The sequence below is a fragment of the Rhodanobacter sp. OR92 genome, assembly GCF_000427545.1.
Lineage (GTDB): Bacteria > Pseudomonadota > Gammaproteobacteria > Xanthomonadales > Rhodanobacteraceae > Rhodanobacter > Rhodanobacter denitrificans.
Genome location: NZ_ATYF01000006.1, coordinates 1 through 55688, shown reverse-complemented (window position 1 = coordinate 55688; position 55688 = coordinate 1). Strand labels below are relative to the sequence as shown.

The following is a 55688-nucleotide window of genomic DNA, read 5'->3' as shown; positions in this document are numbered from 1 at the left end:
CGTCCGGATGATGGGCGGCTTCGGGCGGGTTACAACAGGCCGTGCGCAGCCAGCTTCTTGCGCAAGGTGGCGCGGTTGATGCCGAGCGCGCCGGCGGCGCGGCTCTGGTTGCCGTCGTGGAACGCCAGCACCTCGCGCAGCAGCGGCACTTCGACTTCGTGCAGCACCAGCGCGTGCAGTCCTTCGGCGCATTCGGTGTCGCCGATGTCGGCAAGGTAGCGGCGCACCATGCGGGTGACGCATTCGCTCAGCGCACTCTGCCCCTGAAGGCTGGCGCCAGGCGAACCCGTGCCCTGCAACGAGGCCTGTTTCGCGGCCTCGGCAGCAGGCAGTCTTACGGCATTCACGGACATTTTCCCTCACGTGCGAAGCGGCGACTGCATCGGTCGCTGCTCATGGTTATGGCTGGTCTTGCGCGTCGCGGCGTCTATCGCATGCCGTCGGACATGTCGGCGCGAGGGGTCGAGTCTACCCGCGCGAGCCGACAATTTTAAGTACCGCAGGCGCCATTATTCGAAACCGATCTCGAACGCCACCGCGTTGTCGCCCGGATCTTCCACCTCCAGCAGCAGCACGGCGCTGCCGCCGGGCGCCAGGCCTTGGCGCAGGACCGCGTCGTCGTCCAGGTACTCCGCCGGCTGCAACCGGCGCATCGCGATGCGCTGGCCCTGGGCATTCGACAAGGTGATCGCCAGCACCGGCCAGGGCTGGGCGAAGCCGGCGTCGTTGCGCACGCTGGCGCTGATCATCAGCGCGCCGGCGACGCTGGGATGGGCCTGCACGTTGCTGGCCAGCAGGCGCAACTGCTGCGGCGCGGCGACCAGCGGCAGTTCGCAGCCGAGCATGGCACAGCTGCCGCGCAGCCAATGGTTCACGAGCGGCTGGCGGATCAGTTCGTCGCGCTCGGCCCAGGCCAGCTGGACGGCCAGCAGCAGGGTGAGCAACAGGCATGCCATGATCCACGGCCAGTGTCGCTCGCCGGACGAGCGCGGCTGCCGCCGGTTGCGTCGGGCTGCCCGTTCGTGCTGGTGCGTGCGCAGCTCGCGGGCGAAACGCGGGGCGAAGACCAGTTGCGAAAAATCCCCGACGGGCGGCCGCGGTGCGGCGGCCACGACCATCTCGTCGGCGACGACTGCCGGCGGGCCAGGGCGCGGGCGATAGACCACCAGGTCGAGCCGTGGCGGCTGCAGCGCGGGCTGGTTGAGCGGCAGCTCGACAAAGGGCTCCGGCGGGAGCTGCTCGGCGAGTGTGGCGAGACTGTCGAAGCCGGCTTCGCAGTGCCCGCACACGACGTGGCCGTGCGCCTGCGCCAGCGTCTGCGCGTCGAGCGAAAACACGGACAGGCATTCGGGACACTGGGTATACATGCGGGCCGTTGCGGATCGATACGCGGCAAGCTTAGCAGGGTGGTCGCGGCGGCTTCAGGGCCTGCCTGAAGTCGCCGCGACCCCGGCGCGGGAGCCGGCGCGCGCGCTCAGCCGCGGCGCCGACCGCTGATGCGCACCCAGTCCCCGCGCGTGTCCACGTGCAGTTCGTCGAACCACTCGGCATAGCGCGCCAGCAGTTCGTCCTGCTGGCCGGCGAGGATGCCGGAGATGGCGAACGGTGCGCCGGGCTTCGCGGCGGCAGCGAAGCGGGGCGCCAATGTGCCGAGCGGGCCGGCGAGGATGTTGGCGATGAACACGTCCGCGGCCTCGACCACGTGATCCTCTGGCAGGAACAGCGCGAGGCGCTCGGCCACGCCGTTGCGCTCGGCGTTGTCGCGTGAGGCGATGAGCGCCTGCGGGTCGTTGTCGACGCCGACCGCACTGGCCGCGCCGAGCTTCAGCGCGGCGATCGCCAGTATGCCGGAGCCGCAGCCGTAGTCGGTGAGGGTCTTGCCGGCGAGGTCCAGGCCGTCCAGCCATTCCAGGCACAGCGCGGTGGTCGGGTGGGTGCCGCTGCCGAAAGCCAGGCCCGGGTCGAGCCGCACGACGACGCGCTCGTCATCGATGGGTGGCTCGATGTTCCACGGATAGATCCACAGCCGCCGGCCGAACGGCATCGGCTTGAACTGGTCCATCCACGCGCGCTCCCAGTCCTGGTCGGCGACCTCGGCGAAGTTCAGCTGGTCGGGTTCGAGCCACGGCAGCAGTTCGCCCAGCGCGGCGGCGAGGCCGCGCCGGTCGACGTGTTCGTCGAACAGCGCGTTCAGCGTGATCGTCGGCCACAGCGGCAGCTCGCCCACGCCGGGCTCGAAGATCGCTTGCTCGTCCGGCGTCTCCGCGTCGGCGTCGCGCAGCGTGATCGACAGCGCGCCGAGGTCGTCCAGCGCTTCTTCCGCGCGGGGCTGCTGTTCGGTGCGAACGACCAGGGAGAGTTCGAGGAATGGCATGAGGCGTATTCGATAGGCCGTGGGAGCGCACTCTGTGCGCGATCGAAGAGCATCGCGCAAAGGGTGCGCTCCCACAGAGAGGTCAGGTGCCGGCGGCGGCTTTCTCTTTCTGCTCGGCCATCCGCTTTTCGAGGTAGTGGATGTTCTGCCCGCCGTGCTGGAAGCCGACGTCGGCCATGATCCGCTGCTGCAGCGGGATGTTGCACTTGACGCCCTCGATCACCGTCTCGGCCAGTGCCAGGCGCATGCGCGCGATCGCGGTGTCGCGGTCGGGGCCGTGCACGATCAGCTTGCCGATCATCGAGTCGTAGTTCGGCGGGATGCGGTAGCCGTCGTAGAGATGCGTGTCCACCCGCACGCCGGGGCCGCCGGGCGCCTCGAAGCGCTTCACCGTGCCGGGGCTGGGCAGGAACGTGTCCGGATCCTCGGCGTTGATGCGGCACTCGATCGCGTGGCCGGTGATCTTGATGTCCTCCTGGCGGATCGACAGCTTCTCGCCGCCGGCGATCAAGAGCTGCTCGCGCACCAGATCCACGCCGGTGATGAACTCGGTCACCGGGTGCTCGACCTGGATGCGGGTGTTCATCTCGATGAAGTAGAAGCGGCCGTTCTCGAACAGGAACTCGAAGGTGCCGGCGCCGCGGTAGCCGATGCGCAGGCAGGCGTCGACGCAGACCTTGCCGATCGCCGCGCGCTGCTCGGGCGTGATGCCCGGCGCCGGCGCTTCTTCCACCACCTTCTGGTGACGGCGCTGCATCGAGCAGTCGCGCTCGCCCAGGTGGATCGCGTTGCCCTGGCCGTCGGCCAGTACCTGGACCTCCACGTGGCGCGGATTCTCCAGGAATTTCTCCATGTACACTTGGTCGTTGCCGAAGGCCGCCTTGGCCTCCTGCTTGGTCATCACGATGGAATTGCCCAGATGGGCCTCGGTGCGCACCACGCGCATGCCGCGGCCGCCGCCGCCGCCGGCGGCCTTGATGATCACCGGGTAGCCGATCTCGCGGGCGATCTTGATGTTGGCGTCGACGTCCTCGCCGAGCGGGCCGCCGGAGCCGGGTACGCACGGCACGCCGGCCGCCTTCATCGCGCGGATCGCCTCGACCTTGTCGCCCATCAGGCGAATCACCTCGGCGGTCGGGCCGATGAAGACGAAGCCGGACTGCTCGACCTGTTCGGCGAAGTCGGCGCGCTCGGATAGGAAGCCGTAGCCAGGGTGGATCGCCTGGGCGTCGGTGATCTCGGCCGCCGCGATGATCCGCGGAATGTTGAGGTAGCTGTCGACTGACGGCCCGGGGCCGATGCAGATCGACTCGTCGGCGAGGCCGACGTGCTTCAGGTTGCGGTCCACGGTGGAGTGCACCGCCACGGTCTTGATGCCCAGACTGTGGCAGGCGCGCAATACGCGCAGCGCGATTTCGCCGCGGTTGGCGATGACGACCTTCTCGAGCATCCGGGCGGCCTCAGGCAATCACGAACATGGGTTCGTCGAATTCCACCGGCTGGCCGTTCTCGACCAGGATCGCCTGCACGGTGCCGGCCACGTCGGCCTCGATCTGGTTGAACATCTTCATCGCTTCGATGATGCCCAGCGTCTCGCCGGCCTTGACCTGCTGGCCGACCTTGACGAAGGCCGGCGTGCCGGGGGTGGCCGAGGCGTAGAAGGTGCCGACCATCGGCGCCTTCACCACGTGGCCGGCGGGCAGCGCGTTCGCCGGCGGAGCCTCGGCTGCGGCCGCGGCAGCGGCGACCGGGGCGGCGGCCACCGCGATCGGCGCGACGGTCGGTGCGGCGGCGACCGGCGCGGCATTCTTCGGCACGCGCGACAGGCGCACGACCTCCTCACCCTCCTTGATTTCCAGTTCGGCGAGGTTGGATTCCTCGAGCAAGTCGATCAGCTTCTTGATTTTGCGCAAATCCATCGGATCAGCCTTTGGTCAGTCAGGCCACCGCTGCGGTGGCCGGGAGTGAATGGGGTGGGCCGTGCGGCCGGGTTCGGTCAGGGGGCGGGGCTTGCCTGCAGCCGCTGCAACGCCGCGTCCAGTGCCAGCCGGTAGCTGTCGCCGCCGAAGCCGCAAATCACACCGAGTGCGATGTCGGACAGGTAGGAGTGGTGGCGAAACGGCTCGCGGGCGAACACGTTCGACAGGTGCAGCTCGATGAACGGCATCGCCGCCGCGGCGAACGCGTCGCGCAAGGCGATGCTGGTGTGGGTGAACGCGCCGGCATTGCACAGGACGATCGCGGTGCCGTCGTCGCGGCCCTGATGGATGCGCCCGACCAGCTCGTGCTCGGCGTTGGACTGGAACCAGGCCAGCTCGTGCCCGGCCGCGCGCGCACGCTCGGCCAGCTGCTGGTTGATCTCGGCCAGTGTCTCGCGGCCGTAGATGTGCGGCTCGCGTGCACCCAGCAGGTTGAGGTTGGGTCCGTGCAGGACCAGGATTTTCGCCACGGCATCGTCCGGCCAGCGTCCGGAGCTCCCGGAACCCGGCGCAGTGTGCGCGCAGTCGGGAATCTTGTCCAGTTCGCTGCAGATCGACGATGTTTGGCGGAGAAGCGCCGGGTTTCCATCCGTGAGCGTATGTCAACGCCCGGTGGATGCCGGTGCCAGCCAATGCGCCAGCTGCGCCGCCGACAGCGGGCCGGCATGGGTGGCCAAGATGCGCCCATCGGTGTCGATCAATACGCTATATGGCAGCACCTGCTGCGTATTGCCGAGTTTCAGCGACGTGCTTGGCGGGCCCATGTCGCCGATCAAGATCGGGTAATCCACCGCATGTGCGGCCAAAAAGGCGCGAACGTGCGCCGGCTCATCCATCGCGATTCCAATCACGATCGCCTCCTGTTCGCCGAACTTGGCCTGGGCCTCGGCCAGCGCCGGCATCTCGCGCAGGCAGGGCGCGCACCAGCTGGCCCAGAAATTGAGCAGCAGGCGGTGCCCGCGGTAATCGTCCAGCCGATGCGGTTTGCCGTCGAGGTCGGGCAGCACCAGCGGCGGCAACGGCTGGCCGAGCAGAGTCGGCGGCGTCCCGGCAGGCCGCTGGCGGTGTTGCAGGTAGCCGCCCAGTGCGGCGAGCAGCACGGCCAGACCGAGGATCAGCCAGTTGCCGCGACCGAGCATCAGTGCGCCGCTTCGGTCAGCGCCCGCTCGACCAGCGAGCGGGTCAGCACGGTGGAGAGTCGCCTGCCGGGGCCGCCGTCTTTCGGGAACACCACGTACAGCGGCACGCCGGGCGAGTGGTATTGCTGCAGGAACGCGCTGATGGTCGGGTTGACGTCGGTCCAGTCGCCCTTCATGTAGACCGCGCCGGTGCGCTGGAGCAGGTCGCGGAACGCCTGCGTGCCCAGTACCGCGTGCTCGTTCGCCTTGCAGGTGACGCACCAGTCGGCGGTCATGTCGACGAATACCGGGGTGCCGGCTGCGCGCAATTCGGCGAGTTTCTGCGGGCTGTAGGCGACTACGCCGTCCTCCGCTGTGGCCGTGCTCGACGGCGGCGGCACGTGGGCGAGCAGGTACATCGGCACCAGGGTGGCGACTGCCAGCACCGCCACGGCGATCTTGCTGGCCGCCCCGCGCGAGCGGCTGCGCTCGAACCACCACAGCGTCATCGCCAGCAGCACCATCGCCACCAGCACCAGGCCGACCGCGTCGGCGCCGCGCTGGTTGGCCAGCACCCACACCAGCCAGGCGGCGGTGAGGTACATCGGGAAGGCCAGCACCTGCTTCAGCGTTTCCATCCAGCGGCCGGGCTTCGGCAGCAGGCGCGCCAATGCGGGCACGAAGCCGACCGCCAGGAACGGCAGCGCCAGCCCTACGCCCAGCATCAGGAACACCAGCAGCGCCGACAGCATCGGCGCGGCGAACGCATACGCCAGCGCGCTGCCCATGAACGGCGCGGTGCACGGGCTCGCCACCACCACCGCCAGCACGCCGGTGAAGAAGTCGCCGGCCGGGCCGGAGCGCGACGCCAGTGCCGCGCCGGTATTGCCCAGCGAGGCGCCGAACTGCACCACGCCGGACATCGACAGGCCCACCGCCAGCATCACGCAGGCCAACGCGCCGACCAGCAGCGGCTGCTGCAGCTGCGAGCCCCAGCCCAGCGCGTGGCCGGCCGCGCGCAGGGCGAGGATGCCCAGCCCCAGCGCGGCAAAGCTGCACAGCACGCCGGCGGTGTAGAACAGCGCGTGCCGGCGCGCGGTGGCACGGTTCCCGCCGCTCTCCAGTACGCTGACCGCCTTGATCGACAGCACCGGCAGCACGCACGGCATCAGGTTCAGCACCAGGCCGCCGCCGAGCGCCAGCAGCAGTGCGGCGAGCAGGCTGACCTGCAGCGGGCCGTCGGCAAGATCGCCTGGCGGGCGTTCCGGCGCTGCCACCGCGGTGGCCGGCGCACCGCCGTTCAGGTCGATCTGCACTGCGCGCGTCATCAGCGGATAGCACAGGCCGCCGTCCTGGCAGCCCTGGAAGCTCGCCTGCAGCGCGAGCTGCTTGCGGCCGGCCAAGTGGTCGCCTTCCAGCGTCACCGGCAGCTCGACCTGGTCGAAGTACACGGTGACGTCGCCGTAGTGTTCGTCATGATGCGCAGTGCCGGCCGGCCAGGCGGGCTTCAGCGCGAGGCCGGCGGCGTCGGCGAGCTTCAGCGTGGTCTGGTCGCGGTACAGGTAGTAGCCCTTCGGCATCGTCCAGCGCAGCAACAGCTGTTTGGGACCTTGCGCCAGCGCCGCGAAGCGGAACGCCTGCTCGGCCGGCAGCGGCGCGCCGGTCGTGGCTGCGCCCGCATGGCTGCCGAGCCGGTCGAGTGCTGCGCCCAATGCGCTGCCGGCAGCCGGCGTGGCCGCAGCGCCGGCAGCGGTGGGTAGCGGCAGGTCAAGGGGCTCGGTATGCGGCGGGTAGCAGATCTTCGGATCGACCTCGTGGCAGCCCTGGTACTGCACGCTCAGGGTGAGCCGCGTGGTGCCGGCGGCGACGGTGTACGGGATGCTGGCGTCGACGCCGTGGTGATAGGTCTCCACGTCGCCGAGGTATTCGTCGTGGTGCTTCTCGCCGTCCGGCAGCTGCGCCTCGCCGAGGGTGACGCCGTCGCCGCCCTTGAACTTCATGCGGCCGCGGTAGAGGTAGTAGTCCGGCGCGATGGTCCAGTGCAGCTTCAGCATGCCAGGCGTGGCGGCGTCGGCGCTCAGCTTGTACGCCTCGGTCACCGGCAGCAGGTTGTCCGTGTCCTGTGCCGGCGCGGGCGCGGCGCACAGCAGGCCCAGCAGCAAGGCCAGTGCGGGCAGGTGGGCGGTCAGACGACCGGTGATCAGACGCATCGCGATTCCAGGGGCGCAGCAGCGAGAAGGCCATTATGGACCATGCCGCCGCCCACCCCTCGTTGCGGCCTTATGTCTCCTCGGCGGCCAGTGATGGCGGCGTGCGGCGCGTGCGCACCAGCCCGGTGGTGAGTGCCGTGCCCAGCAGGATCACCGCGCAGCCGCCAAGCATGCGGGCGCTCACCGGCTCGTGGAGCAGCAGGGCGCCCCACAGCACGCCGAACGCCGGGATCAGGTAGGGGATCACCATGATCCGCGTCGCGCCGACCCGCGCCAGCACCCAGAAGAACAGCACGTAGGCCAGCGCGGTGCACAGCACGGCCAGCCCTGCGGCCGCCAGCCATGCCTGCAGCGGTGGGGCCTTCGCCGGCCACGCCAGCAGCGTCGTCGGCAGCAGCAGGAGCGCGGCGACCATGTGGCTGCCGACCGTCACCACCAGCGGCGTCACGCCGGCCAGGCGCAGGTGGGTGTAATGCACCGCATAGCCATACAGCACGGTGGCGGCGACGCAGGCGAGCAGCGCCATGCCCGCACCGGGCCCCAGCGCGAGGCTGCCCTCGGCCAGCCAGACCACGCCGGCGAAGCCGATCGCCAGTCCGGCGCCGCGCCAGGCGTCCAGTCGCTGGCCCAGCCAGAGCCAGCCGATCAGGGCGGCGAACATCGGCGTCATGCCGTCGATGATCGAGGCCAGCCCCGCCGGCAGGCTGCGCGTGGCGAAGGTGAACAGCACGAACGGCAGCGCTGAGTTGGTCAGCCCGACCACGGCGATGGGTTTCCAGTGCGCGCGCCATTCGGCGAGCCGCGCGCGCGAGGCCAGCAGCGGCAGGAAGCACAACGCCGCGCCGACCGCGCGCAAGCCGGCTAGCGGCAGGGCGCCGAAGGCGCCGGCGCCCATCCGCATGAACAGGAACGAGCCGCCCCACAGGGCGCCCAGCGAGAGCAGCACGGCATAGTCGATCTTCTTCATCTCGGGGGGAGCGGCAGGGGCGGGGATGTCCAGTCTGCCCAGGCGCCACTGACAAGGGCTGTCAGCAGTCTTGCGGCGCCTCGCCGGTCGCAGCGCGCACCCAGTCCAGATAGGCCGCGTGGCCGCGCTGCACCGGCACCGCGACCAGCTCGGGCAACTCGTACGGGTGCAGTTCGAGCAGCCGCGCCTTCAGCGCGTCGAAGCGCGCGGCGGTGGTCTTGATCAGCAGCAGCTCCTCGCCCTCGGTGGCCACGCGGCCCTGCCAGCGATAGGTCGAGACGACCCCGGGCAGGCGGTTCACGCAGGCGGCCAGCCGTTCGTCCACCAACGCTCCGGCGATCGCCTGCGCGCTGGCCGTGTCGGGGCAGGCGCAATAGCAGAGCAGGACGGCGCTGGGCGCTGCAGGCCGGGTCATCCGTCAAGCCTACCCCGGTTGCAGGTCGATTTCGCCGATCACTCTTGAAAGTCGCAGCCGCCCGCCCAATTAGCTTATCCATCCCGGGTCACGCAGCTCTTGCAGCGGCGTCGTAGACACGTAAAATTGGCACTCATTCACTCCGAGTGCTAACAAGATCGCAGGCCCGGATCTTGAAAGACTTGCCCATCAACCACTTGTAACAGCTGGAGTCATCCATGAGCACACTGCGTCCGTTGCACGACCGCGTCATCGTCAAGCGTCTCGAAGAAGAGCGCGTCTCCGCCGGCGGCATCGTCATCCCCGACAGCGCCACCGAGAAGCCGACCCGCGGCAAGGTCGTCGCTGCCGGCACCGGCCTGATCATGAGCGACGGCAAGGTGCGCCCGATGTCGCTGAAGGCCGGCGACGTGGTGCTGTTCGGCAAGTACGCTGGGCAGGAAATCAAGATCGACGGCGAAGAGCTGGTCTTCCTGAAGGAAGACGACATCGTGGCGGTGATCGAGGGCTGACGCCTTTGGCCGGGCCGGGTCGAGCGCGTTGAAGCGCGCACACCGTACGGTTCGGTGATCCGCTGCAAAACCCCTTTACTTATTTCAAAATTTTTCAAGGAAAAATTTTATGGCCGCTAAAGAAGTCCGCTTCGGCGAAGACGCCCGCTCGCGCATCCTCAAGGGCGTGAACACGCTCGCCAATGCCGTCAAGGTCACGCTCGGCCCGAAGGGCCGCAACGTCGTGCTCGAGAAGAGCTTCGGCGCCCCCACGATCACCAAGGACGGCGTGTCCGTCGCCAAGGAGATCGAGCTGGCCGACAAGTACGAGAACCTCGGCGCGCAGATCGTCAAGGAAGCCGCCTCCAAGACCTCCGACGTCGCCGGTGACGGCACCACCACCGCCACCGTGCTGGCGCAGGCGTTCATCCAGGAAGGCCTCAAGGCGGTCGCCGCCGGCATGAACCCGATGGATCTGAAGCGCGGCATCGACAAGGCGGTGATCGCCGCCGTCGGCGAGCTGAAGAAGCTGTCCAACCCCACCGCGAACGACAAGGAAATCGCCCAGGTCGGCACCATCTCGGCGAACTCCGACACCAACATCGGCGACATCATCGCCACCGCGATGAAGAAGGTCGGCAAGGAAGGCGTGATCACGGTCGAGGAAGGCTCGGGTCTGGAGAACGAGCTGGACGTGGTCGAGGGCATGCAGTTCGACCGCGGCTACCTGTCGCCGTACTTCATCAACAACCAGCAGAGCCAGCAGGTCGAGCTGGACGACCCGTACATCCTGATCCACGACAAGAAGGTCTCCAACGTCCGCGAGCTGCTGCCGGTGCTGGAAGCCGTCGCCAAGGCCGGCAAGCCGCTGCTGATCGTCGCCGAGGAAGTGGAAGGCGAGGCGCTGGCCACGCTGGTGGTCAACACCATCCGCGGCATCGTCAAAGTCGCCGCCGTCAAGGCGCCGGGCTTCGGTGACCGCCGCAAGGCCATTCTCGAAGACATCGCCATCCTCACCAACGGCCAGGTCGTGTCCGAGGAAGTCGGCCTGTCGCTGGAGAAGACCACCATCGGCGACCTGGGTCGCGCCAAGCGCATCGTGATCACCAAGGAAAACACCACCATCATCGACGGCGCCGGCGAGGCGGAGAAGATCCAGTCGCGCATCAAGCAGATCAAGGCGCAGATCGAGGAGACCTCCTCCGACTACGACCGCGAAAAGCTGCAGGAGCGCGTGGCCAAGCTGGCCGGCGGCGTGGCGGTGATCAAGGTCGGTGCCGCCACCGAAGTCGAGATGAAGGAAAAGAAGGCGCGCGTCGAAGACGCCCTGCACGCGACCCGTGCGGCAGTCGAGGAAGGTGTGGTCCCCGGCGGCGGCGTCGCGCTGATCCGCGCGCTGAGGGCGGTCGAAGGTCTGAAGGGCGACAACACCGACCAGAACCTCGGCATCGCGATCACCCGCCGCGCGCTGGAAGCGCCGCTGCGCGCGATCGTCGCCAACGCCGGCGAAGAGCCGTCCGTGGTGCTCAACAAGGTCAAGGAAGGCAAGGGCAACTTCGGCTATAACGCCGCCACCGGCGAGTTCGGCGACATGGTCGAGATGGGCATCCTGGATCCGACCAAGGTGACCCGCACGGCCCTGCAGCATGCCGCGTCGGTCGCCGGCCTGGCGATCACCACCGAGGCGATCGTCGCCGAGCTGCCGAAGAAGGAAGAGCACAACCACGGCGCCGGCGGCATGGGCGGCGGCATGGGTGGCATGGGCGGCATGGATTTCTGATCCGGCCGCAGCCGTTCGCCCTGAGCGTAGCCGCGCAGCGGCCAAGTCGAAGGGCACGCGACACGAAAAACCCCGCCGAGGCGGGGTTTTTCTTTTGCCTTGCCGGCATGGACGAGATGCCGTACCGATGGCAGTGGGCTCAGTGGCCGTGGGCGTTCGCGTTGCCGCTGGCGCCGACGTTGCCGCTGGCGTTGACGCCCTTCACTGCGTCGCCGACCGAGCCGGCGGCGCGGTCGGTGGACTGGATCGCCGTATGCGCGGCGTCGCGCACGTCGCCACCCACGCCCTGGCCCATCTCGCCGGCCTTGCCGGCGGTGGCGGCGGTGTCGAGGCCGGCGCCGGCCTCGACGTTGGCGTTGGCATCGGCATGCGAGTCGTCGGCACCCGCTCCGATCGTGCCGTTGGCATTCGCGTCGGCGTCGGCGTGGTCGTCGGTGCTCGAGCGGCTCGTGTCGACGGCCTTGCGGGTGTGGCGCTTCAGGCGGGAGTCGGTGCGCTGTAGGCGCCGTTCGGTCTGCGCGGTGGTCTGGCCGACGGCGTGCAGGGCGCTCGGCGCCGCGGCGCCGACGTGGGCGCTGGCACCGACCTGAGCGGCGCCGCCGAGATGGGCCTGGGCGAAGGCGGATGCGGTGAATACGCTGGCACCGATGACGAGGACGGAAAGCATGGTCTTGCGCATGGGATGAGCCTCCACGATAGGGGAAAGGCCGCCGGGCACGCCCCTGCACGCTGCTCCGCGGGCACGTCGAACCTAGGCGTCGCTGGCAGACTGTCGTCTGAACACGGGGTCGCGGTCTTCAGCTGCCGGACAGTTCGCTGAACGGCAATCCCGACGCCAGCGCCGGGTTCCGCGCGTCACCGGACGGCAGCGGATGACGGCCCCGGCGCGGCGTCGCCATGGGCAAGGGCGCCGGTCGCCGCCGGCGCCGCCGGCCGCGGCAACAGGCTGTCCAGTTTGTCCTTCATGCGCAGCTGGTCGATGCTGGCCATGGCCTGGTCGAGTTGCTGCTGCGCGTCGCCCTCGGCCAGCGGCGGCGCACCGGGGGCCTCGGTGAGCGCGGCCAGCTGCGGGCCGACCAGTTCGGTCAGCGCGAAGTACGGATCGTCGTGGATGCCGACGTGCGCCAGCAGCTTGCCGGGCAGCAGCCATGACGCCGTGTCGGTGGTGCGGCGCTTGCCCGGGTGCTTCGGGTCGACCAGCAGCCACACGCCGGCCTGGCCCAGCATGTCGCCGCCGTCGACGAAGCCGGCGATCTGGTAGCTGTTGCTCAGCGCGGGCAGGTGGTCGCCATAGAACAGCACCACGCTGGGCCGCTGGCGCTGGGCCAGCAGCTTCACCAGCCGGCCGAGTTCGGCGTCGGCGTGCTTCAGGTGGTAGAGGTAGGTCTGCAGCTCCAGCTTGTCGCGGCCTTCGATGCCCTCGGGCACCGGGATCGCGTCGCGTTCGGCGATGCGGGCCGGCTCGACGTCGTACGGGCCGTGCGCCTCGATGCTGATGGCGAAGATGAACTGCGGTGGGCCGTCGTCCTTCAGCTGGGCCATGATCTCGTCGGTCATCGCGCTGTCGGCCATGTACTTGCCGTCGTTCGCCGCGGTGGGCGGGAACGACGACTGCGACACGAAGCGGTCGAAGCCGATCGCCTTGAACGCGGCGGTGCGGTTCCAGAACGCCGGGTCGTTGCCGTGCAGGGCCAGCGTCGAGTAGCCATGCCGGCTCAGCGTGCGCACCAGCCCCGGCAGCGCCTTGTGGCTCATCTGCAGGTAGGGGAACTGCAGGTTGTCGAAGTAGCGCAGCGACAACCCGGTGAGAAACTCGAACTCGGTGCGGATGGTGCCGCCGCCGAAGGTGGGCACGTGCAGCTTGCCGCTGCTGCCGTGTGCGGCGAGCCGGCGCAGGTTCGGCGCGAAGTTGCTGTGCTCGTAGCCGCGCATGATGCTCGGGTCGAAAAACGACTCGCTCTGCACCACCACGATGTCGGGCAGCTCGCCAGCGGCGCCCGGCGCCTGCATCGACTGCAGCAGGGCCGGCGTGGACTGCTCGATCAGCCGGGCCGCCTCGGCGCGGTCGGGCTTGTGCTCGCCCTTGCCGTATTCGAGATGGAACAGCATCAGCGCACTGACCAGGCCGGAATGGGTGGTGGTGGAGATCGTCGACCACGGTTCCAGCCACAGTGTCTTCGCGTTGTAGACCTTCGCCCAGGCGGGTAGGCCGACCAGCATGCTGGCCAGCGCCAGCGCCTGCACGCTGCCGCCGAGCAGGCGCGCGCCGCGCGTGCGGCGCGCGAACAGCGGTGGCTCCAGCCGCCACGCGGCGACGATCAGCGCCACCGCGGCGAGCAGGCCCAGGTACGGCCACGGGCTGTGCGGCAGGTAGCCGGACAGGATGTGCATGCCGCCCTTGTGCAACTGGCCGACGATGCGGAAATCGTCCGGCAGCAGCGGCGTGCCTAGGTTCGCCACCTTCAGCACGTTCACCGCGTACAGCAGTCCCTGCAGCAGGAACGCGAGCGCGAACGACAGCAGCGCGCGGCGGCTGATCGCCAGCAGCAGGCCGGCCAGCAGCAGGCCCGGCCAGGCGTTGGCCAGCGGATAGCGCGCCTGGTCGAACAGGCGCAGCGGGGTCACCCCGATGCCGCCGTCCAGCAGCCCGGTCAGCAGCACGAAGGCCAGCGCCAGCAACAACAGCAACCCGACGCGGGGAACGACGACGCGCCAGTGTGCGAGTGGGTGGGCGGAGTTCAAGGGCATGGCAGTGCCGCGTTTGCTGTCATGGTCTGGACGGGTCAATGTAATGGCATTCGCATGAACAGCGGGTAGGTGCCGGTGGTCCGTCGGCGTGGTCCCGGCAGGCGCCCGGCATGCGGCACAATGGCAGGATGAGCCATCCCGAATCCGCCGCGCTGCAGGCGCTGATCGACGACCGCTACGGCGACCTGGCTGCCCGCTGCCGCGCCGCCGGGGTGCCGCTGCATGACGATGCCGGCGTGGCCGAGCGGATCCGGCGCACCCTGCTGGCCAGCGATTTCGCGTTCGACGTGTGGTGCCGCCAGCCGCAGCTGCTGGCGCCGGCCGGGCTGGAGCGGCTGCGCTCGGGCAGCGATGCCAGCGCGCGCAGCGACGCCCTGAAGCTGCCGGCGGACGAGGCCGCCTGCATGACCGTGCTGCGCCGCTTCCGCCATGCCGAGGCGCTGCGGCTGGTGTTTCGCGACGTCAACGCCCTGGACGAATTGCCGGAAACGCTGTCGGCCACCAGCGTGCTGTACGAGGTGCTGCTGGCGCTGGCGCTGGGCTGGTCCGAACGCGCGCTGGCCGCGCGCTACGGCGCCAGTCGCGACCACGACGGCGCGCTGCAGCGGCTGCTGGTGATCGGCTTCGGCAAGCTCGGCGGCAGCGAGCTGAACTTCTCCTCCGACATCGACCTGGTGTTGGCCTACCCGCAGGGTGGCCACAGCGACGGCGCACGCGCGCTGGACAACAGCGAGTACTTCGTGCGGCTCGGGCGCCAGCTGGTGCGCCTGCTGAACGAGCCGACCATGGACGGCATCTGCGCACGGGTCGACCTGCGCCTGCGCCCGTTCGGCAACGCCGGGCGGCTGGCGCTGTCGTTTGCCGCGATGGAGCAGTACTACCAGAACGAGGGCCGCGACTGGGAACGCTACGCCTGGATCAAGGCGCGCCCGGTGGCCGGCGACCGCGTCGCCGGCAAGCAGCTGCAGGAGCTGCTGCGCCCGTTCGTCTACCGCAAATACCTCGACTACACCGCGTTCGCCGGACTGCGCGAGATGAAGGCGCTGATCGACGCCGAGGTGGCGCGCAAGGACCTGGCCGACAACCTCAAGCTCGGCGCCGGCGGCATCCGCGAGATCGAGTTCATCGTGCAGCTGACCCAGCTGATCCGCGGCGGCCGCGAGCCCAGCTTGCGCGTACGCGGCCTGCTCGGCGCGCTGACTGCGTGCGAGGCGCGCGGCCACATCGGCGCGGCGCGCGCGCGCATGCTGCGCGAGGCGTACGTGCTGTTGCGCCGGGTCGAGAACCGCGTGCAGATGCTGCGCGACGCGCAGACCCACGACATCCCCGCCGACGCGCTGAGCCGCGAACGCATCGCGTTGAGCCTGGACTATCCCGACTGGGACAGCCTGCATGCGGCGCTGGCGAAACAGCGCGCCAGCGTCAGCGAGGAATTCGCCGCCGTGCTGATGCCGCAGGGCGGCCGCGCCGCCCGCGTGCCGGCCGCCGACCTGGTGCTGTGGCAGCGCGCCTGCGACGAATCGCTGGAGGCCGCCACGCTGGAAGCCTCCGGCTTTGCGCCCGGCGCCGAGCTGGCCGATGCCCTGCTGAAATTGCCGCAGGCCGCGGCGGTGCGCGCGATGTCGCCGCGCTCGCGCGAGCGGCTCGACCACCTGATGCCGCAGCTGTTCGACGCCGCACGCGCCACCACCGCACCGGTGCCCAGCCTGCTGCGGTTGTGCCGGCTGATGCAGGCGGTGGCGCGGCGCTCGTCCTATCTCGCGCTGCTGGAAGAGCAGCCGCCGGCACGCCGCCGGCTGGTGCGGCTGTTCGCCGACAGCGCGTTCCTGGCCGAGCGCGTGATCGCGCAGCCGCTGCTGCTGGACGACGTGCTCGATCCGCGCATCGACCAATTGCCGCTCAAGCGCGCCGACATCACCGCCGAGATCGCGCGCGTGCTGGGCACGCTGGAGGAGCGCGAGGCCGAGGCGGAGCTGGAGCGGATCAACGAGTTCAAGGCGTCCACCGCGTTCCGCCTCGGGCTGGCCTTCAACGACGGCCGCGCCGACGCGGTGGCCACCGCGCGCCGGCTGGCCGCGCTGGCCGAGTCGGTGGTCGGCGCGGTGCTGGCGCTGGCCGAGCGCGAGCTGGTGGTGCAACACGGTCGCCTGCCCGGTGAAGGTTCGGGTTTTTCCGTGCTGGGCTACGGCAGCCTCGGCGGCGAGGAGCTGGGCTTCGCCTCCGACCTGGATCTGGTGTTCGTGTACGACGGTCGCCGCGCGCACGCGCTGAGCGACGGTGCGCGGCCGATCGAGGGCTCGCGCTGGTACCAGCGACTGGCCCAGCGGGTGATGAACTGGCTCACCGTGCTGACCCGCGGCGGGCGCCTGTACGAAGTCGACACCCGCTTGCGCCCGGACGGCTCCAAGGGCCTGCTGGTCAGCAGCCTCGACGCGTTCATGGCCTACCAGCAGAGCCGCGCGTGGACGTGGGAGCACCAGGCGCTGCTGCGTGCGCGGCCGGTGGCCGGCGACGGCGTAATCAACGTCGAGCTGGCCGGGGTGCGCCGCGCGATCCTGGCGGTGCCACGCGAGCGCGCCACCGTGCTGGCCGAGGTCGCCAGCATGCGGGCGCGCTGGCGCGCCGAGCGCGACCGTTCCGACGAGCGCCGGTTCGACCTCAAGCAGGGCCACGGCGGCCTGCTCGACATCGAGTTCGCGCTGCAGGGACTGGTGCTGGCGCACGCGGCCGCGCAGCCGGCCCTGCTCGGCGTCACCGCGAATGCCGGGCTGATCGAGGCCTGCCGCGTCGCCGGGCTGCTCGACAACGACCAGGCGGCGGTCCTCGGCGTGGCCCATGCCGACCTGCTGCGCCGCGCGCTGACCTGCACGCTCGACCTGCGCTCGCGCATCGCGCCGCGCGATGCCGAGCTGGCGCAGTTGTGCGCCAGCGTGCGCGAGGTCACCGATGCGCTGGGCTTTGCGTTCGGCTGAATCGCGGACGCTTCATGGACGCCGGTTTTTGCTCGTCATTCCCGCGAAAGCGGGCAGGACGGCCGTTGTCCGGACCGTTCTCAGTCCGTCAGTTGCGTCGCCTGTCGCCGTGCGATCCGCTCGCGCAGCGCGGCGGCGATGGTGGCCGTTTCGCGCAGCGGTGATGGCGGGGTGGCAGGAGTCGATTCATCCAGGTCATGCAGCCGCCCGGCCTCGCGCAGCGATTGGTGGAAGCGCGCGAGCTTCGCCGGCAGCGGTGCGGTGACCAGGGTCTCGACCGGGCAGCCGACGGCGCAGGCTTCGGAGAGCATGTTCACCGAGTCGGGCGTGACCACCAGCCGGTCGGCCCAGCCGAGTACGCCGGGGTAGGGATTGCGGCCGTCGTCGGGGCCGGCCCAGAGCAGGCCGGGCGCGCCGCGCAGGGCCTGGCGGAACACTTCGACCAGCGCCGGCGAGGTGCGCCGCGAACCCAGTACCAGCAGGCTGCCGCCCTCGCGGTGCTGGCGTTCGAGCAGGCGTGCGGCGAGCCGGTGGGCGTAGTCGGCGTCCAGTGCGATGCCCTGGCGCGGGCCGCCGAGCAGTACGCCCACGCGCGGCTGCGGCAGCTCGGCGAAGCTGGGGCAGGATTCGCGGCCGTCGGCCAGCCACTCGTCGTCCACCGAGTTCAGCGAGCCGAGCGGGCGCAGCACGTTCGGGCCGTCGAGTTGGTCGTGACGGGGAGCGATCACCGTGTCCCAGCGCGCGGGGTCGATGCGCGGGTTCAGGATCTGCACGGTGTAGCACTGCCCGTCGGACAGCCGGCGCAGCATGCGGGTGAACAGCGCGGCGGCGCGACCGCAGCCGATCGCCACCGCCGGCCACGGCGGCGTGAACAAGCGGCGCTGCTGGATGGGCAGGGCGAGCCGGCCACCCAGTTCCAGCCGTGGCGCCAGCCACGACCACGGCGCCCGCGGCTGCAGCACCAGGTGGCGCAGCGGCAGCTGCAGGTGTTCGGCCAGCGCCAGTGCCTGGCGCTGGTTGCCGGCGGCGTGGTCGGTGATCACCCAGCATTCGCCTTGCAGTTTCAGCATGGGCGCAGGCGTCGCGGCATTGTTTCGCGAATGAACACTGTACGTTCCTCTTATGGGTCAACTGTTCGCATGCGACCACCTATAAACTGGTTGAATGGCGTCATTGACGACGCGTCTTTCCACAGAGGATACCGATGAGCGAGTTGCTTTCCGAGGCCAGTCTGGACCAGTTGTTCCGCCATGCCCGCACCTTCAATGCGTGGCTGCCGAAAGAAGTGAGCGACGAGCAGCTGCAGCAGATCTACGAGCTGGCCAAGTTCGGGCCGACCAGCGCGAACTCCTCGCCGGCGCGGGTGGTATTCGTGAAGTCGCGGGCGGCGAAGGCGAAGCTGGAGCCGTTCCTGTCCGACGGCAACCGCGCCAAGACCATGGAGGCGCCGGTGACCGCGATCGTGGCCACCGACCACGCGTTCTACGAAAAGCTGCCGAAGCTGTTCCCGCACGCCGACGCGAGGAGCTGGTTCGTCGGCAACCAGCCGCTGATCGACACCACTGCGTTCCGCAATGCCACCTTGCAGGGCGCCTACCTGCTGCTGGCGGCGCGGGCGGTCGGGCTGGACTGCGGCCCGATGTCCGGCTTCGACAATGCCGGCGTGGATGCGGCGTTCTTTGCCGGCACCTCGATCAAGTCGAACTTCCTGATCAGCATCGGCTACGGCGACGCCAGCCGCAACCTGTTCGCGCGCAGCCCGCGGCTGGGGTTCGACGAAGCCTGCACGATCGCCTGATTTCCATTTTCCCCATCATCTACAGGAGCCACGTTCATGCGCGCACTGAAGTATCTCGTTTTCGCCGGCCTGCTCGGCGCGGTCGTGGCGGCCCAGGCCGCTCCGGTCACCTACAAGCTCGACCCGGCCCACACCATGGTCCTGTTCAGCTGGAACCACTTCGGCTACTCCAATCCCACCGCCAACCTTGGCTTGGGCGAGGGCACGCTGGTGTTCGACGAGCAGCACCCGGCCAAGTCCAGCGTCGACGTGACCCTGCCGCTGGAGCTCCTCGACACCCACGTGCCGGCGCTGGACGAACACCTGAAGAAGCCGGACTTCCTCGATGCCGGGAAGTATCCGGTGGTGACCTTCAAGAGCACCGCCGTGCAGCCGCTGGGCGGCAACAAGTTCAAGGTCAGCGGCAACCTCACGGTGCACGGCGTGACCCGGCCGGTGGTGCTGGCCGCGACGCTGAACAAGATCGGCCCGCACCCGATGACCAAGGCGCCATCGATCGGCTTCGACGCCACCGCCAGCATCAAGCGCTCGGATTTCGGCGTCGGCGCCTACGTGCCGAACGTCAGCGACGAGCTGGCCATCCGCATCACCACCGAGGCCTCGGTGCCGAAGCAGGCCGCGGCCAAGTAGGTTGCGGTGACCCACAAAAAACCGCGCCATCGTCGGCGCGGTTTTTTTGTGGGCGCAGAAAACCTGCGTCAGTTCGATTTCACGCCGGCGTTCTTCAGCGATTCCAGCTTGGCCAGGTCGACGCTGGCCACCGCCTGCTTCAGCTGGTCGATGCTGTCGACGTTGCCGTTCGCCTTCACCGTGAAGCGCTTGCCGACCACCACGCTGTATTCGCCGTACTTTGACTGGGTGTCCCATTCTTCGTGGACCAGGTTGCCGTCGGCGCTGTAGGTCTTCTCGTAGCCGTGCTCGGTCTGCTTCTCCTCCTCCGGCGCCATCGCGGCGGCCAGCGACATGAAGCCCTTGGCGCCGCCGGTGTCGGAGACTTCCAGCGTGATGTGCTGACCGTTGTCGGCGGCGTAGCCGGCGCTGGCCTGGGAGATCTGCATGCCCATCGCGCTGTTGCGCTCGGCCGACAGGCTGTTGCGCTTGAGGTTGCCCAGGCTGTCGGGCAGGAACGCCTTGATCTGGTCTGGCGCCAGTGCCTCGACCGTGCCGTCGGCGCCCGACATCGCGCCCATCATCTTGCCCATCGCGGCGGACTGTGCGGCGCTGTCGCCGGATTTCTGCGCCGCGTCCAGTTCCTTGCCGGCCTGCTCGGCGCGCTGGCCGATCGCGGCGAGCTTGCCCAGCGCGCTGTTGCTGTCGACGGTGACGCTGTCGCCGTTGCTGCCGGTGACGTGCATGCCACCCATCGAGGCGCCCGTCATCGCCGCGGTGCCGATCACGCCGACCACGATTGCGCCGACGATCCAGCTCAGCACGATCGCGATGATCACGCTGACCGCGGTGTAGCCGCCGGCCTTCTCCGGCGGGCACTTCATGGTGTGCGGCAGGCCCAGGTACAGCAGGTAGATGGCGTAGATCGCACCGGCGATCGCGATCAGCCAGCCCAGCCACGGCACGATCACCGCGATGCCGGCGATCCAGCTGGCGGTCCACGAGTAGGCCACGGTCTTCAGCGCCTGCACCATGTCCTTCTGGCCGCCGAAGGTGGGCGCCAGCGCGTTGATGACCAGCGCCACCACATAGACGATCGCCAGCGCCAGCACGTAGTGCAGCACCATGCCGACGATGCCCATGCCGATCGGTGTGCGCACGGTGATGCCGAACGCGCCCGCGCCGATCAGGCTGCCCTTGATGAAGCCGGCGATGATCGGCAGGGCGGCGACGATCGCGATGTAGCCGGCGTACAGGCCCTGCACGCTGGCCGGTTCCGCAGCGGCGACGGGCCACTCGGTCCTGGGCGTGGTCAGGATGGCCTTGATACGCTCAATGATCTTTCCGAAATCCATGATCAGCTCCTAAGCTCATGCAGTTGACCCGGTGCGTGCGCCGGGTTGAGGTTGGTGTGCTCACTTCATGACGATCGTGGCGGCAACCCGATGGCGCTCTCGCCATGGCTGCTTCCCCGGTGTTCCCTGCGCTGTCCCCCGACAGAAGGCTGCAGCCTGCTACCATTTGCGGCCTGATGTCCAGTCCGGAGTCCGCTGATGTCGTCCCCCCTTTCCGCGACGGTGCCGCTGGTGCCGGCAAATGCCGAAAATCGTTACGAAGTGACGCGCGCCGACCTGCCGTTGTCCTGTCCGATGCCCGGCATGGCGTTGTGGAATTCGCATCCCAGGGTGTACCTGCCGATCGTCGATGACGGCGGCGAGACAGTCTGCGCCTACTGTGCCGCGCATTACGTGCTGCGCGACTGATCGTCCCGGCCCGTCCACGCCGCTGGCGGCATTGTTTTTGCTTGTCCCCAGAGGATGAAAGCCTCCAGCCCCGAGCTCATGTCCAGCATGGTCGTGCCCGTCAAGCTGCTGACCGTGGTCCAGTTGATCCCTGCGCTGCATTCCGGCGGCGCGGAGCGTTCGGCGCTGGAGATCGCACGGGCGCTGGTGCAGGCCGGCCACCGCTCGGTGGTGATCTCGGCCGGCGGGCGGTTGGTCGAACAGCTGCAGGCCGAGGGTAGCGAGCACATCACGCTGGACCTGGGCCGCAAGTCGCTGGCTACGCTGGCCCGGCTCGGCGCGTTGCGCCGGGTGCTGCGCGAGCTGAAGCCCGACATCGTGCATGCCCGTTCGCGGTTGCCGGCCTGGCTGGGCTGGTGGGCGCTGAAGGGAATGACGCCGCGGCCGCATTTCGTCACCACCGTGCACGGGCTCAATTCGCCCGGCCGCTACAGCGCGATCCTGCTGCGTGGCGAGCGCGTGATCGCGGTCTCGCAGACCCTGCGCGACTACGTGCTGAGCCATTACCGCTGGCTGGAGCCGGGCCGGGTGCGGGTGATCCCGCGCGGCATCGACCCGGAAGCGTTTCCCTATGGGCATCGTCCCGACGACGCCTGGCAGAAAGCCTTCTTCGCCGAGTTCCCGGCGCTGGCCGGCGCGCCGCTGCTGACCCTGCCCGGGCGCGGTACGCGGCTGAAGGGGCACCACGATGCGGTTGAGCTGCTGGCTGACCTGAAGCGCCGCGGCATCGAGGCCCGACTGCTGCTGCTGGGCGTGATCGAGCCCGGCCGCGAGGCCTACGTGGCCGAACTGCGCGAGCTGATCCGCGTGCGCGGGATGACCTCGCAGGTGGTGCTGACGCCGCCGCGCCACGACGTGCGCGACATCTACGCGATCTCGGCGCTGGTGCTGCAGCTGTCGAACCGGCCCGAATCGTTCGGGCGCACGGTGATCGAGGCGCTGTCGCTGTGTCGCCCGGTGCTGGGCTACGCGCACGGCGGCGTCGGCGAATTGCTGGCGGAGCTGTATCCGGCCGGCCGCGTGCCGCCGGGCGATCGCGAGCGGCTGGTCGAGCGCGCCGCGGAGCTGCTGCGGGTGGCGCCGCCGATCTCGCCGCTGCAAAGCTACCGCCTGGTCGACATGCAGCAGGCCACGCTGGCGCTGTACGACGAGGTGGCCGCCGGTTGAGGCGGCAGCGGGCGCATCCGCTCGCCTACAATGCGTGGTCGTCTTCGCCACGGTGCGCGCATGAACTCCTTCGCTACTTCGCTCAAGGCCGCGTTGCGTTCCCCGCTGCTGCCGTTCTGGCTGGTGATTGCGCTGCTGCCGTTCGGGCGCAGTGCCGAGCTGGGCACCGCGCTGTGCCTGCTCGGGGTGATCCTGCTGTTCGCGCGCGAACCGCAGGCGCTGCGCCAGCACCCCGGCGCACAATTGCTGCTGTGGCTGCTCGCCGCCTACGTGGCGGCGGCGCTGTGCTCCGCCGTCGACGCGATCCGCCCAGGCAAGAGCTGGAGCACGGCGGCCGCCTTGCTGCGCTACGCGCCGCTGGGCCTGTATGCCTGCTTCGCGATCCGCCGCGAGTCCAAGCTGCAGGCGCTGTACGTGGCGGTGGCCTGGGTGCTGGCGCTGTGGTGCGCCGATGCCTGGCTGCAGGCGCTGACCGGCTGGAGCCTGGGCGGGCACGCCGAGGCCGAGCGTATTTCCGGCATCTTCGGCGCGGACAATCTCAAGCTGGGGCCGACGCTCGCGGTGCTGTCGCCGTTCGCGCTGTGGGCGGCGCGACGGCGCTGGGGCCTGCCGGGCCTGCTGTTGGCGTTCGCGCTGGTGCTGGGTCCGGTGCTGCTGGCCGGCTCGCGCGCCGCCTGGCTCTGCTACGCGCTGGTGGCGCTGGGCTTCGCCTGGCGCGAGGCGCGTTCGCCGCTGCGCTTTGCCGGTCTCTGCGCGGTCGCGGCGGTGCTGCTGGTACTGGCCGGCGGCATCGCCTGGAAGGTCTCGACGCGGTTCCACGAGCGCATGGAGCGTACCTTGCTGGTGCTGCATGGCACCGACCAGTCGCTCGATACCGCGCTCAGCGGCCGGCTCGACATCTGGCACGCCAGCCTCGGCATGTTTGCGGCGCACCCGATCAACGGCGTCGGCGTGCGTGGCTTCCGCTACGCGTATCCGCAGTACGCGCCGGCGACCGACCACTTCGTGGCCACCGACGAAGCCTGCGGCGTGGGCGAGGGCGCCTGTCACGCGCACCAGCTGGTACTGGAGATCCTCACCGAGACCGGCACGCTTGGCCTGCTGCTGTGGCTGGCCGGCGTCGCGCTCGCGTGGCGCGCGTGGCGCCGGGTTGGCGCGGCGGCGCGGGCGCGGGCGTTCCCGGCCACGCTGGCACTGGGCGTGATGCTGTTTCCGTTGAACACCCACCTGGCGTTCTATTCGGCGTGGTGGGGCTTGCTGTTCGCCTGGCTGCTCGGGCTGTGGTGTGCCAGTTTATTCGTTGCCGGCATCCCTGCCGGCGAAGAAGAGCCCGGCATCCGTGCCGGACTCCTCAAAGAAGCACGCCCCGTGGAGGCGAGCGATGGGGCGTGAACAGTTGTCGGTGGTGGTGACCACGTTCAACAGCGCCGGCACGCTCGACGCCTGCCTGCGCGGGGTGAGCTGGGCCGACGAGATCGTGGTGCTGGACTCGGGCTCGAGCGACGCCACCACGGCGATCGCCGCGCACTACGGCGCGCGTATCCACGCGCAGCCGTTCGCCGGCTACAGCGCGCAGAAGCAGGCGGCGATCGACCTGGCCAGCCATCGCTGGGTGCTGCTGCTGGATTCGGATGAATCGCTGGATGCGGATGCCGCCGCGTGCCTGCAGCAGGCGCTGTGCGCGCCGGCCCACGCGGCTTACCGGTTGTGGCGGCGCGAGTGGCAGTTCTGGCGCTGGCAGTCGCGGCGCGGCCGGCTCAACCACTACGTGCGCCTGTTCGACCGGCAGCGTGCGCGCATGAGCGACCACGAAGTGCACGAGGAAGTGCAGGTGGACGGTCCGGTGGGCGTGCTCGACGCGGTCATCGATCATCATGGCGAGCCTGACATCGCCGGCCGCGTGGCCAAGGCGAACCGCTACTCCAGCCTGCAACAGGCCGACCTGGCCAAACGCAAGGTCAGCTGGCTGCGGCTGCGCATGGTGGCGTACCCGACGGTGGCGTTTCTGCGCTACTACCTGCTGCGCGGGCACTGGCGTTCCGGCTGGGCCGGCTTCATCGCGGCGCGCATCCACGCGTTCTACGCGTTCCTGAAATACGCCAAGCTGTACGAGCGGCAGCGGCCGCGGGACTGACCCGGCGGGGTCAACCGCCGGTCAGTATCTGCAGAAACCGGGAGGCGATCACCCGCATGCTGAAATGCTGCTCCACGTAGTCGTGCGCGGCCGCACCCATCGATGCCAGCAAGGCCGGATCGCACAGCTTCAGGATCGCCTCGCGCCACGCTGCCACGTCGCCCGGTGGCAGCAGCAGGCCGGTCACGCCCGTTTGCAGCGTCTCGGGAATCCCGCCGAGGTCGCTGCCCAGCACGGGGACGCCGGCGGCCTGCGCCTCGACCGAGACCCGGCCGAAGGTTTCCGTGGCAATCGACGGGAAGGCCAGCATGGAGAGTGCGCTGTAATAGGGATGGATGTCGTTGATCCAGCCCAGGAAGTGGTGCCGGCCCGCGGTTACATCCGCAGCGGCGAGCGCGCGCAGGGCCGGCGCATCCGGGCCGTCGCCCAGCCATAGGCAATGCAGCCGCGGCTGTTCCGCCATCGCCGCGCTGGCCGCTTCGAACAGCGGGAAGATGCCCTTGCCGCGGTGCATGCGGCCGCTGTAGCCGAGCACGATCGCATCCTCGTCCAGGCCGAGCGAGTGCAGAATCGCGCGGCGTTGGCGCGGATCGCGCCGGCACTGCGCGGTGTTGACCGGGTTGTAGAGCACCCGAACCAGGGAGCCCGGGACGCCTCGATCCAGGTAGGCCTGGCGGGCATGCTGCGAGACGGCGAGGAAACGTTGCGCGAGGCGCGGGATCAGCCACGCGGAAATGCGTTTCATCGGCGGCGTGCGGTGCCGGAACAGCGCCACCGGAATGCGCAGCAGCCGTCCGATCAGGATCAGCGGCCAGTATTCCTTGCCGAAATTGCCCACCAGCCAGTCCGGTTTGAGCTGGCGCGCGGCCTTGATGACGGCGACATAGCCACGCAGGTCGAACACGTTGCGGAATCTCGCCCCGTACCGGCGGACTTCGGACTGGGACAAGCCCTGCCAGATCAGGCCATCGGGATAGACCACCGCACCGACCTGGTGCCCGGCCGCGGCCATCGCCTGTGCCAGGGCGACGAAGTGACTGGCGGCCCCGGTGTTCTCGGGGTTGGTGCCGACGAAAAGCAGTTTCACGCGCGGCGGTCCTCGTAGCGCGACAGCACCCGCAGGGCGAACTGCGGCAGCAGGTGGTGGCGTGCCACCTGCACCCGCGGCAGTTGCCACAGGTCCATGCCGGCGCGGGCCCGGCCGCGCCGGGTCGTGGTGGCGGCGGTGAAGCCGGCCTCGCGCGCCACGCCGGCCACGCGATCGTCGGCGTCGCCGTACGGATAGCAGAACTGGGTGACCGCGGCGCCGAGGCGATCCTCCAGCGTGGCCTTGCTGCCGTGGATCTCCTCGCGCAACTGCGCGTCGTCGCATTGCGTCAGGCGCGGGTGGCTGCGGCTGTGCGCGCCGATTTCCATGCCGCCGCGGTGCCAGTCGCGCAGCTGCTCCGCCGACATCAGCGGCTTGCGCACGCCCAGCCGATCGGCGTCCCACTGGTTGTATCGTCCGATGCTGCCGCTGACGACGTAGCAGGTGGCGCTGAAGCCGTAGCGCTGCAGGATCGGCAGCGCGGCGTCCAGGTTGTCGGCGTAGCCGTCGTCCAGCGTGATGACGGCGACGCGGCCAGTACGTTCGCCCCGCAGGTAGGGCATCGCGGCCGACATGGACAGCCCGCTGTAACCGAGCCGGCGCAGCAGCCACATCTGCCGCGCGAACGCGGCCGGGCTGACGAACAGGCTGCGGTACACGCGCAGGTCGCGCGGCGCGCGCGCGATGTTGTGGTACATCAGGATGGGCAGGGCCGGTGTGCCCTGCGCAGCGGCATCGCTCACTCTTGCAACTCCTGTGCCGGTGCGGCGCAAGGGAGCGGCGAACCATCGCGCGGATCCGTGCCGGCCCGCTCGTGCCGCAGGCCCGGAGGGGCTAGCGGTCGCCACGGGTCGGAGCCGTTGCGCAAAAGTCGCCACTCGGCGGCGAGGCGGGTCGCCGGCGTCGACCCGGGTCTCGAAAGTGGCGCCATTTTTGGCGGGCCAGGCTTTCACCCGGCTGTCGGACGGGTCAGTAGATCGCGGCGGCGCCGGGTGGGCGGGTCTTGAAGCGCTTGTGCACCCACAGGTACTGCTCGGGCGCCTCGCGCACCATCTGTTCGATGCAGGCGTTGACGCGGGCGGTGTCGGTGGCCACGTCAGTGCCGGGGAAACCGTCCAGCGGCGCGCCCAGGCGCAGCGCGTAGCCCTCGCCGTCGGGCAGGCGGCGATGGAAGAACGGGATCACCAGCGCGCCGGACATCCGCGCCAGGTGATGGGTGGCGGTGATGGTGGCCGCCGGCACGCCGAAGAACGGCACGAACACGGTGTCCTTGCTGCGCATGTCCTGGTCCGGCGCGTACCACAGCGTGCCGCCGCCGCGCAGGTACTTCACGCTGCCGCGGAGGTCGTCCTTCTCGAACATCGCGTCGGCGTAGTCCAGCCGCGCGCGCAGCACCGCCCACTCGAACACGGCCGAGTCCATCCGGCGGTACATGCCGGCGATGCGGATGCGTTGCGAGACCAGCCGCGCGCACAGCTCCAGGTGCGAGAAGTGCCCGCCGACCAGCAGCACGCCCCTGCCCTGCGCGCGTGCCGCCGCGAGGTGCTGCAGTCCCTCGATGCGGGTCGGTATGGCGGCGATGCGGCGGTCGCTGCCCATCCAGCCCAGCGCGAACTCCACCAGCATCAGGCCGATGTCGCGCAGGTTCGCGTCGACCAGTGCAGCGCGCGCGGCGGCATCGAGTTCGGGAAAGCACAATGCGATGTTCGCCGCGGCGATGCGCCGCCGCTCGGAGGGAAGCCGCCGCACCAGCGCGCCGAGCTGCCGGCCCAGCCACATCAGCGCGCGCTGCGGCAGCCGCGCGATCAGCCAGATCACGCCCGCGCCCAGCCACGCCGGCCAGTGGCGCGGCGCGAGCAGCGAGCGGGTGAAGGTGGGACGGGGCATGCCGGGCATCGTGCCCATTGTAGTGGAGGCGGGGAAGCGGCAACGCACCGCGCCCCGGCCATGATGGCGCGCCTGCTCTCGTATACTGCCGCGCTGGACCGACGGATCCCTATCGTTGCGCTATCTCTATACCCTCGCGATGTACCTGGCGACGCCGCTGCTGGTGCTGCGGCTGCTGGCGCGAGGCGTGCGCTCGCGACCCTATCATTGGCGCTGGCCGGAACGCTTCGGCTTCTTCGACCCGCCCGGTTTCCACGGCAGCCTGTGGGTGCATGCGGTGTCGGTGGGCGAGGTGAATGCGGCCGAGCCGCTGATCAAGGCGCTGCGGCGCGACTATCCGAACGCGCCGCTGGTGATCACCACGGTCACGCCGACCGGCACCGCGCGTGTGCAGCAGCTGTTCGGCGACAGTGTGTTCCACGTCTACCTGCCGTACGACCTGCCGTACTCGGTGGGCCGCTTCCTGAAGAAGATCCGGCCGCGGCTGGCGTTGATCGTGGAAACCGAGATCTGGCCGAACCTGTACTTTGCCTGCCGCCGGCGCGGCATCCCGCTGATGATCGTCAACGCGCGGCTGTCGGAACGCTCGCTGCGCGGCTACAAGCCGCTGCGCGGGTTGCTGCGCTCGGCGCTGCGCTGCGTGCGCCTGATCGCCGCGCAGTCGCGCACCGATGCGGCGCGCTACCGCCTGCTCGGCGCCGACCCGGAGCAGGTGCTGGTCACCGGCAACATGAAGTTCGACATGCCGATCCCGGACGGCGCGGTGGCCGAAGGCGCGGCGATGCGCGGGCACTGGGGGCCGCGGCGGCCGGTGTGGATGGCGGCCAGTACCCACGAGGGCGAGGAGCTGGCGGTGCTGGAGGCCCACCTGCAGGTGTTGAAGCGGCTGCCCGACGCGCTGCTGCTGCTGGCGCCGCGCCATCCCGAGCGCTTCAAGCTGGTCGAGCACGCGGTGCGCAGCCTCGGCTTCACGGTCGCCACGCGCAGCCTCGAAAGCGTGCCGTCGGTCGCGCATCAGGTGTTCGTGATCGATGCGATGGGGCAGTTGATGCCGTTCTTCGCGGCCTCCGACCTGGCCTTCGTCGGCGGCAGCCTGGTCCCGATCGGCGGCCACAACGTGCTGGAGCCGGCCGCCTTGTCGGTGCCGGTGCTGGTCGGCCCGCACACCTTCAACTTCGAGGAGATCACCCGCAGCCTGATCGAGGAAGGCGGTGCCGAGCGCGTGGCCGATGCCGCGGGGCTGGGACCGGCCGCGCTGAAGCTGCTGCTCGATGCGGGCAGGCGCGCGCGCATGGGGCGGGCCGCGCAAGCCGTCTTCGAGCGCGAGCGCGGCGCGGTGCAGCGGGTGATGCGGCTGATCGACACCCTGCTGCAGGAGTGACGGCGCAAAAAAAGACGGCCGGGCGCGGGCCCGGCCGTCTTCGCGTGCGATGCCTTGCGGCTTACTGCAGCAGCGCGTTGATGGTCTCGATGTCCTTCAGCTCGGCCGTGCCGGCGGTCTGCTTGAGCAGCAGCTTGTTCAGGATGAACTGGTGGCGGGCCTGCGAGTAGCTGCTTTCCGAGGAGGTCAAGGTCTGGATCGCCAGCAGCACGTTGGTCATCGTCTGGGTGCCTACCTCGAAACCGGCGCGGGTCGCTTCCAGCGCCTTGCGGCCCGACTCCACCGAGGCCTTGGCCGATTCCACCTGGGCGATGCCGGCGATCACCGAGCGATAGTAATTGAGCGTGTCGCGCACCACCTGGCGGCGCTGCGCTTCCAGCGCATCGGTGGCGGCGTCGCGCTGGTAGATCGACTGGCGCACGCGCGACTGGGTGAGGCCGCCGGAGAAGATCGGCACGTTCAGGGTCAGCCCGATCGTGGTCGAGGCCGGGTCGCGATAGCGTGCCCCCGCGTTGCTGTCCGACCAGCCGGCGCCCTTGCCGTAGCTGACGCCGGCGGTGATCGTCGGTAGGTGGCCGGCGCGCGCGGCGCTGATGTTGTGCTGCGCGGTCTCCACGTTGTACTTCTGGGTGAGCAGGTTGGGGTTGGTTTCCAGCGCCTGCTTGACCCAGCTGTCCTGGTCGGCCGGCGCCGGCGGCTGCATCGGCAGGTCGTCGCGCAGCTTCTTCAGGTCGCCGGTCGGCTTGCCGGTGATCTGGGTGAGCGCCTCGCGGGCATCGTTGAGCGCGTTCTGCGCGGCGATGGTCTGCGACTTGGCGGCTTCGTAGTAGGCCTTGGCCTGGTAGACGTCGGTGATCGCCGAGAGGCCGACCTTGAAGCGCTGGTCGGACTGCTCGTACTGCTGGCGGAAGGCGTCCTCGTTGGCCTTGGCGTAGGTCAGCTCGTCCTCGCTGGTCAGCACGCCGAAGTAGGCCGCGGCCACGCGCCCGTAGAGCTCCTGCGCGGCGGCCTGGTACAGCTCGTCCTGCGCGTCCGACGCCGAGTGGGCGGCCTTGAGGTTGGCGTACTTGCTGAAGTCGAGCACGGTCTGGCTGAGCGTGCCGTTGATCGAGCGCGAGCGGCTGTGGCCGATCTGGTTGCCGCCGTTGGTCTGGTTGAGGCTCATGCTGGCGCTGATCTGCGGCAGCAGCAGCGCGCGCGCCTGATCCACCCCTTCGGCGGTGGCCAGTCGGGTGGCGTCGGCCCGCGACAGCACCGGGTCGTTGGCGCGCGCATCGCGATAGGCATCGAGCAGATCCTCGCCGTGGCTGGGCAGCGAGATGGCGGCCAGGGCCAGGGCAAGAGTGAGCAGCTTCAAACGCATGGGGTGCCTCATGGGGATCGGTGCGGGGCCAAGGTCAGAACACGAACCGTTGCAGCGGTTCGGCATGGGTCAGGTAGGGCAGGTCGGTCTCGAACAGGGTTTCTTCGCGGTAGCGGCCGGCGCCTTCGTGGGTGAGCAAGGTGGCCTGCTGCACCGGCGACTGGCCGCGGATCACCAGCGCGCGCGCAGCGGGCTTGAGCCAGGTCAGCCAGCGGGGCGGGATCGCATGCACCGCACCGGTCACCACCAGTGCGTCGAACAGGCCGTCGGGCTGCCATTCGTTGACCGCCTCGCCGACGGCCAGGGTGGCATGGGCGATGCCGGCGGCCTGCAGACGCTGCGTGGCGGCCGCGATGAAATCGGCATGGATGTCGACGCTGGTCACCTGGGCGGACAGGCTGGCCAGGCAGGCGGTGAGGAAGCCCGAGCCGGTGCCGATCTCCAGCACGCGGTCGCTGGGCAGCAGTTCCAGCGCCTGCAGCACGCGGCCTTCCACCACCGGCTTCATCATCACCTCGCCGTGACCCAGCGGCAGGCACAGGTCGGCGAACGCCAACTGGCGGTGTTCGGCGGCGACGAAGTCCTCGCGGCGCACGCGGCCGAGCACGTCCAGCACGCGGCCGTCCAGTACTTCCCACGGGCGCACCTGGTTTTCCACCATGTTCAGCCGTGCCTGCTCGATATTCATCGCCATCTGCCGTATTCCGTGGGGATCGAAAAAGACCAAGAAGGATAAGCGCTGGTGCCCGCCTCCACAATGACGCGCCGGGATGCTGGCAAGCCTGACGGCTGCCCGCGGGGTCACGAAGTGCCGGAAGTCATCGCGATACGCTGACCTTCGTCATGGTGTCCGGGGTGCGAGCGACGGACACTGGCGGCGTTGCGGTACCGCTTCTGGAAAATAATTGAACCGTTGCGTATAATAAAGCTTGGCAATTTTTCTTGTGAAGGCGTGAAGGTGGTGGCATGAACAGCGCGCAGGTCAAATCCCAGGGCCCCGGCCGCCCGAAGGACATGGAGAAGCGTGCGGCGATCCTGGCGGCGGCGAAGGCCTTGTTCATCCGCAACGCGTTTGCCGGTACCAGCATGGATGCGATCGCGGCGGATGCGGGCGTGTCCAAGCTCACCGTGTACAGCCACTTCGGCGACAAGGACAACCTGTTCCGCGAAGTGATCCGTTCGCGCATCCAGGACCTGCTGCCGGAGGAGACCTACTTCTTCGACCCGGCCGCCGACGTCCGCGACACCCTGCTGCGGGTGGCGTTGACCCACGCCCACCTCGATTGCAACGCCGAGACCGTGGGCACCTTCCGCGCCATCCTCAGCGATTGCCGCCAGGGCAACCCGCGCTACGGCAAGCTGATCTGGGAAGAGGGCGCGGCGCGGACGCATGGCCTGATGGAACGCCTGCTGCAGCAGGCGGTTGACGCCGGCCAGCTCGACATCGACGACGTGGCGCGCGCCAGCGGGCAGTTCCTCAGCCTGATCAAGGGCAACCTGATGATGCGCCAGATGTTCGGCTGCACCGAATGCCCCGAGAGCTATGCCGAGGAAATCGAGAGCACCGCGCGGGCCGGCGTCGAGATGTTCCTGCGCGCCTACCAGTCGCGTTGACGCGGCACGCCGGAAACGAGCCAGGTGAAGTCCCCTTCACCTGGCTTTTTCATGGGCGTTCCTAGGCTGGCCGGACGTCCGACGATGCACCCGTCGACGCCCCTTCCCCACGCCCACAGGAGCCAGCCATGGCCAAGACCAAGCCGTTCGTCAGCGATATCGAGAACATCCGCAAGCGAGCGCGGCAGGATATCGACAAGGGCGCGATGACCGCCGGCTATCGCGCGGACCGGGCCACCGTGGTCAAGCTGCTCAACCATGCGCTGGCCACCGAGATCGTCTGCGTGCTGCGCTACAAGTACCACTACTACATGGCCTCGGGCATCCACTCGCAGGCGATCAAGGCCGAGTTCCTGCAGCACGCGAACGAGGAGCAGGGCCATGCTGACCTGATCGCCGAGCGCATCACCCAGCTCGACGGCAAGCCGAACCTGTCGCCGGAAGGCCTGCTCGGCCGCAGCCATGCCGACTACGTCGAGGGCGAGGACATCGTCGACATGATCAAGGAAGACCTGGTCGCCGAGCGCATCGCGATCGACAGCTATCGCGAGATGATCGCCTACCTGGGCGCCGACGATCCGACCACCCGCCGCGTGCTGGAAGGCATCCTGGCGATGGAGGAAGAGCACGCCGAGGACATGAACACCCTGCTGGAGCAGCTCGGCAAGCAGGGCGAGCCGGCCAGGTCGTCGCCGGCCAGGAAGGCCGCCGGCAAGCGCGGCTGAGCACGTCGGGGCAAGGCGCGCCGCCGCCTCACCAGCCGGCCAGCACCAGCTTGCCGATCGTGCGGCCCGATTCCAGCCGACGATGGGCCTCGCGCAGGTTCGCCGCATTGATCGGCACCAGCGTCGCGGTACGCGTGCCGCGCAACTCACCCGCATCGATCAAGCTGGCGATCCGTTCGAGGATGCGGCCCTGCTCGGCCATGTCGGGGGTGTTGGAACGCGCGCGGGCGAACATGAACTCCCAGTGGATGCCGATGCACTTGGCCTTGTACGGATCGCCGATCTTCAGCGCGCCGGCGGGTTCCACGATCAGGCCCACGTGGCCCTGCGGCGCCAGCAGCTGGCCGATCGCATCCCAGTAGCGGTCGGTGTCGGCGAGGTTGAGCACGGCGTCGAGCTGGCCGAAGCCCAGCGCCTCCAGCTGCGGCGCCAGCGTGTGGCGATGGTCGATCACGTGGTGGGCGCCCATCGTGCGGCACCAGTCGATGGTCTCGATGCGCGAGGCGGTGGCGATCACCGTGAAGCCAGCGCGTCGCGCCAGCTGGATCGCGATCGAGCCGACTCCGCCGGCGCCGCCGATGACCAGCAGCGACCTGCCGTCGCCGCCGCGCTCGCTGTCGAATGGCATGCGCTGGAACAGCAGCTCCCACGCGGTCAGCGCGGTCAGCGGCAACGCGGCCGCCTCGGCCAGGTCCAGCGACCGCGGCGCGTGGCCGGCCAGACGCGCATCGACCCGCTGGAACTGCGCGTTGCTGCCGGGGCGGGTGACGTCGCCGGCGTAGTACACGCGGTCGCCCGGCCGGAAACCATGGACCGAATCGCCGATCGCCTCGACCACGCCGGCGGCGTCGTAGCCGAGCACCTTCGGTTGCGCCTCGACCTGCGGCTTGGGCGAGCGCAGCTTGGTGTCGACCGGATTCACCGAGACCGCCTCCACGCGCACCAGCAGGTCGTGCTCGCCGGGCACCGGCGTGGGGAGTTCGATATCGAGCAGCGCCTGCGGATCGTCGATCGGCAGGTGGCGGGTGAGGGCGATGGCTTTCATGGGCGACTCCATGGGTGGTTCGAAGGCCAGCCTTCCTTCCCTCTGGGAGGAGAGTGCGACGGGCATGCGCGGCGGCGCCTGATGCTACCCGCACCGGCGTGACGGGGTGGTACTGGCGATGCGGCGAAGGGCGGTCACGCGGCGCCACACCGAGCCTGTAAGCTTTGCCCATTCCCCGCAGGAGCCGAGCGATGCAGACCCAGGACACCTCGAACCCGTCGCGCCACGGCATCCGCCGCGCCATCCTGGCCCTGCTTGCGTTGCTGCTGCTGGGCGTGGCGGCGCTGATGTGGTGGTGGGACACCGAGCCGGCACTGTTCGATCCGGTGGCGGTGACCCAGGTGCGGATGCAGGAGCTGAAGCGGCCGGCCAGCACCGGTGCGGCCACCACGGTCACCCTGATCACCTCGGTGCAGACGCTGCTGGACAAGCGTGGCGGCTACCTCAGCAACGACAAGCTGCCGCCCGGCGTGCTGATGGACAACCTGCCCAACTGGGAATTCGGCTCGCTGACCGCCTCGCGCGACCTGGTGCGCGCGCTGCGCAACGACTTCAGCCGCTCGCAGACGCAGTCGACCGAGGACAAGGACCTGGCCGAGGCCGACCCGCTGCTGAACAGCCCGAACGACCGCTGGCTGCTGCCCAGCTCGGAAAGCCAGTACCGCAAGGCGATCAGGCATCTGGACGGCTATCTGGCCAGGCTGGGCGACGCCGACGACAGCAACGCGCACTTCTACGCGCGCGCGGACAACCTGGCCGACTACCTGCAGCTGGCCTCCTCGCGACTCGGTTCGTTGTCGCAGCGGCTGTCGGCCAGCGTGGGCCAGATCCGCATCGGCGACGTGGCCAGTGCCGACGAGCCGGCCGCCGCCGGCACGGTGGCCGCGCCCGGCGGCGGCCGCCTGGTGAAGACGCCGTGGACGAAGATCGACGACAACTTCTACGAGGCGCGTGGCTACACCTGGACGCTGCTGGAACAGCTCAAGGCGTTCCAGCGCGACTTCGGCCCGATCCTGCGCTCCAAGCACGCCGACATCAGCCTGGAGCAGGTGATCCGCGAGCTGGAGGAGGCGCAGCGCCCGCTGCACAGCCCGATGGTGCTGAACGGCTCGCCGTTCGGCTTCTTCGCCAACCATTCGCTGGTGATGGCGAACTACGTGTCGCGCGCGAATGCGGCACTGATCGACCTGCGCGAACTGCTCAGGCGTGGCTGATCCGGGCAAACAAAGACCCCGCCGTGGCGGGGTCTGCTTTGCGACAGCCTGCGCTCGGCGATTCAGCCGCTGATGGCGTCCTGGTAGCGCTGGAAGCCGGCCAGGATCTCGGCCTTCGCCTCGTCGGCGCCGACCCAGCCCTCGACCTTCACCCACTTGCCCTTCTCCAGGTCCTTGTAGTGCTCGAAGAAGTGGCCGATGCGTTCCAGCCAGTGCGGCGAGACGCCCTTCATGTCGTTGATGTGCGCGTAGCCCGGGAACACCTTGGGCGACGGGATCACCACCAGCTTCTCGTCGCTGCCAGCCTCGTCGGTCATCTTCAGCATGCCGACCGGATGGCAGCGGATCACCGAGCCGACGGCCAGCGGCAGCGGCAGGATCACCACCGCATCCAGCGGGTCACCGTCGCCGCCCAGGGTGCGCGGCACGTAGCCGTAGTTGCACGGGTAGCGCATCGGGGTGGACAGGATGCGGTCCACGAAGATCGCGCCCGACTCCTTCTCCACCTCGTACTTGACCGGCTCGGCGTCCTTGGGGATCTCGATGATGACGTTGATTTCTTCCGGCACGTTGCGGCCGGCGGAGACGAGGTGCAGACCCATGGACTGTCCTTGGCGATGAAGGGGAAAAGAAGGTCCGCAAGGATACGCCAAACGCTGCTGCGATGCAGCAGCGACAGGCTTGCCGCACCGGCGGTCAGGCCTTTTTCGGCCTCTTGTAAGGCCGCTCGCGCAGCCATTTGGTGGCGATCCACTTTTCGCCATCGAGCACCGGCAGGCCGGCGTGCAGCGAACTCGGGTCGCCGCCTTCGTAGGCGAAATAGACGGCCGAACCGCGCCGCGCGGTGACGGTGAGTCCGAGCTCGGGGAACGCCGTGCCGCCGCCTCGCGCGGGCGTGTTCAGATACATCACCACGCTGGCGATGCGCTGCCCGCCCATCGCGGTGATCGCGCCGTAGCCGGGCTGCTCCGGGTCGAACCAGTCGAAGTGCGGCTCGTATTCCTGGCCCGGCAGGTAGTGCAGGATCTGCAGCCCTTCGCCATGGCTCGCCGGCACGCCGAGCAGGGCGGCCAGGCGCTGCTCGATACGGCCGACCAGCGGCACCTCGTTCAGGGTGAAGAACATGCCCTCGCTGGTGCGTCGCCGGTCCACCTGCTGGCGGCCTTTGCTGTCGACGGTGAGCGCGCGCTGCAGTCGCGGCCGCGCCAGCGCGATCAGTTCCTCGCATTCCTGGGTGCTCAGGATGTTCTCCAGCACCCGCAGCGCCGGCGCCTCGACGCTGAGCGAGACGCCGATGGCGTGCCCATCGACGCGGACTTCGGGCGCTTCGGGGTGTTTCGTACGCAGCCCCTGCGGCGACTCGCTGGCGGTACTGGCCAGCAGCGTCACCAGCGGCAGCTTCAGCACCTCGGCGACGATGCCGCGGCTCTGTCGCGGGTCGTAGCCGTGCTCCTTCATCAGCCGCAGCACCTCGGCCACGCCGTGGCCGGCCCGCGTGGTGGCGAGGATCCATTCGCGCAGTTCGGGGCTGATGGTGGTGCGTGGGTGCATGGCGATGGGCGAGTCGTGAAAGCTTGCTGCAGGCCATCTTTGCATACGCCGCGAGCCGGCAGGTACCGGCTCGCGGCGGCGGCATGACGGCGATGGATCGCCCTACTGCAGCTGGTCCCACAAAAAGTCGTAGGCCATCGCGTGCATGTGCGCGGACTGCCGGTTGTCCGCGCCGGCGCCGTGGCCGCCTTCGAGATTCTCGTAGAACCACACGTTGGGGTGGCCCTGCGCCTGTATCCGCGCGGCCATCTTGCGCGCCTGCACCGGGCCGACGCGATCGTCGCTGGTGGCGGTGTAGAACAGCACCGGCGGGTAGCGGCCGTCCTTGCGCACGTTCTGGTACGGCGAGAAGGTCTTGATGAAGTTCCAGTCGGACGTGTCGGGGTTGCCGTACTCGGCCATCCACGAGGCACCGGCGGACAGGTGGATGTAGCGCTTCATGTCCAGCAGTGGCACCTCGCACGCAATCGCGCCGAACAGCTGCGGGTACATGGTCAGCATGTTGCCCATCAGCAGGCCGCCGTTGCTGCCGCCTTCGGCGCCGAGGTGCTGCGCCGAGGTGACGCCGCGCTTCACCAGGTCCTCGGCCACCGCGGCGAAGTCCTCGTAGGCGCGCGGACGGTTCGCCTTCAGCGCGGCCTGGTGCCACTGCGGGCCGTACTCGCCGCCGCCGCGGATGTTGGCGATCACATAGACGCCGCCGCGTTCCAGCCACGCGCGGCCGACGCTGCCGCTGTACTGCGGTTGCAGCGACACCTCGAAGCCGCCGTAGCCATACAGCAGGGTGCGGTTGGCGCCGTCCAGCTTGAGATCCTTCGGGGCGATCTCGAAGTACGGCACGCGGGTGCCATCCTTCGACTGCACGAAGTGCTGGCTGACCGCGAACTTCGCGGCATCGAAGAACGCCGGCGCCTGCTTGACCTTCTCGGCCGCCGCGCCGCCCAGTACGCCGTGGCGCAACGACGACGGCGCCAGGAAGCCGGTGACATCGAGCCAGTACTCGTCGCTGTGGTCGGGGTCGGTGTCGATCACGTTGATCGTGCTCATCGCCGGCGCGCCGGCCATCGCCGCGCGTTTCCAGTCGCCGCCGGGCGTCGCCACCTGCGGCGGGGTCAGCACCTCCAGCCGACTCTTGACGTCGTCCATCAGGTTGAGGATCAGGTGATTCTTGGTCCAGGCGTACGAGTCCAGCGAGGTATGCGCGTCGGGCTCGAACAGCATGGTGAAATGGCGTTTGCCGGCCATGAACGGATCGAACGGCGTGGCCAGCAGCGCACCGGCCGGGTAGGTGCTGCCGTCCACCGTCCACGGCGAGCGGGTGCGCACCAGCAGCCAGTCGCGATGGGCTTCGGCTTCCGCGTCGGCCGGCACCTCGACGCGGACCAGCTTGTCGCCGAGGCGCTGGTACAGGTCGCTGTGGTAGAAATCCCTGGCGATGGACACGAAGTCGCGCTCGTAGCCCGGCGTGCGGTCGTGGTGCGCGCTGACCGCCAGGTCGCTCGGCTTGCCCTCGTACACGGTGGCGGCCGCCGCCAGCGGCGTGCCGCGCTTCCACTCCTTGACGATGCGCGGATAGCTCGACTCGGTCATCGAGCCGGGGCCGAAGTCGGTGCCGACGTAGAGGGTGTCTTCGTCGATCCAGTCGACTTCGCTCTTCGCCACCGGCAAGACGAAGCCATCCTTCACGAACGCCTTGTGCGGGATGCTGAACTCGCGCACGGCCACGGCGTCGCCACCGTCCGGCGACAGCGAGATCAGGCAGCGCTCGTAGGCCGGCTTCAGGCATTGCACGCCCTTGAACACCCAGCGCTTGCCCTCGGCCTGGTTCAAGGCGTCGACGTCCAGCAGCAGCTCCCACGCCGGCTCGGCCTTGCGGTACTCGGCCAGCGTGGTGCGCCGCCAGATGCCGCGCGGGTGCGCCTTGTCGCGCCAGAAGTTGTACAGGTGGTCGCCCATGCGATTGACGTAGGGGATGCGTGCTTCCGAGTCGAGCACCTCGAGGATGCGGTCGCGGGTGCGCGCGAACTCGGCGTTGTCGACGAACTGCTTGGCGGTCGTCGCGTTCTGCTGCTTCACCCAGTCCAGCGCGCGCGCGCCGTGGATGTCCTCCAGCCACAGGAACGGGTCGTCGCCGGTCGGAGTGGCGGCGGGAGCGGGGGTGGTGTCGCGGGCATGGCTGTCGTTCATGCCCGTCAGTGTGACGCCGAGTGCCAGCATCAGCCAGACCGATTTCATCGTGTGCCCCCAGGTGCGAGTGAACGTAATGCGGGCGCGGCCCGCAGTTGGTCGAGCGTAACCGCCCGGGCGTGTGGCCGCCCGTGACCAAAGTCGGGAGCGCGGGCCGGGAACAGAAATCCCGCCACGCGGGCGGGATTCCTGTCGTTGCGCGGGCGTGGCTTACAGCAGCGGAATCAGCAGCAGCGCCACGATGTTGATGATCTTGATCAGGGGGTTCACCGCCGGGCCGGCGGTGTCCTTGTACGGGTCGCCCACGGTGTCGCCGGTGACCGCGGCCTTGTGCGCCTCCGAACCCTTGCCGCCATGGTGGCCGTCCTCGATGTACTTCTTCGCGTTGTCCCACGCACCGCCGCCGGTGGTCATCGAGATCGCCACGAACAGGCCGGTGACGATGGTGCCGATCAGCACGCCGCCGAGCGCCTTCGGCCCCAGCAGCAGGCCGACCACGATCGGCACGGCGACCGGCAGCAGCGAGGGCACGATCATCTCGCGGATCGCCGACTTGGTCAGCATGTCCACCGCGCGCGAGTATTCCGGCTTGGCGGTGCCCTGCATGATGCCGGGGATGTCGCGGAACTGGCGGCGCACTTCCTCCACCACCGCGCCGGCGGCGCGACCCACCGCCTCCATCGCCATCGCGCCGAACAGGTACGGGATCAGGCCGCCGATCAGCAGGCCGATGATCACCATGTGGTCGGACAGGTCGAAGGTCATCGGATGATAGTCGACGCCCGCGGCCAGCGCCTTGGCCCGGGCCGCGACGTCGAGGTTGTGCGTGTAGTCGGCGAACAGCACCAGCGCGGCCAGTGCGGCCGAGCCGATCGCGTAGCCCTTGGTCACCGCCTTGGTGGTGTTGCCCACCGCATCCAGCGGGTCGGTGACGCCGCGCACTTCCGGCGGCAGGTCGGCCATCTCGGCGATGCCGCCGGCGTTGTCGGTGATCGGGCCGTAGGCGTCCAGTGCCACGATCATGCCGGCCATCGACAGCATGGCGGTGGCGGCGATCGCGATGCCGTACAGGCCACCCTGGCTGTAGGCACCCCAGATCGCCGCGCAGATCACGATCACCGGCATCGCGGTCGATTTCATCGACACGCCGAGGCCGGCGATGATGTTGGTGCCGTGACCGGTGGTGGAGGCCGCTGCGATGTGCTGCACCGGGCGGAACTGCGTGCCGGTGTAGTACTCGGTGATCCATACGATCAGGCCGGTCAGCACCAGTCCGATCAGCGCGCAGTGGAACAGCGCGTGGCTGGAAACGACGCTGCCGTCGCCGGCGGTCAGGCCCTGCGGCAGCAGGTTGCCGGTGACGAACCAGAACGCGACGGCCGAGAGTACCGCCGAGACGATCACGCCCTTGTACAGCGCGCCCATGATCGAGCCGCCCTGCTTCACCTTCACGAAGAAGGTGGCGATGATCGAGGCGAGGATCGACACGCCGCCGAGCACCAGCGGGTACAGCACGGCAGCGAGATTGTCGACGAAAGTGAGGCCGGCCAGCAGCATGGTGGCGATCACCGTCACCGCGTAGGTCTCGAACAGGTCGGCGGCCATGCCGGCGCAGTCGCCCACGTTGTCGCCCACGTTGTCGGCGATCACCGCCGGGTTGCGCGGGTCGTCCTCCGGGATACCGGCCTCGACCTTGCCGACCAGGTCGGCGCCGACGTCCGCGCCCTTGGTGAAGATGCCGCCACCCAGGCGCGCGAAGATCGAGATCAGCGAGCTGCCGAAGGCCAGCCCGACCAGCGCGTGCAGTGCGGTCTCGCCGGTGACGCCGAAGTGGCCGAGCGCCAGCCAGTAGCCGGCCACGCCGAGCAGGGCCAGGCCGACCACCAGCATGCCGGTGATCGCGCCGCCGCGGAACGCCACGTCCATCGCGGCGCCGAGGCCGCTGCGCGCCGCCTCGGCGGTGCGCACGTTGGCGCGCACCGAGACGTTCATGCCGATGTAGCCGGCCGCACCGGACAGGATCGCGCCGAGCAGGAAGCCGATCGCGGTCGGCCAGTTGAGGAAGAAGCCGATCAGCAGCAGCAACACCACGCCGACCAGGCCAATGGTGGTGTACTGGCGGTTGAGGTAGGCGCGTGCGCCTTCCTGGATGGCCGCGGCGATCTCCTGCATCCGTTCGTTGCCTGGCGATTTCGCCAGGATCCAGCGCGCGGACAGCGCGCCATACAGAACCGCCACCACCGCACACGCAACGACGATCCACCAGCCATACTGCTGCAGCATCGGAGCCTCCCCATGGGTTGTAAGTGGCCGTCCGGAACGGGCGGTCGCGGGGAGTATAGGCAGACGCGGTGGCGCAGGCCGTTGTGCGGCGCAGCGCCATCCGCCAAAGAACAAGGGCCATGCACGGATGCATGGCCCCGGATCGTTCTCCTGGGTGCGGGCCTATCGCAGGGCGTAGTCCAGGATGATGCCGGTGGCGATCGCGACCAGCAGGTAGTCGTGGTCCGCACGCACCCAGTGGTAGCCGCGCGGCGGCGGGCGCAGGCGGTAATGGCCGTAGTCGCGCACCACGTAGGTCGGGCCGTAGTAGCGGTGGCCGCGTTCCCAGCGATGGTGGCGCACCGGGTAGTAGTGCGGACCGGCGTGGCGATAGTCGCGATGGTCGTAGCCGTAGCGGCGATCGTCATGGCGGCGGTAATCGCGGCGCCAGTCGCCATGACGGCGGTCGTCGTGCCCGCGGCGGTCGTAGCCATGGTCATGGCCGCGGCGGTCGTGGTCACCGGGGCCGGGGGCGGCCAGCGCGAAGCTGCCGGTGGTGAGCAGGGCGAGGGCGATGAGCAGGCGGCGGATGAGTTTCATCTCGGGTCTCCCGTGGAGGGTCGTGGCCGCAACGGCGCGGCGATCGACCCGGGCAGGATGGAGCGTAAGAAATTGCGGCTGAACGCAGACCGTGCGCGACGCGCGGGTTCAGGTCCCACTCGGCTAGGTGAGCGGGCACGCGGAATGGATGGACGTCCGTGCTGGAGCGGGCTGCCCGGATCGCGCGCAGCTTTCAGGCGAGCTTGCGCAGCCACTCGCGCAGGGCGGCCACGGCCGGATCGCCGCCGGCCGCGGCAGGGTGCACGAGCAGGTAGTCCAGTCCGTCCAGCGTCGGGCCGAACGGTGCCACCAGAGTGCCATGCGCCAGTTCGTCGACTATCAGCGCGGTGTCGAGCAGGGCCACGCCCTGGCCGGCGATGGCGGCCTCGATGGCATGGGTTTCGTCGCTGAAGGTAGTGCCGCGGGCAGTATCGAGCCGGCGCAGACCGGCCGCGCGAGCCCAGGCGGCCCAGTCGACCGGGTCGCGGAAGGTGGGTTGCCACTGGTAGTGCAGCAGCGGATGGCGGCCGAGCTCGTCCGGCGCGCGCAGCTTGAGTGCGGGGCTGCACACGGGGGCGAAGCGCGCATGCAGCAGCGCTTCGTGGTGCAGGCCGCGGTACGGGCCCTTGCCGTAGCGGATCGCGGCGTCGATCTGCTGCGCCGCGAAATCCACCGGGCGGGTCGAGGCGTGCAGGCGCAGGTCGAACTGCGGGTGGGTCGCCTGGAAGCCGGCCAGCCGCGGCACCAGCAGACGCGCCATGAACGCCGGTGTGGCCGAGACGGTGACGATGCGACGCCGCTGCGGCCGCAGCAGCGGCGCCAGCGCGTCGGCCATCAGGTCGAAGCCTTCGCGCAGTGCCGGAAACAGCCGGCGACCTTCCTTGGTCAGCACGACCCCGCGTGCCTGCCGCTCGAACAGGGCGACGCCCAGCCGCTGCTCCAGTTGCCGGATCTGATGGCTGACCGCGGTGGCGGTCACCGCCAGCTCGTCCGCAGCCACGCGGAAGCTCTGGTGCCGGGCAGCCGCCTCGAACGCGCGCAGCGCCGCCAGCGGCGGCAGGCGGCGGGGTCCGATAGGTGATCTGAATTCATCCATAGGCTGAGAAAGTATCGTTTTCCAGGCAGGTTGGTACTTCATAGCATGGGCAATACCTGAGTGAAACTCTCCCGAGGGGCTTGCCCATGATCACCTTGTTGCACATCGACGCCAGTGCCCGCGGCGGGCGTTCCGACCTGCATGCGCACGGCTCCCATACCCGCCGGCTGGGCGAGCGCTTCGTGGCGCGCTGGCATGCCGTGCGCGCCGCCGATCCGGTGTTCTATCGCGACGTGGGGCAGGCCCCGCCCGCGCCGGTGGACAGCGCCTGGATCCACGCGGCGTTCACGCCGGAGTCGACGCGCTTGCCGTGGATGCAGGGGCGGCTGGCCGAGAGCGACCGGTTGGTGGACGAGCTGGCTGCCGCCGACCTGATCGTGGCCGGCGTGCCGATGTACAACTTCGGCGTGCCGGCCGGCTTCAAGGCCTACATCGACAACATCGTGCGCGTGGGGCGCACCTTCGGCTTCGACCGCGCACGGCGAGGCGAGCCCTACTGGCCGCTGCTGACCGACCGGCCGCGCACCCTGGTGCTGCTAGGGTCGCGCGGCGACTACGGCTATGGCGGGCGCATCGCCGCGATGAACCATGTGGAGCCGGCGGTGCGTACGGCCTTCGGCTACATCGGCATCCGCGACGTGCGCACGGCGGCGGTGGAGTACGACGAGTTCGGCGGCGAGTGCCTGGCCGCATCGCTGCGTGAGGCGGAAGCGGCGGTCGATGCGCTGGTGGACGAATTGCTGGCCGGCTTGCCGGGCGCACGCATCAAGCCGCCTGCGCTCATGGCGTGAACGGGGGCAGCCTGCCCGCCACCGCTGCGTTCTTCAGACGGACATAGCGCGGCAGGCCATCCTTGCCGTAGGGGGGCGGCGCTTCGCCGCGGATCAGCGGGGCGAGGTAGCGGCGGGCGGCGGCGGTGATGCCGAAGCCGTCGCGGCTGATGAAGTTCTTCGGCATCTTCTTCTCGCGGTTGGCGATCTTCGCCAGCGGCGCCGGTTCGATCTTCCAGCGGTACGGCGCGTCGGACGTGCGCACGATCACCGGCATCACCGCGTTCATGCCGGCCAGCGCGTAGTCGACCGCGGCCTTGCCGACCGCGTAAGCCTGTTCGGCGTCGACCTGCGAGGCGGCATGCCGCGCCGAGCGCTGCAGGTAGTCGGGCAGCGCCCAGTGGTACTTGTAGCCGAGCTTTTCCTTGACCAGCGCGGCCAGCACCGGCGCCACGCCGCCGAGCTGGCTGTGGCCGAACGCGTCGCGCGTGCCCGCTTCGGCGAGGAACTGGCCGGCGGCGTTGCGCACGCCTTCGGAGGCGACCACGGTGCACCAGCCCACCCGTTCGACGGTGGCCTTCACTTTGGCCAGGAACGCGGCCTCGTCTAACGCGTTTTCGGGGAACAGGATGATGTGCGGCGGCGCATCCGCGCCTTCGCCGGCCAGCCCGGCGGCCGCGGCGATCCAGCCGGCGTGGCGGCCCATCACTTCGAGGATGAACACCTTGGTCGAGGTGTCGGCCATCGAGGCCACGTCGAGGCTGGCCTCCAGCGTGGAGATCGCGGTGTACTTCGCCACCGAGCCGAAGCCCGGGCAGCAGTCGGTCACGGCGAGGTCGTTGTCCACCGTCTTCGGCACGCCGATGCAGCGGATGTCGTAGCCAAGCGCCTTGCCCAGCTGCGAGATCTTCAGCGCGGTGTCGGCCGAGTCGTTGCCGCCGTTGTAGAGGAACCAGCGGATGTCGTGGGCGCGGAACACCTCGATCAGCCGCTCATACTCGGCGCGGTTCTCCTCCAGCGACTTCAGCTTGTAGCGGCACGAGCCGAACGCGCCGCCGGGGGTGTGGCGCAGCGCGGCGATCGCGGTGGCCGATTCCTTCGAGGTGTCGATCAGTTCCTCGCGCAGCGCGCCGAGGATGCCGTTGCGCGCGGCATACACCTTCACGCCCTTGCCGCGAGCGGCCTCGATCACGCCGGCGGCGGTGGCGTTGATCACGGCGGTGACGCCGCCGGACTGGGCGTACAGCAGGTTGCCGGTGACGGCGGGAGAACGGCGGCTCGGGCTCATGGGATCCTCGATCGGGCAGTGGAAGCGTGGCGGCGGTGTCGGCAAATCTTTTTCCGCAACAATCACTTGGCCGGGTGCGACGAAGGTCGCTGTTTGACGGCACCCGGTGCAGCGGCTAATTTGACGGCAATTTCGTGCATCGGGCGGGTTGCTGCAGCGTGCGGCGGCCCGCCGAACTCGTGGAGCATTATGCGACTCGTCCTACTTGGTGCGCCCGGTTCGGGCAAAGGTACGCAGGCGGCCCGGCTGAAGACGGCGCTGGGCGTTCCGCATATCTCGACTGGCGACATGCTGCGCGCCGCGGTCGCCGCCGGCACCGCGATGGGGCTCAAGGCCAAGGCGGTGATGGACGCCGGCCAGCTGGTTTCCGACGACATCCTGCTCGGCATGCTGGAAGAGCGCCTGGCCCAGGCCGACGCGAAGGCCGGCTTCATCCTCGACGGCTACCCGCGCAACCTGACCCAGGCCGACGCGCTCGACCACCTGCTGGCCAAGCTCGGTCAGCCGCTGGACGCGGTGGTGAAGCTGGAGGTGCCGAACCAGGCGATCATCGGCCGCTGCGAAATCCGCTACAAGGCCGAGGCCCGCGCCGACGACAACCCGGATACCGTGCGCAAGCGCCTGGCCATCTATGCCGAGCAGACCGCGCCGGTGGCGGATTTCTACGCCGGCCGCGGCAAGCTGCAGGTGGTGGACGGCGTCGGCGAGCTGGCCGAGGTCACCGCGCGGATCGAACGCGCGCTGCAGAACGAAGCCGCCGCCGCGAACGGCTGAGTCCGCTTCCCGCGCCCGGAGAGGGAAGCGCCCGCCATGCGTCTGCACATCCTCGGCATCTGCGGTACCTTCATGGGCGGCGTCGCCGCGCTCGCGCGCGAGCTGGGCCATGCGGTCGAAGGTTCCGACGCCAACGTCTACCCGCCGATGAGCACCCAGCTGGAGGCGCTCGGCATCGGTCTGATGAGCGGCTACGCCGCCGAACACCTGCAGCCGGCCCCCGATCTGGCCGTGGTCGGCAACGCGATGAGCCGCGGCAATCCGGCCGTCGAGTACATGCTCGACGCGCGCCTGCGCTACATCTCCGGCCCGCAGTGGCTGGGCGAGACGGTGCTGGCCGAGCGCGACGTGCTGGCCGTGGCCGGCACCCACGGCAAGACCACCACCACCAGCCTGCTGGCGCATTTGCTGGAGAGTGCGGGGATGGCGCCGGGGTTTCTGGTCGGCGGTGTGCCGGGCAATTTTGGTGTCTCCGCGCGGCTGGGGGGCAAGCAGGCCTACGCGAGCCCCGGACCCTCATCCGGCGCTGCGCGCCACCTTCTCATCCGCAAGGGGACTCCCCAAGGGTCGCCGGCGGCAGAACGGAGTGTCGTGCCGCCGGTGGCGGCGCCATTTGTGATTGAAGCGGACGAGTACGACACCGCGTTCTTCGACAAGCGCTCGAAGTTCGTGCACTACCGCCCGCGCATCGCGATCCTCAACAACCTCGAGTACGACCACGCGGACATCTTCCCCGACGTGGCCGCGATCCAGCGCCAGTTCCACCACTTGGTGCGCACCGTGCCGGGCAACGGCCGGCTGATCGTCAACGCGCATGACGAGCGCCTCGCCGAGGTGCTGGCGATGGGCTGCTGGACGCCGGTGGAGACTTTCGGTATCGGCCGCGGCGACTGGCAGGCCACGCTGATCGAGGCGGACGGCTCGGCCTTCGCGGTGCACCGCGAAGGCGAGCGGCTCGGCGAGGTGCGCTGGTCGCTGCTGGGCCACCACAGCGTGATGAACGCGCTGGCCGCGCTCGCCGCGGCGACGGCCGCGGGCGCCGATCCGCGTGCGCTGCTGCCGGCGTTCGCCAGCTTCGAGAGCGTGAAGCGACGGATGGAACTGGTCGGCGAAGTGAATGGCGTGCGCGTGTACGACGACTTTGCCCATCACCCCACCGCGATCGCCACCACTCTGGCCGGGCTGCGCGCGAAGGTCGGCGACGCGCGCATCCTGGTGGCGCTGGAGCCGCGTTCCAACTCGATGCGGCAGGGCGCGCATGCGGAGGCGCTGGCGCCGTCGCTGGCCGACGCCGATGCGGTGGTGTTCCTGCATCGCCCCGAATTGCCGTGGGATGCCGGTCGCATCACCGCTGCACTCGGCGGGCGCGGCGGCACGGCACCGACCGTCGATGCATTGATCGCCGCGCTGCGCGCACAGGTCCGGGCAGGCGACCAGGTGATCTTCATGTCCAACGGCGGTTTCGAGGCGGCGCCGCGCCGCTTCGTGGAGAGCCTGCGGCAGGCTTGATCGGGTCGTGGCCGCCGCGGCTTCTGGGTACACTCGCCGCATGGTCGTCCACGCGCAGCCGCCACTCGTCGAGATACCGCTGTTTCCGCTGGGTTCCGTGCTGTTTCCCGGGGGCCAGCTGCAGTTGCGCATCTTCGAGCCGCGCTATCTCGACCTGGTGCGCGAATGCACGCGCCATGGCACCGGCTTTGGCGTGTGCCTGATCCTCGAGGGACGGGAAACCGGCGAGCCGGCGGTGCCGGCGGCGATCGGCACGATCGCGCGGATCAGCGATTTCCATCGCGACGACGACGGCCTGCTCGGCATCGTCGCCGAAGGCGGTTCGCGTTTCCAGGTGGTGCGCAGCCGAGTGCGTTCCGACGGCCTGCTGCGCGGCGACGTGGAGCTCTGGCCGGGCGAGCCGGCACAACCGGTGCCGGTGGAGTTTGCCCTGCTGCAGACCATCCTGGAACGGTTGATCGAGACCATGGCGCCGCACTGGCGCGATGCGCCGCGCAGCGCCTATGACGACGCCAGCTGGCTGGGTTTCCGGCTGGCCGAACTGCTGCCGCTGGATACCGGCGAGCAGCAGCGCATGCTCGAACTGCACGACCCGGCGCAGCGGCTGGCCGAGCTGCGCGACATCCTGCCGCGCTTCCAGAAGCCCTGACCGGGCGGGTTCTACACTGGGAACCTTCCTGACGGAGTGACGCACATGGCCGACCTTGCCGGCAAAACCTTGTTCATCAGCGGCGCTTCGCGCGGCATCGGCCTGGCGATCGCGCTGCGCGCGGCGCGAGACGGCGCCAACATCGTGATCGCGGCCAAGAGCGGCGTGCCGAATCCGAAGCTGCCCGGCACCATCCATACTGCCGCGGCGGCGGTCGAGGCGGCCGGCGGCAGGGCGCTGGCGCTGCAGGTGGACATCCGCGAGGAGTCCCAGGTGGTGGCTGCCGCGGCGCAGGCGGCCGAACGTTTCGGCGGCATCGACATCGTGGTCAACAACGCCAGCGCGATCTGGCTGGCCGGCACCGAAGGCACGCCGATGAAGCGCTTCGACCTGATGCACCAGGTCAATACCCGCGGCACCTTCCTGGTCACCCAGGCCTGCCTGCCGTACCTGAAGAAGGCGGTCAACCCGCACGTGCTGATGCTGTCGCCGCCGCCCAGCCTCGACCCGAAATGGTTCGCGCCGCATACCGCCTACACCATCGCCAAGATGGGCATGAGCCTGTGCGTGCTGGGCATGAGCCCGGAGTTTGCCCCGCTGGGCATCGCGGTGAACGCGCTGTGGCCGCGTACGGTGATCGCCACCGCGGCGATCGGCATGATCGACGGCGTGAAGGCGGAGCATTGCCGCAAGCCGGAGATCGTGGCCGACGCCGCCCACGCCATCATGACCCGCCCGGCGCGCAGCTACACCGGCCATTTCGCGATCGACGAGGAGATCCTGCGCGAAGGCGGGGTCGCCGATTTCGACTGCTACGCCGTGCAGCCGGGCGCCCGCTTGCTGCCGGACCTGTTCCTGGGTTGAGGATCGACGGGCGCAGGTCCCTGCGATCGCGCCGGTGCCTTGCCGGCACGCCGTGAGGCATGGCTGATGCACGGACTGCAAGGCAGCGGCGAGCAGTGCCCGCTTCTTCACAATCCGCGCGTTTTCCTGCGCGTATATTCCGTGACTTGCATCATGTTTTCGGGGTGTCAGGGACGCAGGATGCGGCGACCGTAGTCGCGGGATCGGCCAACTACCCGCGACGTGCCGCGTCCCGGACGTACGTCGGCGTGGGGCAAGGGGCCACAAGATGAACGATAGACAGATGCCCAGGCGTTGCGTGGTCTGGTTCGGCAGCCCGACCGACGGTGAGTGCGCCGCGCTGGTCGAGGAAGGCTGGCTGGTGCGGATCGGCGACGCGCAGTTGCAGGAGGGCGTCGGCACGCGCCGCGACGACATCGTGGTGGCGCTGGCCGACCTGCGCTGCGGCGGTGCGCAGACGGTGCAGGCGATGGATCGGCTGATGGCCGACTATCCGTGGCTGCCGTGGCTTGCCCTGGTTCCCCGCGACCCCGCGGCGGACGCGCCCGGGGCGGAACGCATCCTGCGGGCCAGCACGGCCTTCCTCACCGTGCCGTTCGATTGCGGCTGTCTGCTCGACGTGCTGGCGAAGATTGCCGATGGCCAGGCGCAGCCAGCGGAAGGTACGGACGTGCCCGGCATCCCGGGGGCGCACAGTGCGGCGATGCGCGTCATCGCGACCAGCCTGTGCAAGTACGCGCCGGTGGATCTTCCGGTGCTGATCACTGGCGAAACCGGCAGCGGCAAGGAGGTGGCGGCCCGCGCGCTGCACGGCCTGTCCGCGCGCCGCGAACGGCCGTTCGTGGCGATCAACTGTGGCGCGCTGCCATCGAACCTGGTGCAGTCCGAGCTGTTCGGTCACGAGCGCGGCGCGTTCACCGGAGCGATCGCGCGGCGCATCGGTCACTTTGAGGCGGCCGCCGGCGGCATCGTGTTCCTGGACGAGGTGGGCGACCTGCCGCCGGACGCCCAGACCAGCCTGTTGCGGCTGCTGCAGGAGGGCACGCTGGTGCGCGTGGGCTCGACCCAGCCGATACGACTGGACGTGCGCGTGCTGGCTGCTACCCACGTCGATCTGGAGGCCGCTGTCGCGCAGGGACGCTTCCGCGAGGATCTGTACTACCGGCTCAACGTGCTGCGCCTGCGCATGCCGGCGTTGCGCGAGCGCGGCGGCGACGTCGAGTGGCTCGCGCAGCATTTCCTCGACGCATTCTGCGCGCGGCACCCCTGCCGTGCCCACGCGTTCGGCCGCGATGCGCGGCGGGCGATGCGCGCGTTCGCCTGGCCCGGCAACGTGCGCGAGTTGCTCAACCGCGTGCAGCGGGCGGCGGTGGTCGCCGAAGGCAGCCTGATCGGTGCCGCCGACCTGGACCTGGAGGTGGCGCCGGCGGCGTTCGGCGCCCACGGCAGCCTCGACCTTACCCGCGTGTCGGCCGAGCGCGAGGCGGTGCTCAACTGTCTGCGCGAGAGCGGGTACAACATCAGCGAATGCGCGCGCCGGCTCGACGTCTCGCGGGTCACCGTGTATCGCCTGTGCCGGAAGCTCGGGCTGGAGCTGGAGCACCTGCGCAAGCTCGCGTCGCCGCACGGTGGCCGGCCGGCAGCCGGCATGCAGCGGCGCGGCCCGCCGGCGGCAGCCCAGAACGTGTAGGGCGCCGGGTGCGCAACGCGGGTTCCGTCGGTTGCGGGTTGGGCGAAGGAAATCCCCCCGACCCGCAGGGGACGGGTCGGGGGGTTCCTTTGCTGCCCGGCTACAGGGTCGCCGGGTTACCGCCCTCGTTCGCCGCTTGCGCGGCTATTCGCGTCACGGGATCGTCGCAGCCAGGGCCAGTAACCGGTCGTCGATGATGCCGGCGGCTCGGAGGCCAAGGCGTTCCCCATCGTATTCTCACGAATCGCGAGCAATCCCCGTGCCATGCCGAAGAAGGGCCGTGGCGACGCGTTTTGTGCCTTGCGATCCCGGACCAGCAGCGGAGCGACGTGTCACTTCGGATACAGCGTGGTGCGATGGCTGCCCTCGGTTGCGCGCGGGAGCGCGGACTGGTGCTGCGCGGCGGCGGGTGTAACGGCGGCGATACAGTTCGTGCAGCAGTGTTACAGCGTTCTTTGCGATTGTGTGCAGTGCAGCGTGGTTCTACGATGCGCGCCTGCGCTTTCACCTGCGCCACGCGGCGCTCCCGAGAATCACCATGTACAAACACCCTCCCGGCCTGGTTGAACTCGGCAAGCGTTACTGGCTGCCGGTGTACAAGCCGCGCGAGCTGGTGCTCGACCACGGCAAGGGTGCGCGGGTGTGGGATACCGAAGGGCGCGACTACGTGGATTTCGGCGCCGGCATCGCGGTCAACGCGCTTGGCCACCAGGATCCGGACCTGCTCGCTGCGCTGGCCGCGCAGGCGCACAAGCTGTGGCACAGCAGCAACGTGTTCTACACCGAGCCCCCGCTACGGCTGGCCGAGGAACTGGTGCACGCCTCGGGGTTCGCCGAGCGCGTGTTCCTGTGCAACTCCGGCGCCGAGGCGAACGAGGCGGCAATCAAGCTGGTGCGCAAGTGGGCGGCGGCGCAGGGCCGGGCGCCGGAGCGGCGCGTCATCGTCACCTTCAATGGCTCGTTCCACGGCCGCACATTGGCCACCGTCACTGCCACCGCGCAGGCGAAATACCAGCAGGGCTACGAACCGCTGCCGGAAGGTTTCCGCTACCTCGACTTCAACGACGCCGAGGCATTGGAGGCAACCTTCGCTGCCGGCGACGTCGCGGCGGTGATGCTGGAGCCGGTGCAAGGCGAGGGCGGCGTGCTGCCGGCCGCGCCAGGCTTCCTCAAGCGCGTGCGCGAGCTGTGCGACCAGCATGACGCGCTGCTGGTGCTGGACGAGATCCAGTGTGGCATGGGCCGCACCGGCACGCTGTTCGCGCACGTTCACGACCACGTGGTGCCCGACATCGTGACCCTGGCCAAGGCGCTCGGCGGCGGCTTCCCGATCGGCGCGATGCTGGCCGGGCCGAAGGTGGCCGAGGTGATGCAGTACGGCGCCCACGGCACCACCTTCGGCGGCAACCCGATGGCCGCCGCGGTGGCGCGTGTCGCGCTGGCCAAGCTGTCTTCGCCGGCGGTGCTGATGAACGTGGAACGGCAGGCGAACGACCTGCGCGCGGGGTTGGCGCGGATCAATCACGAGCTGCAGTTGTTTGCCGAAGTGCGCGGCCGCGGGCTGATGATCGGCGCGGTGCTGGCCGATGCGTACAAGGGCAAGGCCGGCGCGGTCCTCGATCACGCCGCCACCCGCGGCTTGCTGCTGCTGCAGGCCGGGCCGGACGTGCTGCGCTTCGTGCCGCCGCTGACCATCACCGACGAGGAACTGGCCGACGGCCTCGCGCGCCTGCACGCGGCGTTGAGCGATTTTGCGGCAGGCTGAGCCCGCCCATCAGGAGCATCCTGGATGAAATACCTGCACAGCATGGTGCGCGTGCGCGACCTTGACGCCTCGCTGCGTTTCTACTGCGAAGGCCTCGGCCTGCGCGAGGTGCGCCGCCAGGAAAACCCCGCGGGCAAGTACACGCTGGTGTTCCTCGCCGCGCCGGACAGCCCCGAGGCCGAGATCGAGCTCACCTGGAACTGGGGCTCGACCGAGGACTACGGCAGCGCGCGCAACTTCGGCCACCTGGCCTTCCGCGTGGAGGACATCTACGCCACCTGTGCGCGTCTGCAGGCGATGGGTTGCACCATCCACCGCCCGCCGCGTGATGGCCACATGGCCTTCGTGCGTTCGCCCGACCTGATCTCGATCGAGCTGCTGCAGGAAGGCCACCTGCCGCCGTGCGAGCCGTGGGCGTCGATGCCCAATACCGGCAGCTGGTAATCAGCCCCTTGCGTCGCGCAGGGCGCCGCGCGCGGCTTCCAGCGTGTCGGCGATGTGCTGGTCGGTGTGCGCGCTGGACAGGAAGCCGGCTTCGAACGCCGAAGGCGCCAGGTACACCCCGCGCTTCAGCATGCCGTGGAAGAAGCGGTTGAACAGCGCCGTGTCCGCCGCGGTGGCCTGCGCGTAGCTGCGCACTTCTTCGGCGCTGAAGAACAGGCCGAACATGCCACCGACGCGGTTGGTGCTGAATGCCACGCCTTCGCCGTCGGCCACCGACTGCAGGCCGTCGCAGAGTAGGCGGGTGCGGGCGGCCAGCCGCTCGTGGAAGCCGGGCGCCTGGATCAGCTCCAGCATCGCCAGGCCCGCCGCCATCGCTACCGGATTGCCGGAGAGCGTGCCGGCCTGGTAGATGGGGCCGGCAGGCGCGATCTGTTCCATCAGCTCGCGGCGGCCGCCGTAGGCGCCCACCGGCATGCCGCCGCCGATGATCTTGCCGAACGTGGTGAGGTCCGGCGCCACGCCGTAATGCGCCTGCGCGCCGCCGAGTGCCACGCGAAAACCGGTCATCACCTCGTCGAAGATCAGCAGCGCGCCGTGGCGCGTGCACAGTTCGCGCAGGCCTTGCAGGTAGCCGTCGACTGGCGGGATGCAGTTCATGTTGCCGGCGACCGGCTCGATGATCAGGCCTGCGATTTCGTTGCCCTGTTCGGCGAACAATGCCTTCGCGGCGTCGAGGTCGTTGTACGGCAGGGTCAGGGTGAGGTCGGCATTCGCCTTCGGCACGCCCGGCGAGGTCGGCACGCCGAAGGTCAGCGCGCCGGAGCCGGCCTTGACCAGGAAGCTGTCGCCGTGGCCGTGGTAGCAGCCCTCGAACTTCACGATCTTGCTGCGGCCGGTGGCGCCGCGCGCGAGGCGGATCGCCGACATCGTGGCCTCGGTGCCGGAGTTGACCATGCGCACCATCTCGACCGACGGAATCAGCCGGGTGATGGTCTCGGCCATCGTCACTTCGGCCGGACAGGGCGTGCCGAACGACAGGCCGTCTTTCACCGCGCGCTCGACCGCTTCGCACACCGCCGGGTGGTTGTGGCCCACGATCATCGGACCCCACGAGCCGACGTAGTCGATGTAGCGCGTGCCTTCCACATCCCATAGGCAGGCGCCGTCTGCCCGCGCGGTGAAGAACGGCTCGCCGCCCACCGACTTGAACGCGCGCACCGGTGAGTTCACGCCGCCAGGCATCAGCTTCTGGGCGCGCTGGAAGAGTTCGTGGTTGCTCATCGTGCGGATTCTCGATCGGAGGGGTACAGGTCGGCGAAACGCTGTGCGGCGGCGCGCACGTCGGGGGCGGCGAACAGGGCAGTGATGGCCGCCAAGTACTCGGCGCCGGCCTCGACCAGCGAGGCGCCATTGTCCGGCGTGATCCCGCCGATCGCCACCCGCGGCACGCCCAGCGCGGCGCTTTGCCTCAGCAGGTCAATCGGGACGCGTGGCGCCAGCGGCTTGGTCGGCGAAGGAAAGAACGCACCGAACGACACGTAGCTGGCGCCGGCGCGCGCAGCGGCCTGTGCGCGCGGCAGCGAGCCGTAACACGACATGCCGATGATCGCCTGCGCGCCCAGCATCGCGCGCACGGCAGCGGGGTCGTCGTCGTCCCGGCCCAGGTGCACGCCATCGGCGCCGACCGCCTGGGCCAGCGCGATGTCGTGGTCGATGATCAGCGGCACGCGGTGGGCGCGGCACAGCTGCGCGAGCGCCGTCGCCTCGGCGCGGCGGCGCGCCGTGTCGTCGCTCAGGTCGCGGTACTGCAGCAGCTTCACGCCACCGGCCAGCGCCTGTGCGACGACGTCAAGCAGGTCGGCGCGCGGCCCGTCGGTGATGGCGTACAGGCCGCGGCCCGGTAGGAGTGTCGGCATCTTCGTTGCCTCGGGGGTCGGGACAGAGGTGCGGCGGTATCGCCGCGCTTTCGTATTGTCGGTCGAGTTGCGAGAATGCTCCATTCCCCAGGCGACCCGAAGAAACCCGATCATGAGCCAGAGTTCCACCGAAACCGCCTTGCGCAAATGGATGTGCGTCGTCTGCGGCTACATTTACGACGAAGCCGCGGGCGTGCCGGAGGAAGGCATTCCCGCCGGTACCCGCTGGGAGGACGTGCCCGACACCTGGACCTGCCCGGACTGCGGTACCACCAAGGATGATTTCGAGATGATCGAGATCGACTGAACGCCGATTCCTGCCTGCAAACGGCCCGATCCCGTCAGTGCATTGGCCGGGCCGCCTGTTCTGATGTTCCTGCGCCTGACTACGCAGCGCGCCATACGGGGAACATCCCATGCAACAGTTCATTCCGTTCGAAGACGACTGGGACGCACTGGAAAACCTGCGTCCCGAAAACCTGATTCCCTATCGTGTCGGCATGCTCGACGCGCCGCGTGAAGCCGTTCAGCGCACGGGCCCGATCTCGCCGTCGATCTTCAACACGTCGCCCGGCTTCGCCCCGATGCGCTGCGCCGTGCCGGCAGACAGCTCCAGCACGTAGATCGCCGGCGCGTCGCTGGGATAGGTCGGGCAGGGATCGGCCTTGCATGGCGGCACATCCAGCTGCATCGAGACCAGTCGGCGCTCCGTATCGAAATACAGGATGTCCAGCGGTATCAGCGTGTTCTTCATCCAGAACGCCTGTGGCCCGGTGTGGGGAAACACGAACAGCATGCCGTGATCGGGCGCCAGCGTGGTGCGCATCATCAGGCCGCGCTGGCGACCGGCATCGTCGGTGGCGCGCTCCACCAAAAAACGCTGTCCATGCAGCTCGACCGCCGGTATCCCGGGCTGCGCCGGAGCGGAGCCGGAACAGCCGGCCAGCAGGAACAGCATCGGGGCGATCCATCGTGTCATCGTGGCGGTTCGTTGCAGAGGGGAAGACGTGGCGGGCAGTCTAGCGCTCCTGTCGGCAGCGTTTCGCGAGAAAAGTACACGCGCCCCCTTCCCAGACGTGCGGCTCGGCGCTATGATTCTCGCCCCTTCGACGAGACGCCCTTTCGCGAAGGCTTCTGCACTACCCCACGCTGAAAAATTTGTTGGCTGAGGGTGTTGACGGTCGTAAAAAGCGATGTAGAATGGGCGGCTCACCCGGGACGAAAGGTCACGGGGCGATCACCGAAACGGTGGTCGGCAAGGTGAAGATCTTTGACAGTGTGCGCAGGTGAATTGTGTGGACGTCTTGTGCTGGAGGGTTGCGACCTGTCCAAGCAATGCAAGCGTCCCACCAAGTAAAAAGTCAGTAATGAGTTTTGATTGGTTGGGAACATACGCTTCAGAAAGATAGATCGACTTCGGTTGATCGAAAACTTAAGTGAAGA

The 55688-nt window shown here is 69.2% G+C and carries 52 protein-coding genes; 22 read left to right on the top strand and 30 right to left on the bottom strand.

The window, feature by feature from the left end; translation table 11 throughout:
* Positions 1–29: 29 nt before the first annotated feature.
* The 10 genes from RHOOR92_RS19905 to cutA all read right to left on the bottom strand — a co-directional run bounded on the left by RHOOR92_RS19905 (position 30) and on the right by cutA (position 9063).
* The gene (locus RHOOR92_RS19905) at positions 30–347 is read right to left on the bottom strand and encodes a helix-turn-helix domain-containing protein (RefSeq protein ID WP_231378311.1); all 318 of its coding nucleotides are present in this window, start codon (positions 345–347) and stop codon (positions 30–32) included.
* Positions 348–509: 162 nt separating this feature from the next.
* The gene (locus RHOOR92_RS0103295) at positions 510–1367 is read right to left on the bottom strand and encodes a zinc-ribbon and DUF3426 domain-containing protein (protein ID WP_027489577.1); all 858 of its coding nucleotides are present in this window, start codon (positions 1365–1367) and stop codon (positions 510–512) included.
* A gap of 107 nt (positions 1368–1474) precedes the next feature.
* On the bottom strand, positions 1475–2374 hold the full coding sequence (prmA, locus tag RHOOR92_RS0103290; RefSeq protein WP_027489576.1) for a 50S ribosomal protein L11 methyltransferase: 900 nt from the start codon (positions 2372–2374) through the stop codon (positions 1475–1477).
* 82 nt (positions 2375–2456) lie between these two features.
* Positions 2457–3824 (bottom strand): acetyl-CoA carboxylase biotin carboxylase subunit, encoded by a 1368-nt coding sequence (gene accC, locus RHOOR92_RS0103285; protein WP_007514140.1) that lies wholly within the window; start codon positions 3822–3824, stop codon positions 2457–2459.
* Positions 3825–3834: 10 nt separating this feature from the next.
* Positions 3835–4293 (bottom strand): acetyl-CoA carboxylase biotin carboxyl carrier protein, encoded by a 459-nt coding sequence (gene accB / locus RHOOR92_RS0103280; protein WP_015446611.1) that lies wholly within the window; start codon positions 4291–4293, stop codon positions 3835–3837.
* A gap of 77 nt (positions 4294–4370) precedes the next feature.
* Positions 4371–4823 carry a type II 3-dehydroquinate dehydratase gene (gene aroQ, locus RHOOR92_RS0103275; RefSeq protein WP_007514145.1) on the bottom strand — a complete coding sequence of 151 codons (453 nt, stop codon included), beginning with the start codon at positions 4821–4823 and terminating at the stop codon, positions 4371–4373.
* Between the two features lie 132 nt (positions 4824–4955).
* Positions 4956–5492, bottom strand: a complete 537-nt coding sequence (locus RHOOR92_RS0103270) for a TlpA disulfide reductase family protein (protein ID WP_015446612.1) — start codon at positions 5490–5492, stop codon at positions 4956–4958.
* Positions 5492–7681 (bottom strand): protein-disulfide reductase DsbD, encoded by a 2190-nt coding sequence (locus RHOOR92_RS0103265; RefSeq protein WP_027489575.1) that lies wholly within the window; start codon positions 7679–7681, stop codon positions 5492–5494. Before RHOOR92_RS0103265 ends, RHOOR92_RS0103270 begins: the two co-directional genes overlap by 1 nt.
* A gap of 70 nt (positions 7682–7751) precedes the next feature.
* Positions 7752–8648 carry a DMT family transporter gene (locus RHOOR92_RS0103260; RefSeq protein WP_027489574.1) on the bottom strand — a complete coding sequence of 299 codons (897 nt, stop codon included), beginning with the start codon at positions 8646–8648 and terminating at the stop codon, positions 7752–7754.
* Positions 8649–8709: 61 nt separating this feature from the next.
* Positions 8710–9063, bottom strand: coding sequence for a divalent-cation tolerance protein CutA (cutA, locus tag RHOOR92_RS0103255; RefSeq protein ID WP_027489573.1), 354 nt, complete (start codon positions 9061–9063; stop codon positions 8710–8712).
* A 218-nt stretch (positions 9064–9281) separates the two neighbouring features.
* Between cutA and RHOOR92_RS0103250 the strand changes: the two genes are divergently transcribed.
* Positions 9282–9575, top strand: a complete 294-nt coding sequence (locus RHOOR92_RS0103250; RefSeq protein ID WP_007514157.1) for a co-chaperone GroES — start codon at positions 9282–9284, stop codon at positions 9573–9575.
* Between the two features lie 109 nt (positions 9576–9684).
* Positions 9685–11334: a chaperonin GroEL gene (gene groL, locus RHOOR92_RS0103245; RefSeq protein ID WP_007514159.1), complete on the top strand. Its 1650-nt coding sequence runs from the start codon at positions 9685–9687 to the stop codon at positions 11332–11334.
* Between the two features lie 139 nt (positions 11335–11473).
* Here groL and RHOOR92_RS0103240 read toward each other — a convergent pair whose 3' ends face one another.
* Complete coding sequence (locus RHOOR92_RS0103240; protein ID WP_027489572.1) at positions 11474–12013, bottom strand: hypothetical protein; 540 nt, start codon at positions 12011–12013, stop codon at positions 11474–11476.
* Positions 12014–12189: 176 nt separating this feature from the next.
* Positions 12190–14082 carry an LTA synthase family protein gene (locus RHOOR92_RS0103235; protein WP_027489571.1) on the bottom strand — a complete coding sequence of 631 codons (1893 nt, stop codon included), beginning with the start codon at positions 14080–14082 and terminating at the stop codon, positions 12190–12192.
* A 128-nt stretch (positions 14083–14210) separates the two neighbouring features.
* Here RHOOR92_RS0103235 and glnE point away from each other — a divergent pair, with 128 nt between their 5' ends.
* Positions 14211–17054, top strand: coding sequence for a bifunctional [glutamate--ammonia ligase]-adenylyl-L-tyrosine phosphorylase/[glutamate--ammonia-ligase] adenylyltransferase (gene glnE / locus RHOOR92_RS0103230; RefSeq protein ID WP_037114829.1), 2844 nt, complete (start codon positions 14211–14213; stop codon positions 17052–17054).
* 80 nt (positions 17055–17134) lie between these two features.
* Here glnE and RHOOR92_RS0103225 read toward each other — a convergent pair whose 3' ends face one another.
* Positions 17135–18124 (bottom strand): mitochondrial fission ELM1 family protein, encoded by a 990-nt coding sequence (locus RHOOR92_RS0103225; RefSeq protein WP_027489569.1) that lies wholly within the window; start codon positions 18122–18124, stop codon positions 17135–17137.
* Between the two features lie 134 nt (positions 18125–18258).
* Here RHOOR92_RS0103225 and RHOOR92_RS0103220 point away from each other — a divergent pair, with 134 nt between their 5' ends.
* Both RHOOR92_RS0103220 and RHOOR92_RS0103215 read left to right on the top strand, forming a co-directional pair.
* Positions 18259–18852 carry a malonic semialdehyde reductase gene (locus RHOOR92_RS0103220; RefSeq protein WP_007514171.1) on the top strand — a complete coding sequence of 198 codons (594 nt, stop codon included), beginning with the start codon at positions 18259–18261 and terminating at the stop codon, positions 18850–18852.
* Positions 18853–18888: 36 nt separating this feature from the next.
* Positions 18889–19482, top strand: coding sequence for a YceI family protein (locus RHOOR92_RS0103215; protein ID WP_007514173.1), 594 nt, complete (start codon positions 18889–18891; stop codon positions 19480–19482).
* 68 nt (positions 19483–19550) lie between these two features.
* Here RHOOR92_RS0103215 and RHOOR92_RS0103210 read toward each other — a convergent pair whose 3' ends face one another.
* Positions 19551–20816: a Yip1 family protein gene (locus RHOOR92_RS0103210; protein ID WP_007514175.1), complete on the bottom strand. Its 1266-nt coding sequence runs from the start codon at positions 20814–20816 to the stop codon at positions 19551–19553.
* 198 nt (positions 20817–21014) lie between these two features.
* Here RHOOR92_RS0103210 and RHOOR92_RS0103205 point away from each other — a divergent pair, with 198 nt between their 5' ends.
* The 4 genes from RHOOR92_RS0103205 (at position 21015) to RHOOR92_RS0103190 (ending at position 24564) form a co-directional block, all read left to right on the top strand.
* A complete protein-coding gene (locus tag RHOOR92_RS0103205) occupies positions 21015–21224 on the top strand; it encodes a zinc-finger domain-containing protein (RefSeq protein ID WP_007514177.1) in 210 nt (69 codons plus the stop codon).
* A gap of 78 nt (positions 21225–21302) precedes the next feature.
* Complete coding sequence (locus RHOOR92_RS0103200) at positions 21303–22430, top strand: glycosyltransferase (RefSeq protein ID WP_007514179.1); 1128 nt, start codon at positions 21303–21305, stop codon at positions 22428–22430.
* Positions 22431–22490: 60 nt separating this feature from the next.
* Positions 22491–23822: an O-antigen ligase family protein gene (locus RHOOR92_RS0103195; protein ID WP_007514181.1), complete on the top strand. Its 1332-nt coding sequence runs from the start codon at positions 22491–22493 to the stop codon at positions 23820–23822.
* Positions 23812–24564, top strand: coding sequence for a glycosyltransferase family 2 protein (locus RHOOR92_RS0103190; protein ID WP_007514183.1), 753 nt, complete (start codon positions 23812–23814; stop codon positions 24562–24564). The genes RHOOR92_RS0103195 and RHOOR92_RS0103190 overlap by 11 nt, the downstream gene beginning before the upstream one ends.
* A gap of 10 nt (positions 24565–24574) precedes the next feature.
* Here RHOOR92_RS0103190 and RHOOR92_RS0103185 read toward each other — a convergent pair whose 3' ends face one another.
* The 3 genes from RHOOR92_RS0103185 to lpxL all read right to left on the bottom strand — a co-directional run bounded on the left by RHOOR92_RS0103185 (position 24575) and on the right by lpxL (position 27538).
* A complete protein-coding gene (locus RHOOR92_RS0103185) occupies positions 24575–25651 on the bottom strand; it encodes a glycosyltransferase family 4 protein (protein ID WP_007514185.1) in 1077 nt (358 codons plus the stop codon).
* Positions 25648–26349, bottom strand: coding sequence for a polysaccharide deacetylase family protein (locus RHOOR92_RS0103180; RefSeq protein ID WP_050980856.1), 702 nt, complete (start codon positions 26347–26349; stop codon positions 25648–25650). The genes RHOOR92_RS0103185 and RHOOR92_RS0103180 overlap by 4 nt, the downstream gene beginning before the upstream one ends.
* Before the next feature lie 271 nt (positions 26350–26620).
* Positions 26621–27538: an LpxL/LpxP family Kdo(2)-lipid IV(A) lauroyl/palmitoleoyl acyltransferase gene (lpxL, locus tag RHOOR92_RS0103175; protein ID WP_231378309.1), complete on the bottom strand. Its 918-nt coding sequence runs from the start codon at positions 27536–27538 to the stop codon at positions 26621–26623.
* Between the two features lie 115 nt (positions 27539–27653).
* Here lpxL and waaA point away from each other — a divergent pair, with 115 nt between their 5' ends.
* Entirely contained in the window at positions 27654–28919 is a 1266-nt protein-coding gene (gene waaA / locus RHOOR92_RS0103170; RefSeq protein WP_007514191.1) for a lipid IV(A) 3-deoxy-D-manno-octulosonic acid transferase, read from the top strand.
* A gap of 61 nt (positions 28920–28980) precedes the next feature.
* Here waaA and RHOOR92_RS0103165 read toward each other — a convergent pair whose 3' ends face one another.
* Together RHOOR92_RS0103165 and RHOOR92_RS0103160 are read right to left on the bottom strand one after the other, a co-directional pair.
* Complete coding sequence (locus tag RHOOR92_RS0103165; protein ID WP_027489568.1) at positions 28981–30282, bottom strand: TolC family outer membrane protein; 1302 nt, start codon at positions 30280–30282, stop codon at positions 28981–28983.
* 34 nt (positions 30283–30316) lie between these two features.
* Entirely contained in the window at positions 30317–30976 is a 660-nt protein-coding gene (locus RHOOR92_RS0103160; RefSeq protein ID WP_015446625.1) for a protein-L-isoaspartate O-methyltransferase, read from the bottom strand.
* Between the two features lie 272 nt (positions 30977–31248).
* On the opposite strand from RHOOR92_RS0103160, the gene RHOOR92_RS0103155 reads away from it, so the two are divergent.
* Together RHOOR92_RS0103155 and RHOOR92_RS0103150 are read left to right on the top strand one after the other, a co-directional pair.
* A complete protein-coding gene (locus RHOOR92_RS0103155; protein ID WP_015446626.1) occupies positions 31249–31896 on the top strand; it encodes a TetR/AcrR family transcriptional regulator in 648 nt (215 codons plus the stop codon).
* Positions 31897–32024: 128 nt separating this feature from the next.
* On the top strand, positions 32025–32621 hold the full coding sequence (locus RHOOR92_RS0103150) for a DUF892 family protein (protein ID WP_007514198.1): 597 nt from the start codon (positions 32025–32027) through the stop codon (positions 32619–32621).
* 28 nt (positions 32622–32649) lie between these two features.
* Here the strand turns inward: RHOOR92_RS0103150 and RHOOR92_RS0103145 are convergent, their stop codons facing one another.
* On the bottom strand, positions 32650–33666 hold the full coding sequence (locus RHOOR92_RS0103145; RefSeq protein WP_027489567.1) for a zinc-binding alcohol dehydrogenase family protein: 1017 nt from the start codon (positions 33664–33666) through the stop codon (positions 32650–32652).
* 191 nt (positions 33667–33857) lie between these two features.
* Between RHOOR92_RS0103145 and RHOOR92_RS0103140 the strand changes: the two genes are divergently transcribed.
* Complete coding sequence (locus RHOOR92_RS0103140; protein WP_037114825.1) at positions 33858–34880, top strand: DUF2333 family protein; 1023 nt, start codon at positions 33858–33860, stop codon at positions 34878–34880.
* Positions 34881–34942: 62 nt separating this feature from the next.
* On the opposite strand, the gene ppa is transcribed toward RHOOR92_RS0103140, so the two are convergent.
* From ppa to gcvA, 6 genes are all read right to left on the bottom strand, one after another.
* Positions 34943–35482, bottom strand: coding sequence for an inorganic diphosphatase (gene ppa / locus RHOOR92_RS0103135; RefSeq protein ID WP_027484893.1), 540 nt, complete (start codon positions 35480–35482; stop codon positions 34943–34945).
* Positions 35483–35576: 94 nt separating this feature from the next.
* Complete coding sequence (locus RHOOR92_RS0103130; RefSeq protein ID WP_027489565.1) at positions 35577–36431, bottom strand: 2OG-Fe(II) oxygenase; 855 nt, start codon at positions 36429–36431, stop codon at positions 35577–35579.
* Between the two features lie 102 nt (positions 36432–36533).
* Positions 36534–38618 (bottom strand): prolyl oligopeptidase family serine peptidase, encoded by a 2085-nt coding sequence (locus RHOOR92_RS0103125; protein WP_231378333.1) that lies wholly within the window; start codon positions 38616–38618, stop codon positions 36534–36536.
* Between the two features lie 210 nt (positions 38619–38828).
* Complete coding sequence (locus tag RHOOR92_RS0103120; RefSeq protein WP_027489563.1) at positions 38829–40901, bottom strand: sodium-translocating pyrophosphatase; 2073 nt, start codon at positions 40899–40901, stop codon at positions 38829–38831.
* A 162-nt stretch (positions 40902–41063) separates the two neighbouring features.
* Positions 41064–41480 carry an RcnB family protein gene (locus RHOOR92_RS0103115; RefSeq protein WP_007514205.1) on the bottom strand — a complete coding sequence of 139 codons (417 nt, stop codon included), beginning with the start codon at positions 41478–41480 and terminating at the stop codon, positions 41064–41066.
* Between the two features lie 193 nt (positions 41481–41673).
* Positions 41674–42576 (bottom strand): transcriptional regulator GcvA, encoded by a 903-nt coding sequence (gene gcvA, locus RHOOR92_RS0103110; RefSeq protein WP_007514206.1) that lies wholly within the window; start codon positions 42574–42576, stop codon positions 41674–41676.
* Positions 42577–42662: 86 nt separating this feature from the next.
* On the opposite strand from gcvA, the gene RHOOR92_RS0103105 reads away from it, so the two are divergent.
* Entirely contained in the window at positions 42663–43367 is a 705-nt protein-coding gene (locus RHOOR92_RS0103105; RefSeq protein ID WP_027489562.1) for an NAD(P)H-dependent oxidoreductase, read from the top strand.
* Here RHOOR92_RS0103105 and RHOOR92_RS0103100 read toward each other — a convergent pair.
* Positions 43357–44634, bottom strand: coding sequence for a 6-phosphofructokinase (locus tag RHOOR92_RS0103100; RefSeq protein ID WP_027489561.1), 1278 nt, complete (start codon positions 44632–44634; stop codon positions 43357–43359). The two genes, RHOOR92_RS0103105 and RHOOR92_RS0103100, sit on opposite strands and share 11 nt — an antisense overlap.
* Before the next feature lie 189 nt (positions 44635–44823).
* On the opposite strand from RHOOR92_RS0103100, the gene RHOOR92_RS0103095 reads away from it, so the two are divergent.
* The 7 genes from RHOOR92_RS0103095 (at position 44824) to RHOOR92_RS0103065 (ending at position 52329) form a co-directional block, all read left to right on the top strand.
* Complete coding sequence (locus RHOOR92_RS0103095) at positions 44824–45408, top strand: adenylate kinase (RefSeq protein ID WP_027489560.1); 585 nt, start codon at positions 44824–44826, stop codon at positions 45406–45408.
* Between the two features lie 36 nt (positions 45409–45444).
* Positions 45445–46917, top strand: coding sequence for a UDP-N-acetylmuramate:L-alanyl-gamma-D-glutamyl-meso-diaminopimelate ligase (gene mpl, locus RHOOR92_RS0103090; RefSeq protein WP_015446633.1), 1473 nt, complete (start codon positions 45445–45447; stop codon positions 46915–46917).
* Between the two features lie 40 nt (positions 46918–46957).
* Positions 46958–47566: an LON peptidase substrate-binding domain-containing protein gene (locus tag RHOOR92_RS0103085; protein WP_007514211.1), complete on the top strand. Its 609-nt coding sequence runs from the start codon at positions 46958–46960 to the stop codon at positions 47564–47566.
* 45 nt (positions 47567–47611) lie between these two features.
* The gene (locus tag RHOOR92_RS0103080; RefSeq protein WP_015446634.1) at positions 47612–48430 is read left to right on the top strand and encodes an NAD(P)-dependent oxidoreductase; all 819 of its coding nucleotides are present in this window, start codon (positions 47612–47614) and stop codon (positions 48428–48430) included.
* A gap of 283 nt (positions 48431–48713) precedes the next feature.
* On the top strand, positions 48714–50120 hold the full coding sequence (locus tag RHOOR92_RS0103075; protein WP_037114823.1) for a sigma-54 dependent transcriptional regulator: 1407 nt from the start codon (positions 48714–48716) through the stop codon (positions 50118–50120).
* A gap of 538 nt (positions 50121–50658) precedes the next feature.
* Positions 50659–51885, top strand: a complete 1227-nt coding sequence (locus RHOOR92_RS0103070) for an acetylornithine/succinylornithine family transaminase (RefSeq protein ID WP_027489558.1) — start codon at positions 50659–50661, stop codon at positions 51883–51885.
* A 24-nt stretch (positions 51886–51909) separates the two neighbouring features.
* Positions 51910–52329, top strand: a complete 420-nt coding sequence (locus tag RHOOR92_RS0103065) for a VOC family protein (protein ID WP_007514215.1) — start codon at positions 51910–51912, stop codon at positions 52327–52329.
* Here the strand turns inward: RHOOR92_RS0103065 and hemL are convergent, their stop codons facing one another.
* Both hemL and thiE read right to left on the bottom strand, forming a co-directional pair.
* Entirely contained in the window at positions 52330–53610 is a 1281-nt protein-coding gene (hemL, locus tag RHOOR92_RS0103060) for a glutamate-1-semialdehyde 2,1-aminomutase (RefSeq protein WP_007514216.1), read from the bottom strand.
* Positions 53607–54245, bottom strand: coding sequence for a thiamine phosphate synthase (gene thiE, locus RHOOR92_RS0103055; RefSeq protein ID WP_007514217.1), 639 nt, complete (start codon positions 54243–54245; stop codon positions 53607–53609). Before thiE ends, hemL begins: the two co-directional genes overlap by 4 nt.
* 112 nt (positions 54246–54357) lie before the next feature.
* Here thiE and RHOOR92_RS0103050 point away from each other — a divergent pair, with 112 nt between their 5' ends.
* On the top strand, positions 54358–54552 hold the full coding sequence (locus RHOOR92_RS0103050; RefSeq protein WP_015446637.1) for a rubredoxin: 195 nt from the start codon (positions 54358–54360) through the stop codon (positions 54550–54552).
* A gap of 219 nt (positions 54553–54771) precedes the next feature.
* Here RHOOR92_RS0103050 and RHOOR92_RS0103045 read toward each other — a convergent pair whose 3' ends face one another.
* The gene (locus RHOOR92_RS0103045) at positions 54772–55203 is read right to left on the bottom strand and encodes a DUF192 domain-containing protein (RefSeq protein WP_037114820.1); all 432 of its coding nucleotides are present in this window, start codon (positions 55201–55203) and stop codon (positions 54772–54774) included.
* Positions 55204–55688 lie beyond the last annotated feature (485 nt).

Bases quoted from the DNA above. Each gene is read 5' to 3' on its own strand.
- RHOOR92_RS0103100 (WP_027489561.1), bottom strand. From the start codon at position 44,634: ATGAGCCCGAGCCGCCGTTCTCCCGCCGTCACCGGCAACCTGCTGTAC.
- ppa (WP_027484893.1), bottom strand. From the start codon at position 35,482: ATGGGTCTGCACCTCGTCTCCGCCGGCCGCAACGTGCCGGAAGAAATC.
- RHOOR92_RS0103140 (WP_037114825.1), top strand. From the start codon at position 33,858: ATGCAGACCCAGGACACCTCGAACCCGTCGCGCCACGGCATCCGCCGC.
- RHOOR92_RS0103250 (WP_007514157.1), top strand. From the start codon at position 9,282: ATGAGCACACTGCGTCCGTTGCACGACCGCGTCATCGTCAAGCGTCTC.
- RHOOR92_RS0103195 (WP_007514181.1), top strand. From the start codon at position 22,491: ATGAACTCCTTCGCTACTTCGCTCAAGGCCGCGTTGCGTTCCCCGCTG.
- RHOOR92_RS0103075 (WP_037114823.1), top strand. From the start codon at position 48,714: ATGCCCAGGCGTTGCGTGGTCTGGTTCGGCAGCCCGACCGACGGTGAG.
- RHOOR92_RS0103190 (WP_007514183.1), top strand. From the start codon at position 23,812: ATGGGGCGTGAACAGTTGTCGGTGGTGGTGACCACGTTCAACAGCGCC.
- RHOOR92_RS0103130 (WP_027489565.1), bottom strand. From the start codon at position 36,431: ATGCACCCACGCACCACCATCAGCCCCGAACTGCGCGAATGGATCCTC.
- glnE (WP_037114829.1), top strand. From the start codon at position 14,211: ATGAGCCATCCCGAATCCGCCGCGCTGCAGGCGCTGATCGACGACCGC.
- RHOOR92_RS0103050 (WP_015446637.1), top strand. From the start codon at position 54,358: ATGAGCCAGAGTTCCACCGAAACCGCCTTGCGCAAATGGATGTGCGTC.
- prmA (WP_027489576.1), bottom strand. From the start codon at position 2,374: ATGCCATTCCTCGAACTCTCCCTGGTCGTTCGCACCGAACAGCAGCCC.
- RHOOR92_RS0103260 (WP_027489574.1), bottom strand. From the start codon at position 8,648: ATGAAGAAGATCGACTATGCCGTGCTGCTCTCGCTGGGCGCCCTGTGG.
- RHOOR92_RS0103235 (WP_027489571.1), bottom strand. From the start codon at position 14,082: ATGCCCTTGAACTCCGCCCACCCACTCGCACACTGGCGCGTCGTCGTT.
- RHOOR92_RS0103220 (WP_007514171.1), top strand. From the start codon at position 18,259: ATGAGCGAGTTGCTTTCCGAGGCCAGTCTGGACCAGTTGTTCCGCCAT.
- RHOOR92_RS0103165 (WP_027489568.1), bottom strand. From the start codon at position 30,282: ATGCGTTTGAAGCTGCTCACTCTTGCCCTGGCCCTGGCCGCCATCTCG.
- RHOOR92_RS0103265 (WP_027489575.1), bottom strand. From the start codon at position 7,681: ATGCGTCTGATCACCGGTCGTCTGACCGCCCACCTGCCCGCACTGGCC.
- RHOOR92_RS0103150 (WP_007514198.1), top strand. From the start codon at position 32,025: ATGGCCAAGACCAAGCCGTTCGTCAGCGATATCGAGAACATCCGCAAG.
- accB (WP_015446611.1), bottom strand. From the start codon at position 4,293: ATGGATTTGCGCAAAATCAAGAAGCTGATCGACTTGCTCGAGGAATCC.
- RHOOR92_RS0103120 (WP_027489563.1), bottom strand. From the start codon at position 40,901: ATGCTGCAGCAGTATGGCTGGTGGATCGTCGTTGCGTGTGCGGTGGTG.
- RHOOR92_RS0103125 (WP_231378333.1), bottom strand. From the start codon at position 38,618: ATGAACGACAGCCATGCCCGCGACACCACCCCCGCTCCCGCCGCCACT.
- RHOOR92_RS0103065 (WP_007514215.1), top strand. From the start codon at position 51,910: ATGAAATACCTGCACAGCATGGTGCGCGTGCGCGACCTTGACGCCTCG.
- RHOOR92_RS0103105 (WP_027489562.1), top strand. From the start codon at position 42,663: ATGATCACCTTGTTGCACATCGACGCCAGTGCCCGCGGCGGGCGTTCC.
- RHOOR92_RS0103180 (WP_050980856.1), bottom strand. From the start codon at position 26,349: ATGTACCACAACATCGCGCGCGCGCCGCGCGACCTGCGCGTGTACCGC.
- groL (WP_007514159.1), top strand. From the start codon at position 9,685: ATGGCCGCTAAAGAAGTCCGCTTCGGCGAAGACGCCCGCTCGCGCATC.
- RHOOR92_RS0103205 (WP_007514177.1), top strand. From the start codon at position 21,015: ATGTCGTCCCCCCTTTCCGCGACGGTGCCGCTGGTGCCGGCAAATGCC.
- RHOOR92_RS0103295 (WP_027489577.1), bottom strand. From the start codon at position 1,367: ATGTATACCCAGTGTCCCGAATGCCTGTCCGTGTTTTCGCTCGACGCG.
- RHOOR92_RS0103070 (WP_027489558.1), top strand. From the start codon at position 50,659: ATGTACAAACACCCTCCCGGCCTGGTTGAACTCGGCAAGCGTTACTGG.
- accC (WP_007514140.1), bottom strand. From the start codon at position 3,824: ATGCTCGAGAAGGTCGTCATCGCCAACCGCGGCGAAATCGCGCTGCGC.
- RHOOR92_RS0103045 (WP_037114820.1), bottom strand. From the start codon at position 55,203: ATGCTGTTCCTGCTGGCCGGCTGTTCCGGCTCCGCTCCGGCGCAGCCC.
- cutA (WP_027489573.1), bottom strand. From the start codon at position 9,063: ATGACCCGGCCTGCAGCGCCCAGCGCCGTCCTGCTCTGCTATTGCGCC.
- thiE (WP_007514217.1), bottom strand. From the start codon at position 54,245: ATGCCGACACTCCTACCGGGCCGCGGCCTGTACGCCATCACCGACGGG.
- RHOOR92_RS0103115 (WP_007514205.1), bottom strand. From the start codon at position 41,480: ATGAAACTCATCCGCCGCCTGCTCATCGCCCTCGCCCTGCTCACCACC.
- RHOOR92_RS0103240 (WP_027489572.1), bottom strand. From the start codon at position 12,013: ATGCGCAAGACCATGCTTTCCGTCCTCGTCATCGGTGCCAGCGTATTC.
- RHOOR92_RS0103215 (WP_007514173.1), top strand. From the start codon at position 18,889: ATGCGCGCACTGAAGTATCTCGTTTTCGCCGGCCTGCTCGGCGCGGTC.
- hemL (WP_007514216.1), bottom strand. From the start codon at position 53,610: ATGAGCAACCACGAACTCTTCCAGCGCGCCCAGAAGCTGATGCCTGGC.
- RHOOR92_RS0103160 (WP_015446625.1), bottom strand. From the start codon at position 30,976: ATGGCGATGAATATCGAGCAGGCACGGCTGAACATGGTGGAAAACCAG.
- RHOOR92_RS0103145 (WP_027489567.1), bottom strand. From the start codon at position 33,666: ATGAAAGCCATCGCCCTCACCCGCCACCTGCCGATCGACGATCCGCAG.
- RHOOR92_RS0103085 (WP_007514211.1), top strand. From the start codon at position 46,958: ATGGTCGTCCACGCGCAGCCGCCACTCGTCGAGATACCGCTGTTTCCG.
- RHOOR92_RS0103155 (WP_015446626.1), top strand. From the start codon at position 31,249: ATGAACAGCGCGCAGGTCAAATCCCAGGGCCCCGGCCGCCCGAAGGAC.
- RHOOR92_RS0103225 (WP_027489569.1), bottom strand. From the start codon at position 18,124: ATGCTGAAACTGCAAGGCGAATGCTGGGTGATCACCGACCACGCCGCC.
- RHOOR92_RS0103080 (WP_015446634.1), top strand. From the start codon at position 47,612: ATGGCCGACCTTGCCGGCAAAACCTTGTTCATCAGCGGCGCTTCGCGC.
- RHOOR92_RS0103210 (WP_007514175.1), bottom strand. From the start codon at position 20,816: ATGGATTTCGGAAAGATCATTGAGCGTATCAAGGCCATCCTGACCACG.
- RHOOR92_RS0103095 (WP_027489560.1), top strand. From the start codon at position 44,824: ATGCGACTCGTCCTACTTGGTGCGCCCGGTTCGGGCAAAGGTACGCAG.
- gcvA (WP_007514206.1), bottom strand. From the start codon at position 42,576: ATGGATGAATTCAGATCACCTATCGGACCCCGCCGCCTGCCGCCGCTG.
- RHOOR92_RS0103270 (WP_015446612.1), bottom strand. From the start codon at position 5,492: ATGCTCGGTCGCGGCAACTGGCTGATCCTCGGTCTGGCCGTGCTGCTC.
- mpl (WP_015446633.1), top strand. From the start codon at position 45,445: ATGCGTCTGCACATCCTCGGCATCTGCGGTACCTTCATGGGCGGCGTC.
- lpxL (WP_231378309.1), bottom strand. From the start codon at position 27,538: ATGCCCCGTCCCACCTTCACCCGCTCGCTGCTCGCGCCGCGCCACTGG.
- RHOOR92_RS0103200 (WP_007514179.1), top strand. From the start codon at position 21,303: ATGTCCAGCATGGTCGTGCCCGTCAAGCTGCTGACCGTGGTCCAGTTG.